This window comes from Nitrosopumilus sp. b3 (assembly GCF_014078525.1).
Classification (GTDB): Archaea; Thermoproteota; Nitrososphaeria; order Nitrososphaerales; family Nitrosopumilaceae; genus Nitrosopumilus.
The window spans coordinates 115,344-171,451 of sequence record NZ_MU078696.1 but is presented as its reverse complement, the minus strand read 5'-3'; the positions used below and the strand labels follow the sequence as shown (position 1 = coordinate 171,451).

The 56,108-nt window shown below is 33.5% G+C and carries 70 protein-coding genes and 4 tRNA genes (2 of these 74 cut by a window edge); 35 read left to right on the top strand and 39 right to left on the bottom strand.

Annotated elements, in window-relative coordinates; all coding sequences use genetic code 11:
• Positions 1–857, bottom strand: partial view of an ABC transporter substrate-binding protein gene (locus tag C6990_RS07075; RefSeq protein WP_182129863.1) — the 5' portion only. Its footprint begins 595 nt before the window's first position; only the first 857 of its 1,452 coding nucleotides appear in the window; it begins with the start codon at positions 855–857; the stop codon falls past the left edge of the window.
• A gap of 484 nt (positions 858–1,341) precedes the next feature.
• Here C6990_RS07075 and C6990_RS07070 point away from each other — a divergent pair, with 484 nt between their 5' ends.
• A complete protein-coding gene (locus tag C6990_RS07070; protein WP_182129861.1) occupies positions 1,342–2,001 on the top strand; it encodes a uracil-DNA glycosylase in 660 nt (219 codons plus the stop codon).
• A gap of 406 nt (positions 2,002–2,407) precedes the next feature.
• On the opposite strand, the gene C6990_RS07065 is transcribed toward C6990_RS07070, so the two are convergent.
• The gene (locus C6990_RS07065) at positions 2,408–2,803 is read right to left on the bottom strand and encodes a DUF6659 family protein (protein WP_182129859.1); all 396 of its coding nucleotides are present in this window, start codon (positions 2,801–2,803) and stop codon (positions 2,408–2,410) included.
• 382 nt (positions 2,804–3,185) lie between these two features.
• Between C6990_RS07065 and C6990_RS07060 the strand changes: the two genes are divergently transcribed.
• From C6990_RS07060 to C6990_RS07050, 3 genes are all read left to right on the top strand, one after another.
• A complete protein-coding gene (locus tag C6990_RS07060; protein ID WP_182129857.1) occupies positions 3,186–3,374 on the top strand; it encodes a hypothetical protein in 189 nt (62 codons plus the stop codon).
• Between the two features lie 41 nt (positions 3,375–3,415).
• The gene (locus C6990_RS07055) at positions 3,416–4,888 is read left to right on the top strand and encodes a PQQ-dependent sugar dehydrogenase (protein WP_182129855.1); all 1,473 of its coding nucleotides are present in this window, start codon (positions 3,416–3,418) and stop codon (positions 4,886–4,888) included.
• Positions 4,889–5,249: 361 nt separating this feature from the next.
• Complete coding sequence (locus C6990_RS07050) at positions 5,250–6,041, top strand: DUF72 domain-containing protein (protein WP_182129853.1); 792 nt, start codon at positions 5,250–5,252, stop codon at positions 6,039–6,041.
• A gap of 97 nt (positions 6,042–6,138) precedes the next feature.
• Here C6990_RS07050 and C6990_RS07045 read toward each other — a convergent pair whose 3' ends face one another.
• A complete protein-coding gene (locus C6990_RS07045; RefSeq protein ID WP_182129851.1) occupies positions 6,139–6,687 on the bottom strand; it encodes a DedA family protein in 549 nt (182 codons plus the stop codon).
• A gap of 322 nt (positions 6,688–7,009) precedes the next feature.
• Here C6990_RS07045 and C6990_RS11040 point away from each other — a divergent pair, with 322 nt between their 5' ends.
• Positions 7,010–7,138, top strand: coding sequence for a hypothetical protein (locus tag C6990_RS11040; protein ID WP_255465304.1), 129 nt, complete (start codon positions 7,010–7,012; stop codon positions 7,136–7,138).
• A gap of 278 nt (positions 7,139–7,416) precedes the next feature.
• On the opposite strand, the gene C6990_RS07040 is transcribed toward C6990_RS11040, so the two are convergent.
• Positions 7,417–8,367 (bottom strand): MDR/zinc-dependent alcohol dehydrogenase-like family protein, encoded by a 951-nt coding sequence (locus tag C6990_RS07040; RefSeq protein ID WP_182129849.1) that lies wholly within the window; start codon positions 8,365–8,367, stop codon positions 7,417–7,419.
• Positions 8,368–8,458: 91 nt separating this feature from the next.
• Between C6990_RS07040 and C6990_RS07035 the strand changes: the two genes are divergently transcribed.
• The 7 genes from C6990_RS07035 to trxA (C6990_RS07005) all read left to right on the top strand — a co-directional run bounded on the left by C6990_RS07035 (position 8,459) and on the right by trxA (C6990_RS07005) (position 15,324).
• Positions 8,459–8,824, top strand: coding sequence for a VOC family protein (locus tag C6990_RS07035; protein ID WP_182129847.1), 366 nt, complete (start codon positions 8,459–8,461; stop codon positions 8,822–8,824).
• A 47-nt stretch (positions 8,825–8,871) separates the two neighbouring features.
• Positions 8,872–9,411 (top strand): HD domain-containing protein, encoded by a 540-nt coding sequence (locus C6990_RS07030; RefSeq protein ID WP_182129846.1) that lies wholly within the window; start codon positions 8,872–8,874, stop codon positions 9,409–9,411.
• A gap of 78 nt (positions 9,412–9,489) precedes the next feature.
• On the top strand, positions 9,490–9,906 hold the full coding sequence (locus C6990_RS07025; protein ID WP_182129828.1) for an archease: 417 nt from the start codon (positions 9,490–9,492) through the stop codon (positions 9,904–9,906).
• A 79-nt stretch (positions 9,907–9,985) separates the two neighbouring features.
• Entirely contained in the window at positions 9,986–11,614 is a 1,629-nt protein-coding gene (locus C6990_RS07020; protein ID WP_255465303.1) for an Ig domain-containing protein, read from the top strand.
• Between the two features lie 102 nt (positions 11,615–11,716).
• On the top strand, positions 11,717–14,467 hold the full coding sequence (locus C6990_RS07015; RefSeq protein WP_182129826.1) for a fibronectin type III domain-containing protein: 2,751 nt from the start codon (positions 11,717–11,719) through the stop codon (positions 14,465–14,467).
• A gap of 48 nt (positions 14,468–14,515) precedes the next feature.
• Positions 14,516–14,662, top strand: a complete 147-nt coding sequence (locus C6990_RS07010) for a hypothetical protein (protein ID WP_182129824.1) — start codon at positions 14,516–14,518, stop codon at positions 14,660–14,662.
• Between the two features lie 260 nt (positions 14,663–14,922).
• The gene (gene trxA / locus C6990_RS07005) at positions 14,923–15,324 is read left to right on the top strand and encodes a thioredoxin (protein WP_182129822.1); all 402 of its coding nucleotides are present in this window, start codon (positions 14,923–14,925) and stop codon (positions 15,322–15,324) included.
• Here trxA (C6990_RS07005) and infB read toward each other — a convergent pair whose 3' ends face one another.
• The 6 genes from infB to glmM form a co-directional block, all read right to left on the bottom strand.
• Entirely contained in the window at positions 15,325–17,106 is a 1,782-nt protein-coding gene (gene infB, locus C6990_RS07000; RefSeq protein WP_182129820.1) for a translation initiation factor IF-2, read from the bottom strand.
• 6 nt (positions 17,107–17,112) lie between these two features.
• Entirely contained in the window at positions 17,113–17,514 is a 402-nt protein-coding gene (gene ndk, locus C6990_RS06995) for a nucleoside-diphosphate kinase (protein WP_182129818.1), read from the bottom strand.
• 2 nt (positions 17,515–17,516) lie between these two features.
• Positions 17,517–17,717 carry a 50S ribosomal protein L24e gene (locus C6990_RS06990; protein WP_048118108.1) on the bottom strand — a complete coding sequence of 67 codons (201 nt, stop codon included), beginning with the start codon at positions 17,715–17,717 and terminating at the stop codon, positions 17,517–17,519.
• A gap of 10 nt (positions 17,718–17,727) precedes the next feature.
• Positions 17,728–17,940 carry a 30S ribosomal protein S28e gene (locus C6990_RS06985; protein WP_182129816.1) on the bottom strand — a complete coding sequence of 71 codons (213 nt, stop codon included), beginning with the start codon at positions 17,938–17,940 and terminating at the stop codon, positions 17,728–17,730.
• Complete coding sequence (gene rpl7ae / locus C6990_RS06980) at positions 17,937–18,323, bottom strand: 50S ribosomal protein L7Ae (RefSeq protein WP_182129814.1); 387 nt, start codon at positions 18,321–18,323, stop codon at positions 17,937–17,939. The genes C6990_RS06985 and rpl7ae overlap by 4 nt, the downstream gene beginning before the upstream one ends.
• A 62-nt stretch (positions 18,324–18,385) precedes the next feature.
• On the bottom strand, positions 18,386–19,735 hold the full coding sequence (gene glmM, locus C6990_RS06975) for a phosphoglucosamine mutase (RefSeq protein ID WP_182129812.1): 1,350 nt from the start codon (positions 19,733–19,735) through the stop codon (positions 18,386–18,388).
• 47 nt (positions 19,736–19,782) lie between these two features.
• Here glmM and C6990_RS06970 point away from each other — a divergent pair.
• From C6990_RS06970 to C6990_RS06935, 8 genes are all read left to right on the top strand, one after another.
• Positions 19,783–19,870: transfer RNA gene (locus tag C6990_RS06970), tRNA-Leu, on the top strand.
• Positions 19,871–19,921: 51 nt separating this feature from the next.
• The gene (locus tag C6990_RS06965; protein ID WP_182130629.1) at positions 19,922–20,764 is read left to right on the top strand and encodes a formyltetrahydrofolate deformylase; all 843 of its coding nucleotides are present in this window, start codon (positions 19,922–19,924) and stop codon (positions 20,762–20,764) included.
• 5 nt (positions 20,765–20,769) lie between these two features.
• Positions 20,770–21,492, top strand: a complete 723-nt coding sequence (locus C6990_RS06960) for a creatininase family protein (protein WP_182129810.1) — start codon at positions 20,770–20,772, stop codon at positions 21,490–21,492.
• 58 nt (positions 21,493–21,550) lie between these two features.
• Positions 21,551–21,787, top strand: a complete 237-nt coding sequence (locus tag C6990_RS06955) for an LSm family protein (RefSeq protein WP_048118126.1) — start codon at positions 21,551–21,553, stop codon at positions 21,785–21,787.
• A gap of 10 nt (positions 21,788–21,797) precedes the next feature.
• Positions 21,798–21,965, top strand: coding sequence for a 50S ribosomal protein L37e (locus tag C6990_RS06950; RefSeq protein ID WP_014964369.1), 168 nt, complete (start codon positions 21,798–21,800; stop codon positions 21,963–21,965).
• Positions 21,966–22,931: a hypothetical protein gene (locus tag C6990_RS06945; protein WP_182129808.1), complete on the top strand. Its 966-nt coding sequence runs from the start codon at positions 21,966–21,968 to the stop codon at positions 22,929–22,931.
• Positions 22,932–23,606, top strand: a complete 675-nt coding sequence (gene rpiA, locus C6990_RS06940; protein WP_182129806.1) for a ribose 5-phosphate isomerase A — start codon at positions 22,932–22,934, stop codon at positions 23,604–23,606.
• A gap of 230 nt (positions 23,607–23,836) precedes the next feature.
• The gene (locus tag C6990_RS06935) at positions 23,837–24,310 is read left to right on the top strand and encodes an Hsp20/alpha crystallin family protein (protein WP_182129804.1); all 474 of its coding nucleotides are present in this window, start codon (positions 23,837–23,839) and stop codon (positions 24,308–24,310) included.
• A gap of 27 nt (positions 24,311–24,337) precedes the next feature.
• Here C6990_RS06935 and amrS read toward each other — a convergent pair whose 3' ends face one another.
• A complete protein-coding gene (gene amrS, locus C6990_RS06930) occupies positions 24,338–25,408 on the bottom strand; it encodes an AmmeMemoRadiSam system radical SAM enzyme (protein WP_182129802.1) in 1,071 nt (356 codons plus the stop codon).
• A gap of 34 nt (positions 25,409–25,442) precedes the next feature.
• Here amrS and C6990_RS06925 point away from each other — a divergent pair, with 34 nt between their 5' ends.
• Both C6990_RS06925 and C6990_RS06920 read left to right on the top strand, forming a co-directional pair.
• Positions 25,443–26,063 (top strand): TIGR00296 family protein, encoded by a 621-nt coding sequence (locus tag C6990_RS06925; RefSeq protein ID WP_182129800.1) that lies wholly within the window; start codon positions 25,443–25,445, stop codon positions 26,061–26,063.
• 21 nt (positions 26,064–26,084) lie between these two features.
• Positions 26,085–26,915: an MEMO1 family protein gene (locus C6990_RS06920; protein ID WP_182129798.1), complete on the top strand. Its 831-nt coding sequence runs from the start codon at positions 26,085–26,087 to the stop codon at positions 26,913–26,915.
• Positions 26,916–26,931: 16 nt separating this feature from the next.
• On the opposite strand, the gene C6990_RS06915 is transcribed toward C6990_RS06920, so the two are convergent.
• Genes C6990_RS06915 through C6990_RS06905 form a run of 3 tightly spaced genes read right to left on the bottom strand, consistent with a single transcriptional unit; the run spans position 26,932 to position 29,980 of the window.
• Positions 26,932–27,597: a protein-L-isoaspartate(D-aspartate) O-methyltransferase gene (locus C6990_RS06915; protein WP_182129796.1), complete on the bottom strand. Its 666-nt coding sequence runs from the start codon at positions 27,595–27,597 to the stop codon at positions 26,932–26,934.
• Between the two features lie 57 nt (positions 27,598–27,654).
• Entirely contained in the window at positions 27,655–28,533 is an 879-nt protein-coding gene (locus tag C6990_RS06910) for a hypothetical protein (RefSeq protein WP_255465299.1), read from the bottom strand.
• Between the two features lie 55 nt (positions 28,534–28,588).
• On the bottom strand, positions 28,589–29,980 hold the full coding sequence (locus tag C6990_RS06905) for a dihydroorotase (RefSeq protein WP_182129794.1): 1,392 nt from the start codon (positions 29,978–29,980) through the stop codon (positions 28,589–28,591).
• A gap of 75 nt (positions 29,981–30,055) precedes the next feature.
• Here C6990_RS06905 and C6990_RS06900 point away from each other — a divergent pair.
• Positions 30,056–30,130 (top strand) — tRNA-Ala (locus tag C6990_RS06900).
• Between the two features lie 174 nt (positions 30,131–30,304).
• On the opposite strand, the gene C6990_RS06895 is transcribed toward C6990_RS06900, so the two are convergent.
• Positions 30,305–30,826: a hypothetical protein gene (locus tag C6990_RS06895; protein WP_182129792.1), complete on the bottom strand. Its 522-nt coding sequence runs from the start codon at positions 30,824–30,826 to the stop codon at positions 30,305–30,307.
• A 179-nt stretch (positions 30,827–31,005) separates the two neighbouring features.
• On the opposite strand from C6990_RS06895, the gene C6990_RS06890 reads away from it, so the two are divergent.
• A complete protein-coding gene (locus C6990_RS06890) occupies positions 31,006–31,362 on the top strand; it encodes a zinc ribbon domain-containing protein (protein WP_182129790.1) in 357 nt (118 codons plus the stop codon).
• 27 nt (positions 31,363–31,389) lie between these two features.
• On the opposite strand, the gene C6990_RS06885 is transcribed toward C6990_RS06890, so the two are convergent.
• Together C6990_RS06885 and trxA (C6990_RS06880) are read right to left on the bottom strand one after the other, a co-directional pair.
• Positions 31,390–31,923 (bottom strand): zinc ribbon domain-containing protein, encoded by a 534-nt coding sequence (locus C6990_RS06885; RefSeq protein ID WP_182129788.1) that lies wholly within the window; start codon positions 31,921–31,923, stop codon positions 31,390–31,392.
• A gap of 65 nt (positions 31,924–31,988) precedes the next feature.
• Positions 31,989–32,315 (bottom strand): thioredoxin, encoded by a 327-nt coding sequence (gene trxA, locus C6990_RS06880; RefSeq protein WP_048118145.1) that lies wholly within the window; start codon positions 32,313–32,315, stop codon positions 31,989–31,991.
• A 114-nt stretch (positions 32,316–32,429) separates the two neighbouring features.
• Here trxA (C6990_RS06880) and C6990_RS06875 point away from each other — a divergent pair, with 114 nt between their 5' ends.
• Both C6990_RS06875 and C6990_RS06870 read left to right on the top strand, forming a co-directional pair.
• A complete protein-coding gene (locus C6990_RS06875) occupies positions 32,430–33,155 on the top strand; it encodes a PRC-barrel domain-containing protein (RefSeq protein WP_182129786.1) in 726 nt (241 codons plus the stop codon).
• Between the two features lie 39 nt (positions 33,156–33,194).
• Positions 33,195–33,953: a signal peptidase I gene (locus tag C6990_RS06870; RefSeq protein ID WP_182129784.1), complete on the top strand. Its 759-nt coding sequence runs from the start codon at positions 33,195–33,197 to the stop codon at positions 33,951–33,953.
• 207 nt (positions 33,954–34,160) lie between these two features.
• Here the strand turns inward: C6990_RS06870 and C6990_RS06865 are convergent, their stop codons facing one another.
• From C6990_RS06865 to C6990_RS06840, 6 genes are all read right to left on the bottom strand, one after another.
• Positions 34,161–35,687, bottom strand: coding sequence for a 4-hydroxyphenylacetate 3-hydroxylase family protein (locus C6990_RS06865; RefSeq protein WP_182129782.1), 1,527 nt, complete (start codon positions 35,685–35,687; stop codon positions 34,161–34,163).
• A 72-nt stretch (positions 35,688–35,759) separates the two neighbouring features.
• Complete coding sequence (locus C6990_RS06860; RefSeq protein WP_182129780.1) at positions 35,760–37,856, bottom strand: 4-hydroxybutyrate--CoA ligase; 2,097 nt, start codon at positions 37,854–37,856, stop codon at positions 35,760–35,762.
• A gap of 65 nt (positions 37,857–37,921) precedes the next feature.
• A complete protein-coding gene (locus C6990_RS06855) occupies positions 37,922–38,278 on the bottom strand; it encodes a reverse transcriptase-like protein (protein WP_182129778.1) in 357 nt (118 codons plus the stop codon).
• Complete coding sequence (locus C6990_RS06850; protein ID WP_182129776.1) at positions 38,268–38,711, bottom strand: hypothetical protein; 444 nt, start codon at positions 38,709–38,711, stop codon at positions 38,268–38,270. Before C6990_RS06850 ends, C6990_RS06855 begins: the two co-directional genes overlap by 11 nt.
• 30 nt (positions 38,712–38,741) lie before the next feature.
• Entirely contained in the window at positions 38,742–39,026 is a 285-nt protein-coding gene (locus C6990_RS06845) for a DUF8036 family membrane protein (RefSeq protein ID WP_048118166.1), read from the bottom strand.
• A gap of 25 nt (positions 39,027–39,051) precedes the next feature.
• Entirely contained in the window at positions 39,052–39,354 is a 303-nt protein-coding gene (locus C6990_RS06840) for an ArsR/SmtB family transcription factor (RefSeq protein WP_182129774.1), read from the bottom strand.
• A gap of 99 nt (positions 39,355–39,453) precedes the next feature.
• On the opposite strand from C6990_RS06840, the gene C6990_RS06835 reads away from it, so the two are divergent.
• The gene (locus C6990_RS06835) at positions 39,454–40,335 is read left to right on the top strand and encodes a radical SAM protein (protein WP_182129772.1); all 882 of its coding nucleotides are present in this window, start codon (positions 39,454–39,456) and stop codon (positions 40,333–40,335) included.
• On the opposite strand, the gene C6990_RS06830 is transcribed toward C6990_RS06835, so the two are convergent.
• Positions 40,332–40,754, bottom strand: coding sequence for a hypothetical protein (locus C6990_RS06830; protein WP_255465298.1), 423 nt, complete (start codon positions 40,752–40,754; stop codon positions 40,332–40,334). The genes C6990_RS06835 and C6990_RS06830 overlap by 4 nt on opposite strands.
• Before the next feature lie 68 nt (positions 40,755–40,822).
• Positions 40,823–41,074 (bottom strand): hypothetical protein, encoded by a 252-nt coding sequence (locus C6990_RS06825; protein ID WP_182129768.1) that lies wholly within the window; start codon positions 41,072–41,074, stop codon positions 40,823–40,825.
• 78 nt (positions 41,075–41,152) lie between these two features.
• Here C6990_RS06825 and C6990_RS06820 point away from each other — a divergent pair, with 78 nt between their 5' ends.
• The gene (locus tag C6990_RS06820; RefSeq protein ID WP_182129766.1) at positions 41,153–41,644 is read left to right on the top strand and encodes a hypothetical protein; all 492 of its coding nucleotides are present in this window, start codon (positions 41,153–41,155) and stop codon (positions 41,642–41,644) included.
• A 31-nt stretch (positions 41,645–41,675) separates the two neighbouring features.
• Here C6990_RS06820 and C6990_RS06815 read toward each other — a convergent pair whose 3' ends face one another.
• Positions 41,676–42,128: a GNAT family N-acetyltransferase gene (locus tag C6990_RS06815; RefSeq protein ID WP_182129763.1), complete on the bottom strand. Its 453-nt coding sequence runs from the start codon at positions 42,126–42,128 to the stop codon at positions 41,676–41,678.
• A gap of 331 nt (positions 42,129–42,459) precedes the next feature.
• Entirely contained in the window at positions 42,460–42,837 is a 378-nt protein-coding gene (locus C6990_RS06810; RefSeq protein WP_182129761.1) for a response regulator, read from the bottom strand.
• A 153-nt stretch (positions 42,838–42,990) separates the two neighbouring features.
• Here C6990_RS06810 and C6990_RS06805 point away from each other — a divergent pair, with 153 nt between their 5' ends.
• Positions 42,991–44,784, top strand: a complete 1,794-nt coding sequence (locus C6990_RS06805; RefSeq protein ID WP_255465297.1) for a sensor histidine kinase — start codon at positions 42,991–42,993, stop codon at positions 44,782–44,784.
• Here the strand turns inward: C6990_RS06805 and C6990_RS06800 are convergent.
• From C6990_RS06800 to C6990_RS06790, 3 genes are read right to left on the bottom strand one after another with little or no spacing between them, the layout of a single operon-like run.
• Positions 44,779–45,333 carry a class I SAM-dependent methyltransferase gene (locus tag C6990_RS06800; protein ID WP_182130625.1) on the bottom strand — a complete coding sequence of 185 codons (555 nt, stop codon included), beginning with the start codon at positions 45,331–45,333 and terminating at the stop codon, positions 44,779–44,781. The genes C6990_RS06805 and C6990_RS06800 overlap by 6 nt on opposite strands.
• A gap of 38 nt (positions 45,334–45,371) precedes the next feature.
• The gene (locus C6990_RS06795) at positions 45,372–45,533 is read right to left on the bottom strand and encodes a hypothetical protein (protein ID WP_182129757.1); all 162 of its coding nucleotides are present in this window, start codon (positions 45,531–45,533) and stop codon (positions 45,372–45,374) included.
• A 40-nt stretch (positions 45,534–45,573) separates the two neighbouring features.
• Positions 45,574–46,488 carry a branched-chain amino acid transaminase gene (locus C6990_RS06790; protein ID WP_182129755.1) on the bottom strand — a complete coding sequence of 305 codons (915 nt, stop codon included), beginning with the start codon at positions 46,486–46,488 and terminating at the stop codon, positions 45,574–45,576.
• Positions 46,489–46,585: 97 nt separating this feature from the next.
• Here C6990_RS06790 and C6990_RS06785 point away from each other — a divergent pair, with 97 nt between their 5' ends.
• Positions 46,586–46,792 carry a hypothetical protein gene (locus C6990_RS06785; protein ID WP_182129753.1) on the top strand — a complete coding sequence of 69 codons (207 nt, stop codon included), beginning with the start codon at positions 46,586–46,588 and terminating at the stop codon, positions 46,790–46,792.
• Between the two features lie 150 nt (positions 46,793–46,942).
• Here the strand turns inward: C6990_RS06785 and C6990_RS06780 are convergent, their stop codons facing one another.
• Positions 46,943–48,358 carry an amino acid kinase family protein gene (locus C6990_RS06780; protein WP_182129751.1) on the bottom strand — a complete coding sequence of 472 codons (1,416 nt, stop codon included), beginning with the start codon at positions 48,356–48,358 and terminating at the stop codon, positions 46,943–46,945.
• A 45-nt stretch (positions 48,359–48,403) separates the two neighbouring features.
• Positions 48,404–49,417 carry a glycosyltransferase gene (locus tag C6990_RS06775; protein WP_182129749.1) on the bottom strand — a complete coding sequence of 338 codons (1,014 nt, stop codon included), beginning with the start codon at positions 49,415–49,417 and terminating at the stop codon, positions 48,404–48,406.
• Between the two features lie 79 nt (positions 49,418–49,496).
• Between C6990_RS06775 and C6990_RS06770 the strand changes: the two genes are divergently transcribed.
• From C6990_RS06770 to C6990_RS06760, 3 genes are all read left to right on the top strand, one after another.
• Positions 49,497–49,571 (top strand) — tRNA-Val (locus tag C6990_RS06770).
• A gap of 101 nt (positions 49,572–49,672) precedes the next feature.
• Positions 49,673–50,050 carry a response regulator gene (locus tag C6990_RS06765; protein WP_220463378.1) on the top strand — a complete coding sequence of 126 codons (378 nt, stop codon included), beginning with the start codon at positions 49,673–49,675 and terminating at the stop codon, positions 50,048–50,050.
• Between the two features lie 99 nt (positions 50,051–50,149).
• Positions 50,150–50,560: a response regulator gene (locus tag C6990_RS06760; RefSeq protein WP_182129747.1), complete on the top strand. Its 411-nt coding sequence runs from the start codon at positions 50,150–50,152 to the stop codon at positions 50,558–50,560.
• Between the two features lie 58 nt (positions 50,561–50,618).
• Here C6990_RS06760 and C6990_RS06755 read toward each other — a convergent pair whose 3' ends face one another.
• Positions 50,619–50,984 carry a response regulator transcription factor gene (locus C6990_RS06755; protein WP_182129745.1) on the bottom strand — a complete coding sequence of 122 codons (366 nt, stop codon included), beginning with the start codon at positions 50,982–50,984 and terminating at the stop codon, positions 50,619–50,621.
• 105 nt (positions 50,985–51,089) lie between these two features.
• Here C6990_RS06755 and C6990_RS06750 point away from each other — a divergent pair, with 105 nt between their 5' ends.
• Positions 51,090–51,287 carry a hypothetical protein gene (locus C6990_RS06750; RefSeq protein WP_182129743.1) on the top strand — a complete coding sequence of 66 codons (198 nt, stop codon included), beginning with the start codon at positions 51,090–51,092 and terminating at the stop codon, positions 51,285–51,287.
• A gap of 63 nt (positions 51,288–51,350) precedes the next feature.
• On the opposite strand, the gene C6990_RS06745 is transcribed toward C6990_RS06750, so the two are convergent.
• Positions 51,351–51,424, bottom strand: a tRNA-Lys gene (locus tag C6990_RS06745).
• A gap of 59 nt (positions 51,425–51,483) precedes the next feature.
• On the bottom strand, positions 51,484–52,086 hold the full coding sequence (locus C6990_RS06740; protein WP_182129741.1) for an SRPBCC family protein: 603 nt from the start codon (positions 52,084–52,086) through the stop codon (positions 51,484–51,486).
• 96 nt (positions 52,087–52,182) lie between these two features.
• Between C6990_RS06740 and C6990_RS06735 the strand changes: the two genes are divergently transcribed.
• Positions 52,183–52,704, top strand: a complete 522-nt coding sequence (locus tag C6990_RS06735) for a hypothetical protein (RefSeq protein WP_182129739.1) — start codon at positions 52,183–52,185, stop codon at positions 52,702–52,704.
• On the opposite strand, the gene C6990_RS06730 is transcribed toward C6990_RS06735, so the two are convergent.
• The 4 genes in view from C6990_RS06730 to C6990_RS06715 are tightly spaced (at most 49 nt apart) and all read right to left on the bottom strand, a layout consistent with a single transcriptional unit that may run on beyond the window.
• On the bottom strand, positions 52,694–53,137 hold the full coding sequence (locus tag C6990_RS06730) for a COX15/CtaA family protein (protein WP_182129737.1): 444 nt from the start codon (positions 53,135–53,137) through the stop codon (positions 52,694–52,696). The genes C6990_RS06735 and C6990_RS06730 overlap by 11 nt on opposite strands.
• A gap of 2 nt (positions 53,138–53,139) precedes the next feature.
• Positions 53,140–54,108, bottom strand: a complete 969-nt coding sequence (locus tag C6990_RS06725) for a plastocyanin/azurin family copper-binding protein (RefSeq protein ID WP_182129735.1) — start codon at positions 54,106–54,108, stop codon at positions 53,140–53,142.
• A gap of 7 nt (positions 54,109–54,115) precedes the next feature.
• A complete protein-coding gene (locus C6990_RS06720) occupies positions 54,116–55,642 on the bottom strand; it encodes a cytochrome c oxidase subunit I (RefSeq protein WP_182129733.1) in 1,527 nt (508 codons plus the stop codon).
• 49 nt (positions 55,643–55,691) lie between these two features.
• Positions 55,692–56,108, bottom strand: the 3' portion of a protein-coding gene (locus C6990_RS06715; RefSeq protein ID WP_182129731.1) for a cytochrome c oxidase subunit II. 12 nt of this gene lie beyond the right edge of the window; the window shows 417 of its 429 coding nt (coding positions 13–429); its start codon lies off the right edge, out of view; it ends in the stop codon at positions 55,692–55,694.

Below are 56,108 nucleotides of genomic sequence, written 5' to 3'. Positions count from 1 at the left end.
ACAAATTCTCTATCAAATGTTGCAGTTGCAAGCTCAGCGTTAGTCATTGAGCAGTATTTCTTAAAATCCATATGTGAGAATTTATCCATCATATGATCTTTGACAACATCTTTCATGTGATCAGTTTTGTAATCAGCTCTCTCTTTGGGTGTCATATTACACCATTTTGAGATTCTATCAAGTTTTGCAACATCGGTAATTTCAGCTGCTCTGTCAGATTCTGCCATTGAACATAATCTATCATAATCCATATCAGTTATTTTATCATGAACTTTATCTTTCATGTAATCACGGATGATATCTTTATGCTCTACAACAAATTTGTCAATTTCATTTTCTCGGTCATCCTCAGATAAATCACAGTAATTTTCTAATCTATCAGAAAATTGTGCTAATCTCGGATGGTCTGCAAAGAATTGACGTTTTTCATCTGTAGTCATATCACAGAAGTGCTCTAGTCTGTCATCAAGATCTGCATGTCTGTCATACTTGTTGTCTCTATCGTCTTCTACTTCTATTCCATCATCATTGAACTCATCTTCAAGTTCCTCAAACTCGGAATTAAAGTCGTCTTCAACATCATCTCTAGCTAGAACAACATCGAAAATGAAATCATCAAGTGCATCATCACGCTCTTCTTCATCTACAATATCACAAATTGCAGAAAGTTTTTCGTCATATTCTGCCATATCTGGATAATCAGTGAACAAGTCACGTTGCTGTTCAATGTTCATTTCACAAAAGTCTTCTAGTCTATCTTCAAGATCATCTGTATCAGCAAAGGCTGTACTACCGGCAGTTACTCCAGTAAACATGATCAGTGAAAAAACAACGCTTAGAAGTTGTGTACTTTTCATTACGCAAATTCTCTATTTTTGTATATAAAGGATGTCGGTCAATATCATAGTAAGTATTATTACAAATGAGACAATTTTTGAATAATTCACGCCTAGAAAATATAAGTTTGGTTTAGTAGAAAAATAAAATGCTCTAAACTCAAATTAGTTTTGAAAAAAGATTAGTTTGTGAATATTTCTTTTCTTGGTTTGATGATAATTTTCTTGTGCTTAAGAAAAAGAAAATGGTTTTGTAGAGGGAATCAAGGTGACTTAAATCCTTGGGAATTAATCTAGATTGAGATCCAAAGATGGTGTAGTTTTTGAACACGCATTTTGTTAAGTAAAAAAATTTTAAGGTAAAATCATGAAATTAATTGGACAAACAAAACTACCACATGGAATTGTGTATCATTATTCAAACAGCAGCGGATACATAGAATCTTGTTTTATTGAAAAAAATACTCAGTAGAATTTTTAATACAACAAATTTAATTCAATACTATTGAAATCAATTGAATCACTAAACAAAAAGATTGTAAGATGCAAAAAATGTCCAAGACTAACAGTCTACATTAGAGATGTTGCAAGAAATAAGGTTAGACGATTCAAAGATGAAAAATACTATGGTAAGCCACTATCTGGATTTGGTGATGTAAATGGGAAACTACTCATTGTTGGTTTGGCACCGGCTGCACACGGTGGAAATAGAACAGGTAGAATGTTTACAGGTGATTCATCTGGAGACTGGGTGGCAAAAGTAATGCACAAACATGGATTTGCATCTATTCCTACTAGTCAAAATATTGATGATGGATTGATACTCAAAAATGCGTATATTACCGCAGCAGTGAGGTGTGCACCACCACAAAACAAACCAACCCGAGAAGAGATGGACACTTGTTTTGGTTTTTTGGAGCAGGAAAGAAAGATTCTAAAAAATATTACAATAGTTCTCTGTCTTGGAAAAATCGCATATGATGCAACTTGTAAATTATACAAGGTAAAACCCGAAAAATTTGGGCACAATAAACTATTCAAATACGACACCATAAAGATCATCACATCATATCATCCTTCAAAGCAAAATACACAAACAGGAAGATTAACTTGGGTGCAATGGTCTGCAGTATTTGCAAAGGCAAAAAAACTTGTAATTTCTTGAGTTAACATTCCTAGCAAAAAATTAAAATATTCAAAATTCCCTTACAGTAAAAATGGCATCAGGTAATGGGTGTTCAAGATGCAATCCGGAGCACGATGGTGATTTTTACAGATTTTGTAAGTGCACTTGTCATGATAAAATTGCAAGAGAAATAGCAGACTAGAAATAAATTAAATAAAAATCACAACTTTAGATTTTTTTTAATCAGTATTTTCATAGAGTTTTTGGATTTGCTCGATAGTTTTAGGATCTAATTTCTCAAATATCTTTTCTAATTCTTTTTCATTTAACTCTTCATCATGGTATAACATCTGTGTTCTGATATAATTTTGGAATTTACCTGATTATAATTATAGATTACAAACAATGTACTAAATACTCAAAAAAGTATAGTTTTTACAATTTTCTACAGCCCATGAAATTCAGACCACTGATGCTCTAGTTTGTAAATGACTTTCCAACCAAGCCTATCGATGTTTACATTTGGCTCTGCAATAACTAGTAAGATGTATCTTCCAAATGGAAAACTCATCATCACAACTTTTTCTCGCCTTGAAGAAGAATATTTGACTCTGCCTAAATTTGCATCAAATCCCTTTCTGTTTGCAACTCTGTGTGCTAGTTCTTGAAATGTCTGTCTTCGTCTTGCATCATTTTCAAAAGGGATTACGCCTTCCTTAAAATCTCCTGCAATTAATTCCCCTTTGCAATCAATTAAACCACAATATCGAATTTCAGGCTCAGCCAAAATATCTTTGATTTTATTTTTGATATCCTCAATTGAAAATTTCTCATTTATCATATTGGATTAGATGTGGTTTTGTGTATTTAACACAATTAGACAATTAGCAAAAATGATTCTAAAATTTATAATGGAAGATAGTACAAATCACGAATTATTGTACATCTGTATGATAAAATAATTGATAATAAACAAATGTTAAGATTTTACACGGAACTCTTTAAATTTTATTTTTGCACAACTAGAATAACGAGGTCTATCATATCTGCCGAAATTCAAAAAGAGAAATTTGAGGAGGTGGACAGATAGAAAAAAAGGAAAACACGAAAAAAGATGGAAGCGTCTAGAATTCGTAGTTTTCCAGTTTACCTCGTTTCCTATTTCGTAACAAATCATCTAATAGATTTTAAAGTAAATACTTAGTTGTAACATCCAAAATAATGTGAAAAAATGTCAATGCAACAAATGTGATTGTCCAAATAAAATCAAGGAGTTTGGTCACAGATATGAAGAGGAGAATGCTATTGTTGAAGCTGAATTTGAAAATGACGTAGATAAAGTCAAATTAATCATCAAAGAGATTTATGATTCTTGTGAGAAAGGGCAATATCAAGGCCAGCCAAATTCCTAAAAAATGTCTAATTATTTATCTACGTTCAATGTAAGAGTAGCATGAATGATTTATTCTATGGAGTAATTTTTACAATTTTTTTGTTTTCATTTCCTGTAGCACTAGCTCAAGAATATCATGATCTTGGAGTGAAAGTGGATATACTAGCTGACAACCTCACTATTCCATGGAGTATTGATTGGTTACCTGATGGAACCGTTATATTTACAGAAAGAAACGGACACATCAGAATTATTGAAAACGGAAAACTATTGGAGGAGCCGATATTGTCACTTGGAGTTGGAGGAGTTGAGGGAGGAATGCTAGGAATTGCAGTGGATCCAAAATTTGAAGAAAATAATTTCATCTATCTCTATTATACATACAATGAATTTTTATCAACAATAAACAAACTTGTTAGATTTCAATTTATAGATGGCGAATTAACAGAAGATAAAATATTACTTGATGGGATTCCTGGCGGCCCATTTCATGATGGAGGAAGAATTCAATTTGGTCCAGATGATAAATTATACATTACAACAGGAGAAGCAGGAGATCCCAAATTAGCTCAAGATCTGAATTCCTTAGGTGGAAAGATTCTAAGAATTAATTCTGACGGAACAATTCCTAATGACAACCCATGGAAGAATTCTCCGATTTATTCAATTGGCCATAGAAATCCTCAAGGGATTGATTGGGATGAATCTGGGAATTTGGTTGCAACAGAACATGGTCCATCAGGATGGAGAGGAGTAGCCCATGATGAGATTAATGTGATAATTCCAGGTACAAATTATGGCTGGCCAGACATTATTGGTGATGAAACATTGGAGGGATTACAAAATCCTATCCTTCACACGGGGGATGATACATGGGCACCATCAGGCGCAGAGTTCTATTCGGGAGATAAAATTCCTGACTGGAAAGGGAAATATTTTGTGGCTACACTCAGAGGAAGTCATCTTCACATGATAGAGTTTGATTTAGAAAATAACTTGGTTTTATCCCACCAAAAACTATTCCAAGATGAATTTGGAAGACTGCGTGATGTGCAAACTGGACCTGATGGGTTTTTGTACATCCTTACAAGCAATCAAGACGGTAGAGGATTTCCAAATCCTAATGATGATAAAATTTTGAGAATTACTCCCATAAATGTAATCAATAGTTTTGAGGAATGTGCCGAATCAGGGAATCCAATATTGGAATCATATCCAAGACAGTGCAGAACTGAAGATGGCAAACATTTTGTGGAAATAATTTCTAAAATTCCTGAATGGGTTAGAAATACTGCAAAGTGGTGGTCATTAAATCAAATATCAGATAACGACTATTCATCAGGGCTCCAATATCTTTTAGAAAATAATATCATTTCAATGCCCTTTGGAATAATATTTGAAGGAGACTCTGAAGAAGAATTACCATCATGGTTACGAAAAGATGCTGGATGGTGGAGCCAGGGATTAATATCAGATGAAGAGTTTTTCAAAAACATTCAATGGATGATAAATAACGGATTCATCAAAATCTAGTCTTTAGGGATTTTACTTGATGGAATTGAAGGAATACGAATAAATACAAATTCTCTTTTCTTTCTGAAATTAAACATATCTTCCATATTTTGGAATTTTAATATAAACATCAAGTAGAAATTATTCTTAAATGAATTTGAAGAAAAAAATTTCTTACAAATTTAATTAATACTAGTTGAGATTTGTGATCTACTTTTTATTTAATGAATGCATATTGTATATCAGAAAGCTGACACAACATCCTATTGTCCAAATGCTGGTGATTGTTTACCGGTCTATGCATACAGCAAGGCTGAGTAAAGATTAATCCGCAACAGTCAGCTTTCAAATTTTTAAAAATACCACATAATCAACCATTATTATGAATATCAAAATAGGATGTACTGGGTGGGGTTATCAAGGATGGTCAGGTACATTTTATCCAAGAAATCTAAAGAGTCAAGATTGGCTCAGATATTATTCACAGATTTTTGAGATTACTGAAATAAACTCTACATTTTACAAAATTCCCTCTCAAGAGATAATAAGAAGATGGAATGCTGACACTCCACGGCATTTTAGATTTACAGCCAAATTTCCATCACTTATTACGCATGAAAAGAGGTTAGAAAAAGTAAATTCCGAAGTTTTTTCATTTTTATCTTCTCTTATTCCAATTCACGAAAAGGTTTCAGCCCTGGTTTTGCAATTACCACCATCCCTATCATTTGATGAGGCAAAACCAAGACTAGAAGAGTTATTTGATATTTTGCCTGATGATTTTTTGTATCCAATTGAAGGAAGACATGAATCATGGTTTTCAGATGAAGCACTGTCATATCTAAAACAAAATAAACACTGCCTAGTATGGAATGATGTTGCAGGAATAAACAATCCATTTCCAGTAACAGCAAATTATCTTTACGTTAGATTAATTGGAGATCGTTCCATTCCAGATTCAGAATTTGGTAAAGTTACAAAAGATAGAAAAGAAAAGATCACAGACTGGGCAAAGAAACTAGAAAGTATTCAAGACATTCCACTTGCAATGGTAATGACAAATAATCATTTTGAAGGGTTTGGTCCTGCTACTGCAAATTCTTTGCGGATGCAACTAGGAATGAGTGAGTTGATTTGGGAAGAGAAGAGACAAAAAACATTAGGTAATTTTTAAACAGAAATTCTTCAATAACTAGGGGAGCATTGAAGAATCTCTGCTATGCATCCAGCCAAACAATAGGATGTTACAAGTTATAGTACCTTTTTGATATTTAAGGCAATGATGCCATAGTGCTAGTGCCAAGTCCAATTGCCTCACCAAAATAATATCCTGATAGAATTGTTCCAGTAGACCAAACACATGAACCTCCAAATGTGTAAATAACAAATTTTGGAATTTTCATTTTTAATAATCCAGCTGGAACTGAAATCATTTCTCTCATTACTGGAACCATTCTTCCTAAAAATACAGCCTTGTCACCGTATTTTTCAAACCAAATCTCTACTCGCTCTAATTTTTTTTCAGATACTCGAACATATCGAAGATAACGGATTAAAACAACTCTACCTAGCTTTAATGCAATTAAGTATATTGCAGATGTACCTATAGTGGCACCTACTCCCCCAAGTAGAATCATAGGAATAAGACCAATTAGAGAGATACCTTGTTGAGATGCCAAGAATCCAGCAGTAGGAAATACTGCAAGAGTGGGAATTGGAGGAACAATAGTCTCAAGTAAGGCTGCCAAGAAGATTCCTTCGTAAAGATGCTCTCCTAAAAACTCTGCAATCCAGATAAGAAATGAATCAAATGGTTCCAATTGCTTCTGGAAATGAAATCTTACTAAATTACTTTCCGAGTGAAAACTATGATAGACTTAGTCACTACATGACAATTATGAGAATTTCGTAATATCCAAAACATATTTTCCAATCTTGTGAGAAAATATCAAAATTAACATTTTAAAAAAATCTGTGATCGGTTTTTTCATAAATTGCTTTTAAAAAATTTAACAGTTTATTTTTTCAGGTATAAATTTCTAAAATAAACAAAAGTGATCGATCATAAAATAGATCCATTAAATGAAATATTTCAAAATAAGAGATTTATAATTTAAAAAAAATTCGAATTTTAGGGGAGTAATGGAAGAAAAAGAATTTCGCCTAATGGCAGACATGTTAAAAATAGCAATCAAACAAGAAAGGGAGCTTACATCTGACGAGGTGTATGGATTGATGGCCTGCTTCAAACAATTAGCCATATTGAAATAATATTTTATAATTTAATTCATTTTTTTATTTTTGAGATTTAGATTCTTCAAAATACTCTGGTTCATATTTTTCATTAAGATAATTTACATCATAAATAAAAACTATGAAAAGTATCTATTAGTGTGAAAGAGCAAAATGAAAAAATCACATGTTGGGTATGCAGTACAGAGATTATCGAATATTTTGAAATACGTTACAAAGGTAAAAGAGGCAAATGTACTTGTTGTAACATTGATTTTCCTTTAGAATAATCAATTCATAGTTAAAAATAATTCAAATCATGGTTTTAGAAATACCTTTAGTGTATCAGGCTTTTTTGCATGAATTATTGCTTCTTGAAACTTCTCAAGAGGGAATGTAGAATCAATCATGTCATCAACTGCAATCATTCCGGTAGCGAGTGCATCAATTGCAGGTTTAAACAAACCACAACGAGAACCAACGAGGGTTATTTCATTTACTACAGCTGGAGTCAAATCTAAATTTTCTCTAGAAGCAATAGTTGATTTTAAGATTACAATTCCACGTGGTCTTGTTAGTTTCAAAGTATCAGAGAATCCTGAGTTACTACCTGTAGCTTCTATCACTAAATCAAAAGTAAATTCATCTGAGGGTTCAATTCCAATCTTTGTTTTGATTCCTAGTTTCTCTAAACTTTGTAGTTTATTTTTGTGTCTACCAAAACAGGTGATATTCTTACAAGATAACTTTATCACTCGTGCAATTAATTGTGCCAACCTTCCATCACCAATCACTGCAACATTCCATATAGGATCAAGTTTTACTTGTTCCTTGATTTCAAATGCTGCTGCTAGCGGTTCTACAAAGACAGCTTGTTCATCACTAATTGAATCAGGTAAAACATGCAAGTTTTTTTCTGGAAGTGAAACAAACTCTGCAAATGCTCCATTTCTTTTTAAAATTCCAAGAACTGTTCTGTTAGGGCAATGACGGGACATTCCGTTTTTACAAGAATTGCAAACTCCACATCCAGCATTAATTTCACCTACAACTCGTTTTCCAACTAGTTTAGAATTTTCTGATTTTTCTACAGTCCCGACAAATTCATGACCCAAGATTCCATTATACTTCATGTACCCGTTTAGGATCTCCAAGTCAGTTCCACAAATTCCCGCCAAGTTTACTCTAACTAATGATTCAGAAGAAATTGGTTCTGGATAGTTTTGATCAAAAATAATTTTTTTGCCATCAAAAAAAGCAGCTTTCATCAAATCATTTCATAAAGTATCCAATTTTAAAATACTGAAATTTTTTAAAATTAAAAGCTCAATTTTAAATAATTTAGTGAGGACAAAAATCATGCCAAGAATTTCACATTTCGATATACCTGCAGATGATCCTGAAAGAGCACAAAAATTCTACAAAGAAGTATTTGATTGGAAATTTGAGAAGTGGGATGGACCAATGGACTATTGGATGGCCACCACAGGAACAGAAGAGCCTGGAATTAACGGTGGGTTGTCAAAAAGAATGACAGGACAGATAGGAATCTCAAATACAATCAATGTTCCATCGATAAATGAATATTCTAAAAAAATTCTAGAAAAAGGAGGGCAGTTAATTGTTCCAAAAATGGCAATTCCAAAAATTGGATGGTTTGCCCAGTGCACGGATACTGAAGGGAACATGTTTGGAATTATAGAAATGGATGAGAAAGCGCATTAATCCATACAATTATGAAAATACAAATTTTACCACATTAGAAATAAATCTTGGAATTAGTAAAAAGTGCAGAACTACTTGCCAAAAAGAAACATGCAGGACATTTGAGAAAGGATGGCAGTACCTTCTCAAAGCATCTAGAAGATGTAGTGAACAGACTCAAGAGTTTAGGTGTTATTGATGATGAACTTCTAAGTGCGGGATGGCTTCATGAGATTATTGAAGATACAGATGTAAGTTTTGATAATTTGTATGAGCAGTTTGGAAATAGAATTACTGTAATTGTATCATCTTTGACTGAAGATAAAACACTACCTAGAAAACAAAGAGAAAAAACATACAGAATACAACTCAAGCAAGCCTCATTTGAAGCAAAATTAATCAAACTTTGTGATATTTCAGCAAACTTGAGTGATTTAAAAAATTATGATGCATCAAAATCAAAAAAACTAAGAGAGATAAAACAAAAGAGAAATCATTTATCAATCATTAAAAAGGATTTGATGAATTCAGATTTTCCTAAAATTACAACATTATTAGAAACAATAAATCATATTTTAAAGAGATATGGTCAAAGAGATATCAATTAGAATCAGAAAATAATTAATTGTCTAGCCATACTTCATATAGGCTAGATTAATAATCAGAAAGTTTTCTAAAAAATACAATTGAGTTACAAGTTTTTAGATCATGCAACAGATGCAATCATAGAGGTTACTGCAAAAGATATCAAAGAGGCATTTGCTGTAGCAGCAGAAGCAGAAATTAATCTCACACTTGATCAAGACAAAGTTGAAGAAAAAGAAAAGAGAGACTTCAATGCAAGTGGTAAAGACTTACGTTATCTTCTTTTCAGCTGGCTTGAAGAGATCCCATTTCTTATGATTACAGAAGGATTTGCAATAAAACGAATAGAGTTTGATCTTAAGGAAAAAGACGGTTATGCCATAAGTGCAACAGCATATGGGGAGCCACTTGATGTGCAAAAGCACAATTTCAAAGTAGAGATAAAGGCTCCAACATTTTATGACATGGAAATTAGAACAAATGGTGAAGTATACATGAGATTTTTACTTGATTTATGAGCGTGGTGAAAATTTCTTTGCTTAAAGCAAGAAGAAATTATACGTGTTTTTTAAAAATAAACTCTAGCAAGCATACATTGTGCTCATAAAATTATCTGGGTTATCGGCATTATTGTTATTGCTAGTTGTAATGACACCGGCTTATGCCAATGTAACTTCAATGTCCCTAGAAAAGGGGTTTTACACAACTGATGAGAGTTTCAAATTAATTGGAACCCAAGACGGGAAAGAAACCGTTTTCATCATAATTCGTGATGCAGGAGGTAATTTCAAAGGGATGCTATCTGATCCTTCACCAGATCAAGGGGAATTCACCGCAATTCCAAGACCGGTTCCAAATTTCTTTACCAGTGAAGGAATCTATAATGCAACAGCTTTTGTCGATAGTCAAAAAGAAGAAGAAGGGTTTACAATAAAACTAGAATTTGATGGAAAAAAATTGTTTGAAGTTCCAGACTTTGTATTAGAACTAAAATCTATTGCGAATAGATCAGTTGAAGTAGAAAAAACTATTTCATTTACTGCGGGTCTAATTGATAGCTCAATTACAGATGTAGTTTTTAGTTTAGAGGGAGAACCAACTGGTGCTACAATTGATTCTAGTACGGGCAAGTTTGTTTGGACTCCAACAAAATCACAAGGAAACATACAAGATGTCTTTTACACATTTGACATTGTTGTAAATAAGGGAAGTCAGGAAGACAGAGAAAAAATAACAATTACTGTAAAAAAGGCATATGAGGAGCCTGCACCAAAACCAAAACAAACCATACCGGAACCAGAACCTGAACCATTACAAATTCCAGCTTCATTCGTTGATGAAACAAAAGATCCGCAGAGTTATGTTGACAGATACAACAATGAGGCAAGCTACAAGAAATGGTTTGATGATAATTTTTCAGAGTATGAGTCAATTTATCAGGCAGTAGGAATTGAGGAGCCATTACAAATTCCAGCTTCATTCGTTGATGAAACAAAAGATCCGCAGAGTTATGTTGACAGATACAACAATGAGGCAAGCTACAAGAAATGGTTTGATGATAATTTTTCAGAGTATGAGTCAATTTATCAGGCAGTAGGAATTGAAGAACCTAAAGAATTAGCAGCATTTGTTGATCCAAATTTGGATCCTCAATACTATATTGACAGATACAATAGGGAAGACACATACAAGAAATGGTTTGATAAAACATATCCAGACATAACAATATACGATGCTGTAGGTATTCAAGAACCAGTAATTGAAGAACCAGTAATGGATGAACCAGAGAGTGGCGAGTGTGGAGAAGGAACTGATTTGGTAGATGGAGTATGTGTAATTATTGATAATTCTGGAGGAGGAGGTTGTCTCATTGCAACTGCAACATATGGTACAGAGATGGCCCCACAAGTTCAATTACTAAGAGAAATTCGTGATAATCAATTAATGAACACTGAATCTGGTGCATCATTTATGTCAGGATTTAATCAAATCTACTATTCATTCTCACCAACAATTGCAGATATTGAAAGGGAAAATCCAGTATTTAGAGAAGCAGTAAAGATTGGAATTACTCCATTACTATCATCATTGTCAATTCTATCATTTGCAGAATCAGAATCAGAAGTTTTAGGTTATGGAATAGGTGTCATTATGATGAATATAGGATTGTATTTTGTGGCACCTGCAATTATAATTTTAAAATCTAGAAAATACATGAAAATTTAAAAAATTTTGCAAATATTGTTAACCTCAATTGATCAAATGAGTAGTGAAATTAATTATCCAGTTTAATAAATTTCCCTTCAAGGAATTAATTAAAACTTGAAGATGAAAATAATTTTTAGTATACTATTTCTGCTTTGTATAGCATCAATTCAAAATGTATATGCTGAGCCAGAATTTGCCTTCAAATTTGGAACAGTAGGCTCAGACAAAGATGAACTTGACACACCAACTGATGTTATTATGGATAAAAATGGGAAAAATCTCTATGTTGTAGATAGCAAGAATAACAGAATTAATGTTTTTGAGGATGATGGGGACGATGATTTTCTTTATGGTTCATTTTGTGATATTGTAGAAATTCAGAATTGTAATAGTAATGCAGATGGTGCAGATGAAGATGGGGATGGTCAATTCAACGATCCTGTCAGCATTGCCAAGGATGCATTTGGGAAATTCTTTGTTGTAGATTCAGATAATGCTAGAATTCAGGTATTTGATGATGATGGAGAATTTCAATTTAAATTTGGTTCATCAGATAGTGGTATTGATGAATATCTTGGGTCAGCTATAGGAATCACAATACAAGAATCAACAAATAATATTTTAATTTCTGATATTGAAAGGGATTCAATTTCCGTTTTTGATTCTTCAGGTGATTTTCTGTTTAAATTTGATTCATTTGATGGAAACGATGATTTTCAAAATCCAACAAACATGATAATGGATAACTCTGAAGATATGTTATATGTTACAGATTCAGGAAATGATAGGATTATAATTTTTGAACTAGTTGACGATACAACTTGTCCTAGTGGAACTGAGGAATCAGTTGATGGTGTTTGTTTTGTCAAACAGTTTGGCACTTCAGGGGATGATAATGGGGAATTTGATGATCCCTCGGGTCTAGCATTTGATTCAACCAATAATCTACTTTATGTTTCAGATACGGACAACGATAGAATACAGATATTTGAAATAATTGATGGTACAACTTGTCCTAGTGGAACTGAGGAGGTTATAGATGGTGTTTGTTTTGTAGAAGAATTTGGTACTTTGGGAACAGGTAATGGGAATTTTGATTCTCCTATGGGAATAGCACTTGATCCAACAAATGAATTATTGTTCGTAGCTGATTCAGATAACGATAGAATACAAGCATTTAATGTAAATCCAGAACCAGTTGCATTAATTCCAGATAAGCCAGACAATCTAAAGGCATTTCCAGTATCACCAACTTCAGTAATGATTTCTTGGGATGAACCGATAATGGATGAAGATGTACCTAAAATCACGGGATACAAGATAGAATACAAAATTAGTTCAGGAGACTTTATCATAATTACTGCAAACACTGCAAGTACATCTACATCATTTATTCATCAAGGACTGGATTCAGATGAAGTTTATTTTTATCGGGTATACTCTATTAATTCAGAAGGCACAAGTGTTTCTTCATCAACTGTCTCTGTAAAACCAGAACATACCACAACTCCTACAGCATTAACTGCAACAGCAATTTCTCCCAGTCAGATAAAGCTTTCATGGTTACCACCATCAGAAACGTTTGGTCAAACAATTAAAGGATATGAAATCAAACGAGAAATTATTCCAGGAGTCTATGATGATGTAGGTGAGACAAATGGCAGCACTAGAACATTGATTATTAGTAATTTAGCAACTGACAAAACATACTCTTTTGCAGTAAGTGCAAAGATTGGGTTTGGTTCTACACAAGAATCAAACACAGCATCAGCAACTCCAAGAAATGATTCTGTAGATACAACAGAAGAACCTATAGAATCTACGGCAGTTCAAATGACAGTTTCTTCACCACCAATAAAATTAACAGCAACAGTTGTTTCAGGAACTCAGATCAATCTATCATGGAGTCCACCAGTTATGGATGGAAATACTCCAATAACAGGTTATAAAATTGAAGTGAAAAAAGATAGTAATCCATACACTACATTAGTTGAAGATTCTGAAAGTACAACTAGAACATACTCACATACAAACCTAATTACAAATACAAAGTATACGTATAAGGTCTCAGCAATTAATAATGTAGGAACAAGTGAGCCATCAAATGAATTTTCTGCTACACCAAAATCAACAAATGTCCAAATCAGTCCTATAGGGAAACTTACAATTGACGAAGGAAAATTCCTATCTTTTATTGTTAAACTTGTAGATAATTCAGTAAAGGATGTCGTATTTAGTTTGGAAAAAAATCCACCAGCGGGTGCAAAAATTATTTCAAACACAGGCATGTTTTCATGGACTCCATCAACATCAGATGGTGGGAAAACATACACATTTGATGTTGTAGCAAAAAAGGATGGATTATCAGATAAAAAAGCAATTACAATTACTGTAAATGATATTGTAGGTAATTCAGAACCTGAAACAGAGCCAGAAACAGAGCCAGAAACAGAGCCAGAAGAGCTTGGATTAGCATCATTCGTTGATGAAACAAAAGATCCGCAGAGTTATGTTGACAGATACAACAATGAGGCAAGCTACAAGAAATGGTTTGATGATAATTTTTCAGAGTATGAGTCAATTTATCAGGCAGTAGGAATTGAGGAGCCATTACAAATTCCAGCTTCATTCGTTGATGAAACAAAAGATCCGCAGAGTTATGTTGACAGATACAACAATGAGGCAAGCTACAAGAAATGGTTTGATGATAATTTTTCAGAGTATGAGTCAATTTATCAGGCAGTAGGAATTGAAGAACCTAAAGTTGTAGAGAAAAAGTTTGGAATATGTGGTCCCGGAACAAAGCTTATCGAAGGGGTGTGCACAATTATTGAGAAACCAGTTGTAAAACCTTGGTGGCAATTTTGGTAAGTATCAAAAAGGGTTAAGTTTTAATCATAATGTTTTATCAGAACTAACATGGGAAAGCTAAGTCGAAATCTTAGAATTTGTGGTGACTGTGGTATTGCATATACTTCTGTCAGCTTTACAAAATACATAGACCAATGTCCTATGTGTAAATCAAGGAGATTTGAAGCAATTCCACTAAATATTGATAAGGATTAAGTTACAATCATTGAGCACTAAGATGACTTTGGTTTGATTGGATATCAATGATTGAGTTTTGAACATATTCCATTGAACAAGTTTGAGAACAAAAATCACTATACCGATTCTCAAATTCAATATTGCAATTCTTGCAAGTTCTTTTCATAATGGCAATATCTATTTTTAGCATATAATCAGAAAGTTATTTTATTCATAGTGCTAATTTGTGGTAAAAAAAGTAGGCTAGATTTTTTAATAGAGGGGTTTTCTTGTAATCAATGTCTGAAGATCCAGAAATTCAAAAAATAATGCAAAAAAAATTAGCAGAAATGCTTGATCAAAAAAACCAGCCAAAAATTGAGCCTGGAATAATAGATTTGAATGGAACAAATTTTGATCAGGTAGTATCAGCTGATAATCCAACATTAGTAGATTTTTGGGCAGAATGGTGTGGTCCATGCAAGTCTATGCATCCAATATTTGAGAGTCTTTCAAAAAAATACCCCAATGTGAAATTTGCTAGAGTGAATGTAGATCAAAATCAGAATATTTCAATGAAGTTTGGCGTACAATCAATTCCAACATTTATCATGTTTAAGTCAGGCCAGATTGTAGATAAAATGATGGGAGCAGTTGGAGCCCCCGGAATTCATATGATTTGTAAAAAACACACTCAATAATTAATAACCATAAATTGGTTCTTTTTCTCTCTGAATTCTAACTATATCATTTAGAATTTCTTGTTCTTCAGGACTTAGTTTATGCATATACTTGGTAAGTAATTTTTTAGCTTCAGGGGATGGAGGAAACGTATAGAAAACTTCTTCTTCAAAAATTTGTCTTCCAATTGTCACATCGTTAACAGAACATGCAACTTCATCACCTGCCTTTGCAGAAGATACTGTTTTTTTATCAAGTTGTAATTGGTGAATTGTTCCAACTTTACGTCCAGACATATTCATAAATGGGATTTTATGTTTTAGAGTTCCAACATCTACACGAACACCAAATACTGCAGGATTGTTATTTCTAAAGACCATTCCTTTAAGAAAACTAAATTTTGCTATGGGGGTTAATTCTGCAAACATTGCATCTTCTTCGTTTGCAGTATCTTCTTCAACCCATGCATTGTAATTGTCAATCAGGCTATAGATTACTCGATCCTCAAAAATTTTGATATGGCTATCTTCAGATTCCTCTTTTGCATCAGGTAAAATCTTTACATTAAATGCCAAAATTATTCCAAGATGTCTATCATTTTCTTTGATTGCTTTGGCTTCCATTATGTCTCGTCTATTCACAGGGCCTATGTCGGCTTTTGCCACGGGTACTTGTGATCGTCTTAGCATCTCAACAATTGCCTCAAGCGAACCTATAGTGTCACATTTGAGGATTATTCCATTTGTTTCGGTATCAATGAAGACCGATTTCATTTCAGCCTCAATTAGTTTAGTAAATTTTTCAATCTCAGCATCATTTCTAGCAACATACAGAGTACTTCCAGGAAGTACACCTTCAAGATCTGGAGATGCAATTTTTAGGCCAGCTGCTGCGTCAACTTGTGGTACTGGTTTGAATTTATCTCGAGGATCTCGCATTTCATCAAGAGGTTTTGGTAATAATATGGCCTTAGGTTTTGTAACAATTACAGAATCTCTTTTTGCTACAACAATGCTATTTTCTTTTTTTATTGATCCATCAATTAGAATGATGTTGGCAGTTTGTCCCAATCCTACTTCATCATTTACTTCCAAAACTATTCCACGTGGTTCTTTTTCTTCCTGATTGAGCCTTTTCTGAAGATATTGTTGAGTCAATCCTACTAAAACACTTAGAAGTTCAGGTATTCCAACACCAGATCTTGCAGAGATTGGAACAATGGCAATTTCGGATTTAAAGTCTTTAACACGATAAAATGCCTCTGATTGATATCCAAGAATTGACAGGGTACCTACAACATCATAGATTTTTTGATCAAGATCAGTCTGAATTGATGCGTCTTGTTCTTTGATTGCTTGGGAAATGAATTTTGTTTCTGATTTTCTCCATCCAGAAATTTGATCACATTTGTTCAGAGCTACTACAAAAGGCACTTTCCTGCTCTGCAAGATTTTCAGACTTTCATTGGTTTGCGGTTGAAATCCACGATTTACATCAACTACTAAAATTGCAATATCAGCAGCTGAACCCCCACGTGAACGAAGATTTGTAAAAACTTCATGTCCGGGTGTATCTATTACTAAAATTCCAGGTACCTTGTGTTCTGCCTGTTCAAGTTTTTTGTATAGTATTCCACATGTTTCTTTGATTGTCTCAGATGGAAGAAAGCTTGCACCAATATGTTGAGTAATACCTCCTGCTTCTCTACCTTGAACCCCAGTTCCACGAATTCTATCTAAAAGAGATGTTTTTCCAGAGTCTACGTGACCAAGAACTGCCACTATGGGCTGACGAATTTGCAAATCAGATCACTCAAATGCTACCCTCGATTCGTGATCAAAACTTTCTTGTGAATCTGATGCGTGAATAATGTTTTCACTAAATCCTAATCCATAATCTCCTCTTATGGAACCAGGTTCAGCTTCAAATGATTTTGTAGCTCCAATCATTATTCTAGTAGTTGCAATTGCATTATTACCTTCAATAATTGCTGCAACTACAGGTCCTGATGTGATAAAGGATGTCAATTCACCAAAGAATGGTTTGTCTTTATGCACACCGTAAAAGTTCTCTGCTTGTTGTTGAGAAAATGTAAACATCTTTAATTTTATTAGTTTGAATCCTTTTTTTTCAAATCTTGATATTACTTCACCAACTAGATTTCTAGCTACTGCATCTGGTTTTACAATGAATAGAGATTGTTCAGTCAATGCTACTTCTTTCTAATGCCGCCTTTGACGTATTTCTTTGTCCACTTTAATTTTCTTGGATCACGTTTTAATTCTAGCATATTCTTTTTGCATTTTGAAGAGCAAAACCATAAAACGGTTCCATCATTTTTGGCAAGCATTGTTCCAGAACCTTTGGCGACAGGTCTGTCACAGAAATTACATGGTTTAACTAAAAGACTCATATCATATCACCTATTTGATTTTCTTTGCTTCTCTCTCTGTTTCTCTTAGCATTAGAATTTCTCCTACTCTAACAGATCCTTTGACGTTTCTTGTAAGTATTCTACCTTTATCTTTACCAGTAAGAACTTTCACTCTAACCTGAATAACTTCACCAGCAATGCCAGTTCGTCCAACAATTTGAATAATTTCAGATTGAACTACTTCTTCAGCGTTTTGACTCATTCTTCAGTCTTACCGCCTTTAATTTTAGCAATTGATGATACAACTTGGTCTACGATGTGTTGTGCATCACCAGCATCCAAAATTGCTGCAGCGGCAGAAGTGATATCAATACCCAAAGACTTACCTAATTCTTGTTTGTTTGGTACAAATGCATATGCTGCACCTTGTTCCTCACATAGAATTGGAAGATGTGCTACTACCTCAGGTGGTTCTACATCTTCAGCGATAACAATTAGTTTGCTAGTACCACGTTCGATTGCCTTTGTGGCTTCGTTAGTTCCTTTCTTTACTTTACCGCTAGTTGATGCTACTCTAACTGCCTCTAAGATTGGATTTACGAGGTCCTCTGGCGTTTCAAATTTAACATAATATGATTTTCCCATACTTCGTCACCCTTAGGGTTCATTCTCCATTCTCTCAAAACGTTGGAATGGTTTTAAAAGTGTTATCGGGAAATGATTGTCTTGACTTTTTTGAGGTATTCAGACATCAAAGAGTCTAGTTTATCTTGATTTTCAGCTTCTGCATATACTCTAACTATTGGTTCTGTTCCACTAGGTCTAATCATTACCCAGTTTTTGGGATCATTTGAAATTTTGATTCCATCTGTGACATCTGAGTTTGGGAACGCTTCTTTAAGAGAAGAGATCAATTCTACTACTTTTTCAGGGGGGCATGATACCTTGTCCTTTGTAGTAAAGGAAGGAGGTAAAAGAGAAACCTCATCAGAAAGGGATTTTCCAGAAGTTGCTAAAAGATCAAGCATTAATCCTAATGTCATACAACCATCTCTTACTTGGTTATGCTTGCCATACATGAATCCACCATTTTCTTCAAATCCAATTAAAGCATTAGTTGGAACCATCTTTCGGGACACTTCAACACTTCCAACTTTGGTACGGATAACTTTGGAATTAAACTTCTCAGAAATTTTTTCTATATTAGATCCTGAATTCAAACAAGTTACAACCAAAGAGTTTGGGTTATTCGATAAGATATGTTGGGTTAGTAAAAGTGCAGACTTGTCACCAGTTAAAATATTACCTTTATCATCACAAAAGATACTTCTATCCCCATCACCATCAAAAGCAATTCCAACATCTGCATGATTTTCAAGTACTGTCTTTGAAAGTGCTGAGAGGTTTTGAGGTGTTGGCTCTGAACCTCGTCCTGGGAAATTGCCATCAATATTTTGATTTACCAAAAAAGTTTCACACTGTAACTTTTTACAAAAATCTGGTGCAGATACTGCCTGTGCACCATTTCCTAAATCTAAAACAACTCTAAACTTTTTTGATTCTATAATACTAGAATCAATATGAGCCAAAATTCCATTAAGGTAGGTCTCAATTGTCCTCTCCTCTGTTCCTGTAGTACCCCATTTGGGAGGATTTGTAATCCAGTTTTTTTTAAGGTAAATATCTTCAATTATTAATTCATCATCTCGGGAAATCTCTACACCATCTTTTGCAGCAGGCTTGATGCCATTGTATTGTGGTGGGTTGTGTGATGCAGTTATCATGATACCACCAGAATATCCTAAACTCTTTACACCAAATTCAAGACATGGTGTTGGAACAATTCCTGCAACATTACAGTCAATACCAATTGAGTTAAGAGCTGAGCTTACAACCTTGCATATGATAGGACTTGATTCTCGTCCATCATATCCAATTAAAACAGGTCCTCTCTCAAAGTAAGTTCCAATAGCCAAAGTCATATCATGTACAAATTCTAAAGTAAAATCTTCGGAGAAAACACCACGTATTCCATTAGTTCCAAAAAATTTTGCCATGAAAGTATTCAATAATAGATAAATTTGTGTTTAATGGCAAAATCGTTGCGGGAGTCGCCCAGCCTGGTCAAAGGCGTAGGGCTTAGGACCCTATCTCTTAGGAGTTCGTGGGTTCAAATCCCACCTCCCGCACCATTTTATTTCTGTGAATGATTAATAATGAGAAAGTCTTCATCAAACAAAGTCATGAAAAAGACAGTAGTTGGAATTACAGTTGTTGGTAAAGATAGAGAGGGAATTGTAGCTGTATTTACTAATTTTGCATTTTCAAAAGGCGGTAACATTGAGAAAGTAAATCAGAATGTAATCAAAGGTCTTTTTGGAATGTATTTAGAAGTATCATTCTCAAAATCACTGGATGTAAAGAAATTTGATTCAGAGATTCAAAATTTGGCTAAAAAAGAAAAGATGGATGTAAGTACTCATCATGAAACTAATTCACAAAAAAATATTGCAGTATTTGTAACAAAAGAGCCATTATGTCTTGAAACTATTCTTAAAAATGCAAAGTCTCTAAAAGGAAAAATATCAGTTATAGTTGGTACTGAAAAAACATTAGAGCCACTAGCAAAAAAAGCAAATATTCCATTTGTATCAGTAGAAGAAAAAAATCAAGACAAAGCAGAAGAGAAAATTATTCAAATCTGTAAAAAATATGACATTGATTTGATCACACTTGCAAGATACATGAGAATTCTTAGCCCTAACTTTGTTTGGAGATATCCAAATAGAATCATTAACATTCATCCTTCACTGTTGCCTGCATTTCCAGGCGCATTAGCATATGCACAGGCTTTTGAGAGAGGCACAAAAATTGTTGGTGTAACTTCACATTACGTTACGGAAAACTTGGACCAAGGACCAATAATATTTCAAGATTCATTCAAGGTTGATCCTAATGATACTCTTGAAAAAATAAAAGCAAAGGGGCAAAAACTAGAGGCAGATACACTGCTCAAAGCAACAAAGATGCATCTAGAAAACAAGCTGGAAGTTCGCTGGAGAAAGGTTCACATCAAATCTAAGTGAATCAGATGGTAGAAATTAAATCTCAATTTGATCCAAATCTTAGAAGATTAATTTTAAAGAAAAAACAAGTTGCAGTTATTCCAGTAGGTTCAATTGAGCAACATGGTCCACACTTGCCAATATCAACTGATACAGATATTGTAACGGAAGTTGCAAAAAGAATTTCCGAGATAAAGGGATTTTTCCTACTTCCAACTATCACATATGGCGTTTCATTTGAGCATGCACCATTTTTCAATCTAAGTATTAAACAATCAACTCTCCGTACAGTTATCTCTGATTTGTGTATGTCATTATTATCAAATGGCATTAAAACAGTTTTCATAATTAATGGGCATCATGGTAATCTTAAACCAATAAAAAATATGGATACCAGATTAAAGAAACTCTCAAAAAACAAGCTAAAGGTTTTTTCATTATCATATTGGCATTTTATGAAAAGGGAGTTTGATCATGCAGGGTTTGTCGAAACATCACTAATGCTTGCAATATCAAAAAATGTCAAAATGAATTCGGCTAAAAAAGGACTCATCACAGACAAAATGACAAAAAAAGAAATTCAAAAACTTGGAAAACTGGCAAATCAATCATTTCCAAAAGCTACCAAAAATGGAATTTGGGGAGATCCAACAAAAGCTACAAAGAAAGATGGACAAGCAATTTTAGCTGAAATCATCAATAATCTATCAAAAAGGTGTCAAACTTGCCTTACTGGGCATAGCTCATAGTTTCACCAATGGAAATTTAATATAACGCCTCAATATCCAAGTCAATAAGTGATTATAGATGTCCGTTGATATGGCAGTAAAAGTATTGGATGAGAGTATTAATCAAGTCGTATTGATAAAGCTCAAAGGAAACAAAACCATTAGAGGAATGCTTCTAGGTTTTGACCAACACATGAACCTGCTACTCGATTCTTCAGAGGAAATTCCTGCTGAAGGCGATTCTAAAAGCCTTGGAAGCATTGTAGTTAGAGGAGACAATGTCGTTATGATATCCCCTCCACCAGCACAACATTAGGTGATTTGAGATGACTAAAGGCACAACTTCTATGGGTGGTTTTACAAAGAAAAAAGTTCACATCAGATGTAGACGATGTGGTAAAAACTCACTCCATAAGCGTCATCATGAATGCGCAAGTTGTGGATTCCCAGAGGCTAAACGCAGAAAGTATTCCTGGATTAAATGGTATACATAGATGCAAGAAATTGTTTTAATTCTTAGTTCATTAGCAGGTGTTGCAACGGCTGCTGCAGTACGAAAAATGCCAAGAGACAAAAATCAATTACTTAGTTTAGGAGCTAGTTCTCACATTAAAAGTCAAATTAATTCCCTAAAAATTGAAAAAGATATTCTAACTAAAACAATTTCAAGATTATATCAAGCAGACACAGAATTTTCTAAAATTCAAAAAGATAAATTATTACTCAAATATCAACATCAGTTAGGAATTGTTTTAGCAAAGCTAGAAAAACTAGACCAAGCAAGCAAGCACCCTGACTTAGGTCCAGTTGGCGATGGTTTGATTACTTTGATGGATCAAAAACTATCAAAGCTAGATGATAGGTTGTATGAGTTATCATCAAAGATTGTAACTTCAAAAGTTGAGACAGAAAGTAAAGAAAAAGAAGTAAAGAAAGAACCAAAACAAGATATTTCAAAGTCTTTCAAAAATACATTCAACTTTGACATCCCAAAAAAGACAGAATCAAAACCAATAGAGATTCCTGCAACAAGATCAAGACAATCATTTGAATTAACTACACTAACAAACATTTCAAAAAATGAACCAAAATTCCCACTGTTTGAAAAAGAAGAAAAACAGGTTGTCAAACCAATGCCAGAGCCAAGAGTAATACAAACTGAACTAATCAAACCTAAAGAAGATATAGTTGAAGAAATAATTCAACCAAAACCAAAAGTAGAAGATAAAATAGAGATTATTCAAACAGTTACACCAAAGCCAGAAGTAAGGATTGAAACTAAACCAGACATTAACAAAGAAGTAGCAAAAATTACAGAACATAAAGCATTACCAGAACCAGAAAAACCAAAGACTACAACATTAGACGATGACTTTGATGATGATACCGATGATTTGGATAAAATCAAAGGAAACATCATGAGAGTTTTGTCAAAGCTCGATCAAGCAGAGGTAGAGTAATTGTCTTTCGATAATGCCATCGTGGCATTGTCAAATGATGCATTAAAGTCGGTTAAAGACAATTTTGTCATCGGTTTAGGCAGTGGTAGGGCAGCTACTACACTTGTAAAATCACTTGGAAAATTAATCAAACTAAAAAATTATAGTATCATAGGAATTCCAACATCATTGCAAATCAAATTGATTGCAGAAAAAGTAGGCATTCCATTAGCAGAGGCTGATCAAGTTAATCATATTGATATCGTATTCGATGGAGCAGATCAAATTGATTCTCAAAAATATGTTATCAAAGGAGGCGGAGGAGCATTATTACGAGAAAATATTTTGTTTAGTCTTGCAAAAAAAGTTGTAGTGATGGCAGACAAGACAAAGTTTGTAAAAAATTTCACAAGAACTATTCCAGTAGAAATCCATCCACTTGCAAGAAATTCAGTAGTAAGATCTATTGAGAAATTAGGAGGAAAGGCAGAATTACGCTCACTAGATAGAGGATATCCATTTTTTACAGAAAATGGCAACATAATCTTAGATTGTGATTTTGGAACAATAAAGAATCCCAAAGTTCTTACTCAGAAAATTAAGCAAACAACAGGAGTTTTAGAGTCGGGTATTTTTCTAAGAAAGCCAGATATTATTTACAGAGCCAAATCAGATGGTAAATTTGATATTATCTAAAATTCATTTCATTATCTATTTTTACCAAATGGACCCTGATGATCAGTCAAACAACATGCACACTGTTTAGTATAACATTCATCAATTTTTTCATGCCCACAAGAACCACAATGACAGAAATTATCTGATGTCATGGTTCTAGGCAGGAATCTTTGTAGTTAAACTAGTGCTATATTTTCATTTATGATAATTAGCAAAAAAGTTGATAATCACTTTAACTTTCTTTGTGCATGGCAAAGAAACCTGTAAAAAAACTAGCATCAACACCAGCAAAGTCAAGTTTTTCTGAGTTTGATAGAGTTTTTGACAATTTTAGAAGAGATTTAGAAAAATCATTTTCTTCTTTCCCAAAAATAGATTTTTCATCATTTCCGAAATTGTATGAAACTGGATGTGACGTAATTGATGAGGGAAAACAATTCCGTATGAAGATGAATATGCCGGGATTGAAGAAAAATGAGATCAATCTCAATGTAACAGATAATTCGATTGAGGTGACAGGAGAGCACAAAGAGGAAGAAAAGAAGAAAAATTATTTGAGAAAGGAAAGGCATAGTATGTCATATTTTCAGACCATACCATTGTCTGAGAAGGTAATTCCTGGAAAAGTAAAGGCAAAACTGACTGATGGTGTTTTAGATGTGACTCTACCAAAAAGCAAACCCACACAAGTACAAAAGAAAAAATCAGTTAGTGTACAATAATTTTATTTTTTTTTTGTTTCACATAATCTAAGATACGAACTGAAAACGATCTTGTTTGTATCCTTCTTGTAATTTACCCTCTATTGGTATTGGATTTCCACAAAATTCACAACAATTTTTCTTATCAAGATGCCACTCTCGTATACTAAATCCATAACGATTTACAACTATTTTGTTACATTCAGAACAGTATGTGTGCTCCCATTTGTGACCAGGAATATTTCCCAAATACACATACTTCAAACCCACATCTTTTGCAACGTGATAATGTTTTTCCAAAGTTTCAACAGGAGTGCTAGGATACTCCATCATTTTGTAATCAGGATGAAATCTCAAGAAGTGAATTGGCATTTCAGGTCCAAATTCATCATAAATGAATTTTGAAAGTTTTCTTGCATGATCTAGATTATCGCCTACTTTGGGAACAATCAAATCAGTTATTTCAACATGAATTTTTGTTTTATCTCTAATTTCTAAAAGAGTGTCAAAGATTGGTTGAGGATCAGGAACTCCAATAAATTTCCTAGTGAATTCTTTTTCTGCGCTTCCTTTGAAATCAACAGTGATTCCATCAAGAAATTCATTCATCATTGAAACTGATTCAGGAGTATCATATCCATTTGAGACAAAGACATTGAACAAGCCTTTCTTTCTGGCAGCTATTCCACAATCTCGGGCAAATTCAATAAAGATGGAGGGTTCATTGTATGTGTAAGCAATTCCATGTGCACCATATTTTACTGCAGTATTTGCAACTTCATCAGGAGTCATATCAATTCCTTCAACAGTTCTACGCTGACTGATATCAGAATTTTGGCAATATCTACAGAGCCAATTACATCCAGTTGTGGCAATAGAGTATACTTTGCTACCAGGGTTATAGTGAATTAGTGGTTTTTTTTCAATAGGGTCAACATGACCTGAAATTACTTTACCGTAAGCGTATAATTGCAGTTTTCCATTTTCATTTCCTCTAATTCCACATAAACCAATTTGCCTTTTACCAATTTCACAATAACGTGCACAAGCTGTACACTTTACTTTGTCATCAGGTAATGTCTCATAAAGTTCTGCCTCTTTTCCAAGTAAAGTTGTCAATGTTTTTTATTGTGTTTTTACGTATTTAACAAGTATGAATGAGTTAAAGAAACTTTCTGATTCTGATGGTAAAGAATTAGTAATGATGGCAAGAAAAGCTGTAACTGAATTTTTGAGAAATGATTCAAAGATTGAAGAGCCTTCATTTAATTCTAAATTTAATTTTAATTCAGGTGTTTTTGTTACTTTAAACAAACAAGATTCATTGAGAGGATGTATCGGATATCCTCTTCCAGAAATGAAATTATCAAAAGGACTAGTTGATGCTGCAATATCTGCTGCAACTCAAGATCCACGATTCAGTCCAGTAACTCCTGAAGAATTAGACAAGATTGTTTTTGAGGTGACAGTTCTCACTCCTCCAGAAGAAGTTAAAGTGAATAATTTTTCAGAATATCTTACAGAGATCAAAGTTGGAAAAGATGGATTAATCGTAGAAAATCCATTTACATCAGGTTTACTTTTACCACAAGTCCCTATAGAGTACAACTGGAGTGTAGAAGAATTTCTTGAATACACATGTCAAAAAGCAGGGCTAGAAAAAGATGCATGGAAAGACAAAGAAACTAAAATCTCAAGATTTCAAGGAATGATTTTCAAAGAAGAGTCACCTAATGGAGAAATAATCAGAGAATCGTCTAATCATTTTTTATAAAATAGTGTGTAAAGTGTGTTGATGATCAGAGAGCCGATTGTTGCAGGTCAGTTTTATCCTGATAGAAAAGAGGATTTGGAAAACCTGATTCAATCTTGTTTTAATCACAATCTTGGTCCCGGTTCAGATTCAATAGAATCAACAGAGAAGGTTTTAGGAATTGTTTGCCCACATGCTGGATATATTTACTCTGGGCCCACTGCATGTCATTCTTACAAGGCCATCTCATCTCAGAATCCTGAACTTGCAATAATTATCGGACCAAATCACTTCGGCGTAGGAAAAGATGCTGCTACCATGATTGATGCACAATGGAAGACACCTTTAGGGATGGTTCAAGTAGATTCAGATTCAGCAAAACAAATAGCAGAAATATCAGAGTTTATTGAAATTGACGAGTATTCTCACTCTCAAGATCATAGTTTAGAAGTACAGATTCCAATGCTGCAGGGAATACTTTCAAATGAATTTCAAATTCTTCCCATAATTTTGCGTGCACAAGACATGAAAGCCGCTATGGATGTTGGAAATGCAGTATATGAAATTGCAAAAAAGAAAAATGCAATAATTATTGCCTCATCTGATTTTACACATTATGAAGAAAATTCATTTGCGCATCAACAAGACAAATCGCTGATAGAACCCATCTTAGATTTGGATGTGGATAGATTTTATCAAGTGTTGTATGAAAAAAGAGTAACCGCCTGTGGGTATGGAGCAATGGCTTCAGCGATGATTGCATGTAAAAAGTTGGGTGCTAGAAAAGGGGAACTTCTAAGCTATGCAACAAGTGGGGATGTATCAGGAGATACAGAATCAGTAGTAGGTTACGGCTCAATAAAATTTGTTTAGTTAAAAAAGAAAATGTTTACTTTTTCCCAAATTTTCCACGCAGTGGAACAAAAACATAATGTGATTCATTTTTGATTTCAATAATTCCTTTGAATGTTTTTTGTAACAAAACTAATGATTGTGATGAATCACCAACGGGTGCAAGTATGAGTCCACCTTCTTTTAGTTGCTCAATTAGAGGTAAAGGGATTTCAGTACATGCTGCAGTAATAATGATTCTATCATAAGGCGATTCTTTTGCAAATCCAACACTGTCATCACCAAGAATTACATGAACATTATCTATGTTTAATTTTTTTAGGTTTTCTTGTGCAAATTTTACGAGTTCAGAATATCTTTCAACAGAATATACAGTTCCTTCTCCTACCAAGTAAGAAAGAATAGCAGTTTGCCATCCAGAACCAGTACCTATCTCAAGTATTTTTTGTCCTTCCCTAACATCCAACCATTCAGTCATTCTTGAAACTACACCTGGTTGAGAAATTGTTTGTTTGTTCTTGATAAGTAGTGGTTCATTGTTATATGCATAATCTAATTCAGATTCTGGAACAAATTCATGTCTAGGGATATTTCTAAAAGCATCCTCAACATTTTTATCATTTAAAAATCGTGAATTTTTTAAATAATTAATTAAATCATTTAATGCTGTTTGGTATTTTTTTTCTATTGTTTTATTTCTCAATTAAACAAGTTGGTGTTTTTTCCAATTAAAACACTCTGCAAATTATCCTAAATGATTTTAATTATCAGTGTTTGTTTCAGAATCAGAATGTCTTATAGAATTCATAAATTCAGGATGTTCTAACAATAATTCTATCATTTGTTGACGTAAATCTTCATCATCCATTATTGAATCAAGTATAGGATTCATCATTTGTTCAGACATCTTTGACATGTGTGAGGGATTTTGGATCATTAGTTGGTGCATATCATAACTCATACCAGAATTAACCCAAAACTCATGCATAATACCCATCATTCTATCTGAATTTGAAAATCCGATGGAAGGAGAAATAGAGTTAATCTGATAATTTGGACACCATAAACATGAAGAGCCATGCATTCCAGACTTCATCATTGGGTGATGAACTGAATCCATCCACTTTGAATGCATTTTTAGAGAGTTTTCCATGTTAGAGTGTTTTTTCATTGCTTGAATCATTTTTTCACGTAATTGAGGATCACTTGCCATAGGGCCCAAGATATTTTTCATTAATTCAGGATTCACCTTCATTTGAGATACCCAATCATTCATCGTGTTCATCATAATAATTGGATTTTTCTGCATCATCTCATGCCAATGATGCATTAGTTTTTCATTTGATACCATATTTTGCATTAGTTGATTCATCATCTCAGGACGATTACTCATAATTGATGAATCATAGTTGCCATATCCTCTATCAATCAGTTTTAGATATGTTGAAGGCATCACACAAGTAGGAGTACCATCATTTTTTTGCAATAACAAATGACCAGATTTACAGGTAATAGTATCTGGATCTGCAGTATTTTTCCATTGATGATGTGGAGACATATTTTGTGCAAAAGAATTTTCAAGTGATATCATAGAAATACTAAGAGCAATCAAAAGTAAAAAAGCAAAATAAAAATTCAATAGAATAAATTTAATTTTTATTCATAAAAAGTCATCGCATAAAATTAGGTAAAATTTAATTTATTTTTCTTTCGACTAGTTTGCCGTGTCCAAGTTTACCAATGACTTCAAAGTTTTCAGCAATAATTTCTCCACGCACAAGTGTTTTTACGGGCCATCCTTTTAGAATTCTTCCCTCATATACAATATAATCAGAAAAGCCTCCAAACAAATCAGATGTAACTTTTTTCTCTTTTTTCAAATCTATCATAGTGATATCTGCATCAGAATTCTTTTCAAGCGTTCCTTTTTTAGGATACATTCCAAAAATTTGAGCAGCGTTTTGACTAGTAAACTTTACAAATTGCTCTAGAGTTATTCTATTTTGATTTACCCCATCATTGAGCAGGATTGGGAGTACAGTTCCAATTCCTGGAAAACCTGCAAGAGCCCCCCAAACATCATCGCCACCAAGTTTAAGTTTTAATTGATTTGCAACATGATCTGTACCAATTGTGTTTATCAAATTGTTTGATAAAGCGCTCCAAACAGCCTTGGAGTCTTTTTCTGTTCTAATTGGAGGCATAACTTTAGCTAAATACCCTTGTTGTTTCTCATAAGATAGCGTTAGATAGTGTGGGCAGGTTTCAACAAAAATTTTAGTCCCAAGTTTTCTTTCTTCTTCAATCTGTGCAAGAGCCCTCTCAGAACCAATATGCACAAAATATATTACACAATTGTAATCTCGTCCAAATTTAGAAACTGTCTTGATTGCTTTTGCCTCAGACTCTGTAGAGCGACTTTCAGACCAGGCATGCAATCCATCTTGGTTTTTCTCTTTTGCAGTTTTAATTCCACAACCACATGACTCATAGTCTTCAGCATGAACTAGTACTGGACAACCAAGTGATGCTGCAGTCTTTACTGTCTGTTCAACTATTTCATCAGTTACATCAACTTGGGCTGCAACAAGATCAGATGAATCAGGCGGCATATCCATGTAAACATGACCAATTTCACCACCTAGATTCATGTAAATCTTAAAAGATGTGATTCCTTTATCAACACAAAAATTCATCTCATTGATTTGATTTTTAGTAAAAATTGAAGCATGTATTGCATAATCAACATAATGATACTTTGATGCTGCATCAAGTTGAGATTGTAGTGATTTTGTAAATGGATCTCCCAATCTAAGCATCCTCATCATTGTTGTAATTCCTCCAATTGCAGCTGCATGTGATTCGGTTTTTGCTGCTTCATTAATTGGAGAATACACCCCATAGTGAACATGAGTATCAATTGGGCCTGGGACAGAAATCAAACCATTTCCATTAATTTTATTATCACATGCAGGAGTATCATGTGTTAATCCAACTATTTTTCCCTCATCAATAATTATATTTTTGTCAACCATCCCTTGAGGAAGAATAACGTGTGAATCAATAATCACAGCATCATACGTCATATCAAAACATTATGCTTGCAGTCTATTATGCGTTGAGAAAATGAATAAAAGCGCAACTCTAAGAGATAGTTCATTGGGCCGGTGATTTAGGGGTATAATGCCTCGTTCGCAACGAGGATGTCGAGGGTTCGATTCTCTCCCGGTCCACCATTACTTTTGTAATAAATATAACATTAGTTTAATTTTTAATTTAATTACCATTCATCTAGGTCATCATCAGTATCTTCAGAAATATTTTTTCTTGATGGTCTAATTGGAATATAAATTCTCACAAATATTCAACACAATTATTACACTTAGTATGGTGTTTGATTAATCTGAAAACTATGCATGTACTGAAATAATTGGTCTAGAATGGATACGGCAAAAGAGGAAAATACCTAAAAATTCAACTTGCTCCACAAGTAAAATGAAATACAAGTGCTCTAACCACCCACCAGAAAACTCATTCATTATAGCATATGTAATTGAAAATGCATAGTCAAATGTGGAGTATATTCGGTTCTCAGAATCATATACAATCTGAATATTTTTTAGATTGTTTGGATTAATTTGGTTCAAATCATTTTTTGAAACTATAGCATCATAAAACATTGTCTTATCCTCAGAAAAAATAGATTCGCCTCTCTCCATGAAAAATATAGAACTACCAAAATAAAGCAAAGATAGAACAGAGATTCCTATTACAAATTTTCCTGTTTTTCCAAAAATAGTCTTTTTCATTTGCTTTTCTAAGATACTGCCAATTTTTCCCAGTCTTTCTTTTCTGGCTAAAATCAAAATTATAATACCTAATCCAGTAATTAGACCAAAATTGCCTAACCAGTGATCAGAGACATATTCCACGAAAACTAATCTCAGAGGCAAAAATACCCCTACAAGGAACCCGATCACAATAAGCTTTTCTTTAATGTCATTTTTTCCCATGCCCCTTAACCCAAACATAATAGCTCCCCATTTAGTTAAAACATTTCGAATGAATACTATCCAGAAACTATTATACATAAATAAAAAATATAATCTTCATGGAAGTTTTTGACGGCAAAAAGGCTGCACAAGATTACATGTCAAAACATACTTTAGCATTCTCTACACCTGAATTAACTCTAATGAGATTTGCATTTTGGCTAGGCGATTCAGTGCCAGATCCAAAAAATGAGGGAGAAGGAATTCCAAGAATGATGACTTATTTGACAGAGCAGGACTTTCAACCAGTCTTAATTGATGATGATAAATATGAACCATCAGGGGCTGTAAGAAGTTCAGCAGTTGTAGGAAATGCATACAATGAAGTGCAGACAGATGGAAAGTTTTGTTCAGAATGTGGATCTAGTTTATCTGCTACTGCAAAGTTTTGTCCTGAATGTGGTACAACACAATAAAATAATTAAAAAAATTTTCAAATAATTTTATGCTTTAGCGCCACATTTTGTACAAAATTTTGCATTGGCTCTTAATGCAGCACCACATGAAGAGCATCCATCACCACTAGTTTGTGGGGGTGTTTGTCTTGGAATCAATGCCGGATCAGGTGATGGTAAAGTTCCAACATCTCCAAATGCTTCTTGTGCAGATACAATTCCTGGTGGACCTCCGCCAACTGGATTTTGTGCAGTTCCTGCTCTTGGTGGTGCACCCATACCTCCTGCCATCATTCCAGGATTAGCCATTCCTGGCATCAAGCCTGGAGACTGTGTATTTCCAGATCCAGATCCCATTGATTTTTTCATTTCAAATATTACTTTGATTGCAAGGAATTCTAATGCAGAATAGGCTACGGTGTAATCACCTAATTTTTGGAAGAATTCTTTGTCACTGATCTGACCCTTTTTGTACATGTTATTTGTATCTAGAAAAGATTCATAGTAGCCTTGAGATTCATCAAACAAACTCTGTAATTTATCAAATAGCATATTGAGAGTATCTACTTCACCAAATGACATATTCTCAGTAATGTTTTGGAATATTAATTACTTTAGGATCAAAAAAGAGGAAAACGTGTTTGAGTTTACGCAAGTGCTCTATCAATCATATTTTTGTATGATTCTTTTGAAGCTGCACCTACTTGTTGGCTAACTATTTCTCCTTTGTTAAGGAGGATTAAGGTTGGAATACTAAAGACATTGTATTTAGATGCCAATTCATTGGCTTCATCAACATTAACCTTGACAAATTTTACTTTGCCATCATAGTCATTAGCCAATTCTTCAACTACTGGACCTACCATTCTACATGGACCACACCATTCGGCCCAAAAGTCTACAAATACAGGAACGTCAGAGTTTATTACATCGACTTCCCATGACTTTGCATCTGAAATTTGAGTAATTCCCATTGTAATCATATTGAGTTAAACGTACCTAAAAATGTTCACCAGAATTAACACCATTTTTTTGTTGTACAATAAAATTTCATATATACTTAAATGACGTTTTGACAAAATCCAGATATGAGTTCAGAGCTTAGATTAAAGAAATTACGAGGTTCTGGAGGCTATGTTATGGCCACAGTTACAGATGAACAACAGATGAAAGGGAATTTAGGAGGTCCAGATCTATTTTTAGCACCTATCGGAAGACTGGAAGCAGAAAGAATTACTAAACATTTTTGCAATACTTGTGAAAAAGAATTTGAGGGTTCTCCAAAAATAGAGTTTGAAAACCCAAATGAAGAAGTTGCAGAAAATTTAATCTTATATGAAAAAGGTCAATACATTTGCAATTCATGTAATGCATCAATTGCAGAGTATAGAGAATTTAGAAAACAAGATGAAGCTGGAGATGTAGGAGTTGCAAAACCATTAGAGCCTTCAGTTGAAAGTGCGCCAGAACAAAATGTGGAACCTACAGTACAAACCCCACAGGAAACAGTTACACAACCAGGCCCATCAACATCAGTCAGCTCCATTGAAGGAAGAGGAGTGTATGATGAAAATGCAAACAAGATTGGAACTGCAAAACAAGTCGGAATTGATTCAACACAATCAATGGTTTTAGTAATTACTAAAAATGATGGTTCTGAAGGTAGCATTCCGTGGAGCAATATCAAAAAGGTTGGTGAAGTTATTCTTTTGGGAAATCCAGAAGAAACAGTTCAACCAGGAAAATGCTCAAACTGTGGATTTGGAAATAAAGAAGGATCCAAGTTCTGTGAAGAGTGTGGAACCAAGATTTAGTTAGAAAATTTAATCAATGACACTAAGGCGATAATGTAATTGGCAAAAAAATCCATCTCCAAAGGTGTTATCAAAGATATTGTCATTGTAGGCGTTGGAGTTTTAGTTATTTGGATAGGATTACAAGTTGCTTTTGGAACCCAAAATCCATTTTATGTGGTTGCAAGCGGAAGTATGATTCCAGTTTTAGAAGTTTATGATGTACTAGTGGTACAAGGACATGAACCATTTGAGGACATTGAAGTGGGGGACATTATTGTGTTTAATCGACCATCTGATCATAATAGAGTGATTGTGCATAGAGTAGCCTCAATAATCGATGATGATCCTAAAACAATCAGAACAAAAGGTGATGCAAATCCAGCATCAATTCCAGGAACTGATTTTCCGATTACTGAAAAAGAATACATAGGTAAAGTCGCTTATACGATTCCACAGGTTGGATATGTCACACAGCTGCTAAAACCACCAATCAACTATGTCATAATTGCAGTTGTGATAGGCATAATGGTTGTAAAACAGATGGCAAAGAAGAAAAGTGAAAAAGAACTTCCACTTTCAGATCCGCTAAATTCAGAAAACTCTGAAACTACTGATGAGTTATCAGATATTGATAAAATAGAGAAAGACACTGAATATTCTGAGCATACAGAAAAATCTAAAGAAGTTGATGAGTTAGGAGACGTTGATGATTCTGAATATTTAGAAAAAATGGAAGAAATGAAAAAAGAAATGGAAGACATAGATGAATCAATTGAAAAATCAGTTGATGATAAAACTGATGAAAAAAAGAACTGAAAAGTTCTGCTAGAAATCAGGCAAACAGGTTCACATATGCTCTTTAGATTCAAGCAATAGATCGTCCTGCTTGCTTGGTGGTATCAATATGAGGAATTTACTAAAAAATGATACTCAGAAATTATAAGTTTCAAGAGTAGAATCACTTATGAATTAGTAAAAAATTTCAAGTGGAATATCTAATTGCTTATTGAATTTAAAATAATTTTAAAGAACAGATTCTTTAGTTTTGAAAACTCGCTTAAAGTATTCAGATGGCTCATGTGGTTCTTCAACATCATTTGTGATACCGGCCAAATGTTTCGCAAGATTCTTTTTGTAACCTACTTGCATTTGTCTTTGAATTTGAATTCTTTGTGCTTGCGGAGAACCTGCACCGTGCATTGATTCTGTAAGATAACCAACTGCATTTCTACCAAGAGTCATGTTTTCAATTAATCTCAATATTCTCATTCTATTTTCAACATCAACGCCTTTTCTTCCTGCCAGATATTTTTTCAAAAGCGGTCCTGCTTCTGGATGTCTAAAGTCTTTTTCAGATGGAAGAGTTACTACCAATCCACCTGCAATGTCTTGTGCAAGTCTACTAATTTCATAGGGGAAACGAGTAACATTATGCTTGCAAACTTGAGCAAGCATATCATCATTAAGATAAACACCAGATTTCATCTTTTGACCTTGGTGAGAAGATGCAATTCCTGCGGCAAAAATTGTTTCATTTAGATGAGTCATCTCAATAATTTTATCTTTGATATGTGAAACTTTTGGAACACCGTTGTAATCAGCAATAGTTGCTGCTGCACCAATTAATACATCTCCAAGTCCAGTTTTACAGACATAACTTCGTCTATGATAACAAGTAAAACGTTCAATAAGCATTGATGCAAATTCATATTCTCCATTCATGAAAACTTTGTCCCATGGAATAAACACTCTATCTAAAATGATTAATGCCTCTTGTCCACCATATTTTGCATTGCCATCATCAATGTCACCTTCTTCCATACTACGAGTATCACAGGATTGTCTACCATAGATGTAAGTGACACCTTTTGCATCAGCTGGAATTGCCCCAACAATTGCCCAGTCTTTATCATTTTCTGTCAGTCTAACTGTTGGCATTAAAATAATCCAATGTGAATTGATACATCCAGTTTGATGTGCTTTAGCACCAGAAACATAGATTCCTTTCTCATCTTTATCTACAATTCTTGTAAATAGATCTGGATCATCTTGATCTGCAGGTCCTTTACTTCTATCACCTTTAGGATCAGTCATTGCACCACCAATGACAAGATTTTCCTTTTGAACCATCTTTACAAATTCTAAAAATCTTTTATGATAATCTGTCCCATGTTTCTCATCAATCTCAAATGTAGTAGAGTGTAAAGAATTCAGTGCATCCATTCCAACACATCTCTGGAAACATGTTCCAGTGTTTTGTCCTAGTTTTCTTTGCATTTTATTTTGTAAAACTAAATCCTGAGCACTTTCTGCAATGTGTAAAAATCTATTAACCCTTAATCCAGTAAGAGATGAATTAGCAGAAGCTAGTTCTTCCTCTCTAACTGCAAGATCATAAGTTTCAGCAACTGCGTTAATTGATGGCCTAATCATTGGATGATCTACTGGTTCTTTTACAAGTTCTCCAAAGAGGTAAATTTTGAGATCCCGTCCTCTGAGACTTTCTATGTAATCATCGCCTGTTCTAATTGTCTTCAAGACATTAGCCATCTAACATTATAGGTTTTGATGCTGTATAAATATTCTAAAAGTGTATGAATGGATTTTAGGAATGAATTGCGATCAGAGTCCTATTCGTACATCAAGAATACGACAACCCTTACCCTTTTCCATGACAAGTACTGGATTCATATCTAATTCTTTGATTTCTTTAAAGTCAGAAACTAGTTGTGATAATCTCTGAATACATTCAGAAAGTTTTACAATATCAGATGGTTTCTCACCCCTTACACCCTGAAGAAGTTTTTGAGTCTTAATTGAGGCTATCATATCATCAGCTTCAAGGTTAGTAACTGGTGCAAGTTTGAATGTAACATCTTTTAGAACTTCTACATAGATTCCTCCCATTCCTAGCATGATGACTGGACCAAAACCAGGTTCAAGTTTTGAGCCTATGATTAGTTCCTTGCCACCTTTTACCATCTCCACAATTAAAACGCCTTTAATCTCGGCTTTCTTGTCGTATTTTTTAGCATTTTTGACAATTGTTTTGAATGCATCTTTAACATCATCATCATTTGTAAGGTTCACTTTAACACCGCCCGCATCAGATTTATGAATAATCTGAGGTGATGCAATCTTCATTACAACAGGATAGCCAATTTTTTTTGCAATTTTTATTGCTTCTGTTTCATTTTTTGCAAGAGCACTTTGAGGTAGTGGTAACCCATATGCTTTTAGAACTTCTTGTCCTTCTTCTTCTAAAAGATTTGGTCTCTTTTCTTTTTTGACTTTATCAAAAATCTTTTTTGCTTTTGCTTTGTTAACTTTGAATTTGGTAATTTTTCCATTTGGAGCTTTAATCCAATTTGAAAATCTAATCATTGCTGAAAGTGTTCTGATTGCACCTTCTGCATATGTGTAGTATGGAACATTTCCATCAGCTAAAATTTCCCTGTTAGTAATTCCTTCATCAAGTCCCATCAGACTTGCCAACATTGTTTTTTTGTATTTCTTTGACATTTCAACAATTACTTCTGCAAGTTTGTCATAGTTGAGGGTTCCAGATGGAGTACACATGGAAATTACAGAGCCAACTTTTGGATGTTTTAGTACTCTATCTAAAACATTATGGAATCTATTAAAATCAGCATCACCAACAATGTCAACTGGATTTCTGGAACTTCCCCATGGTGGAATAACTTGATCAATTTTTTTTCTGACACTAGTAATGTCTGCCATTTTTATTTTCATTTTTGAACATGCATCAGTTGAGATTATTGCTGGACCTCCAGCATTTGATACGATTACTAGATCACCACCTGTTGGTAATGGTTGCTTTGAAAATGCAGTTGCATAATCAAATAGTTCTTCCATGGTATCTACTCTGATTGCACCTGATTGTTTTAGTAATGCATCATAGATTTCATCTGAACCCATCAAAGCACCAGTATGAGACATTGCAGCCTTTGCACCCTCTGGACTTCGTCCTGATTTGAGCACGAGAACTGGTTTTTTGAGTTTTTTAGTAATATTTTTACAAACTTTAAGGAATTCCTGGCCATTACCCATGTCTTCAAGATACATTACAATTACTTTGGTTTGTTTGTGATTGGCAAGAATCTTTAAAACATCAACTTCACTCATTACAGCTTTATTTCCAAGACTTACAACTGCTGAGAAACCTATTCCTTGTGCACTAGCATCTTCAACTAGAGCAGCACATATTGCGCCACTTTGAGATACAAGTGCAATTTTTCCAGACTTTGGTGTAACTTTAAGAAATGTAGAATTCATCATTGTTTTTGGATCAAGGTTCATCACACCAAGACAGTTTGGTCCAATAACTTGAATATTGTATTTCTTAGCAATATCTTTTAGTTCTTGCTCACGTTTTGCACCTTCTTCATCAACTTCTTTGAAACCTGCAGTAATGATTATCACTCCTTTGATTTTCTTTTTACCACATTCTTCTAAGACAGGTGCAACTAGGGTATTTTTAATTACAACAACTGCAAGATCAATTTGTTTTGGGACATCCAAAACGCTCTTGTATGCTTTTTTATAAAATACTGTATCTCGTGATGGGCTAATTGGATAAACTGAACCTTTGAAACCATTCATAATGTTTGATGTAATTGTAGCACCGACACTTCCTCTTTTATCAGAGGCACCTATGACAGCAATTGATTTTGGTGATAAAATTACAGAATCTGCCATGATTAATTGGATCTAAGGATTTTGTATAATAAAGTTATTCATAGAAAATTCTGATCTCTGTATTTTTAGCTTCCCAACATCTTTCCTGCCAAATTCTCTTTTCGTGGAATCCAGATGATTGAGAGATTTGAAAATCTACCCATTACATTCCATGCTTCACGTGCGAGATCTCGAAGTTGTTCATTATTTATTGCAAATTCATGATTGAGTTGATTTACAGTATTTTTAGAATCACTATAAATTGTAATTTTATCATTGGAATTAACAAATTTGTTCAATGCGGAAATTATTGCCATATATTCAGCTTGATTGTTTGTAATATCTGGTTTTTTTTCATAAAATGATTCTCCTGTTTCTTTTACAAAAAATCCAAAACCACCATTTGGACCTCCAGACCCATCAACGTATACATTAATTTCCATCTTTGTACAACCTCGTTATCTTCACACTAAGATTAACTACTATCATGTAAATTATTGTTGATATTCCTTGCGATGCAATTGATGCCAGATAAGGATCATAGTTAATTGTCAAAAAATAAAATTGGAAACCCCATCTAACAATTGTATAAACAATTTCTGCAATTCCAAGCGATGTAACTAATTTTTTGAGATCTGCCTTTAGTTTTGCAGTATCAGTCCCCCCAGAACTTAACTGGTATTTTTTTCTATTATCAAAATAAAATAATCCACTAAAAACTGAAAAATAAATTACATAATCGGTAATAGTAGTATATGTTGTATTTAGAACATCTGCTTGGTCAGACAAAATTTGTGCAATCAATGCAGAAATGATGATGGAAGCTGCAAATGCAATTAGAATATTTTTGTTAAGCTTTAGGTACTCTTGTAACACATTTTTTGATTCTGTTTGTTACAATTAAACTCAATCTAAAGTAATCTTAAGGAAGATTAACAATCCTGCTAGCTCTGCAATTCCTACCCCTAACATGTATGGAAAAATTTCATGAGAGAAAATTTCTTCCATTGAGAAATATGCAAGAGAGCCAATTACATTATGTAAAAATAACATACCTGCAACAACAATCATTCCTAATGGAAGCTGCGCACGTGTCTTAGTGTACATGTTACCAAATATTGCAATTAAAATACCCAATATTCCCATATTTGCAATTGAAACAATAGATAAGATAAGAGAGGTAGTTTCCATTTAGTCAAAAACACCTATTGAGCTTTTATTTACTTTTGTCCAATTCTGCTTCAATTTCTTCAAATGTCTCCATATTTACTTCAAGAAAGTTAGAGATAAAGTATGCAACACCATATTTTTCCCCAATTTTTGTAACCATGTTATTTTTTTCAAGAACCCTAATGTGATGTTGAATGGCTTTGTAATCTAAATTCATCTCTTTAGCTAACTGATTAGTATTGAATGGTTTTTCTTTTAGTTTTGAAATTATTTTTAATCTATTTAATCCTCCACGCGAACCTGCAAAAACAAACCAAAGTAATCTTTTTGCATCGGGATCATTTGCCATAAGTTATGAAATTCTTTTGAATTACTACTAAAAGGTATTTTGGGATTGAAATAAAATGGAAAGTATAAAAACAGAAAAAGATAATTTTCTTTGAAAGATATGATGTTAAATTATGATGCACCGTTATACAGACCACCATCAGAAGCTAGATCATTAATTTTTCAGGTAACATTAGGCTGTTCTTTTAACGAATGTTCATTTTGTGATATGTATAGATCAAAAGAATATTCAGAAAGACCATGGGAAGATGTCAAAGCTGAAATTGATACGATGGCAAATTATCTTCCAGATACAAAGCGAGTTTTTCTGGCAGATGGTGATGCATTAAATCTTGATTCTGAGTATATGATAAAAATTGTAAAATACATTAAAGAAAAATTTGCAAATCTTGAAAGAATTTCATGTTATGCAATGCCAATGAATATTCTAAAAAAATCATCTGAAGAATTAAAGAAAATGAATGAAGCAGGTTTAGACATGTTTTATTTGGGTATAGAAAGTGGTTCAGATATTGTTTTAAAAAAAGTTACAAAAGGGGCAACTGGAAAAACAATCATCAAGTCTGTTAACAAAGCAAAAGAAGCAGGGTACATCATGTCATGCATGGTGATTTTGGGATTAGGAGGAAAAAAATATTCTAAAGAGCACATCAAAGGAACTGCTGAAGTGATAAGTGCATGTTCTCCAAATTATGTAGGTGCTCTTACCCTGTATTTAGAAAATGGGATTAAACAGGAATTTATTGACAAGTATGATGGAGAATTTGTCAAAATTAATGATGATGAATCATTAGACGAACTTCATGATTTACTAAGTCAGATTGATACAAAAGAAGAGATTGTCTTTAGAGCAAATCACGGTTCAAATGCATATACAATCAAGGGGACTTTTCCTCAAGACAAGCAAGAAATGATAGAAAAAGTAGAATGGATGAAGCAGCATCCAGAAATAATGCGTCCACAAGGTCTAAGAGGATTCTAAATTATATTTTCTTGATTTAGATATACAACTTTGAAAATCTTTACTGAATAATCGCCTTCAAATATTTTGGTAATGTGATTTTTATCAGAATTTAATATTCTAAATTTGTATTCATAAACACCATCTTCTCCAATATCAGTTTGAGCAAAGTGAACTGCATCATTATTTTTGAAGATTTGGATAATCACTGGATATACTTCAACATGATTTGTGACTTTTCCTTCAACAAATCCCCATGGCAATGTATTTCCTGGAGGAACATGGAAGAAAATGGTTGATTTTTCAAGTCCAATCATTGAATTAATTGGAATAATCTCTATAGATGGTTCATGATCATGATTATTGATTAAAACATTTCCGTGATGTGGATGAGCAAAAGCTGAATCAGCTGAAAAAGACAAAATAATCGTCAAAGTCACGATGCATGAAAATAAAAATAACTTTTTCATATTAAATCTAGAATCAGAGTGATTTAAGAATTTTTAGATTAAAGATTTTCAATAATGGACTTTAGGTTTTCTGGAAGTTCAGGGAGTTCAGTATGACTCTCATTATTTTGAATATTTTCTGGACCAATTCGTCTTACTTTTTGGGTTCCAATAAGAGTATCAATATTTCTTTGAATGTCTTTTTCAGATAAGATATTTTTTAATTTTTCAAGGACCATTTCCTCATTTTCAAATTTTTTAATTGCATATTGAACCAGAATAGTTTTTTCTTCAAATGTGAAATCAGCCATATCTGTTTTAATTCTTTTATGGCTAAGAATCTTTGGTTGATAAATAGTTAAAATATGATGAATTGTAAATGATTCTGTTTGGTAAGTAAATTACAGTTAATTTCTAATGTTCTTACAACAAGAAGATATGCTACAATTGCAATAATTAGTGGTCTTGGATTGGGAATAATCTATTATTTTTTGACAATGTCAATGCTAGCATCTCATTTGGAGACTACAATGGAATTGATGCCATCTTATATCATTACAACAATTACATTAACAGTAATAATTTCAGCTTTAGCTGGAATCAATTTTGCACTGATGGCTTTTAAAATTAAAAGAATGAAGATGATGAATTCCATCAAAGGTAATTCATCAGCTGTCTTAGGAGGTGCCTTTGCAGCATTTACTCCAGGATGCCCTGCATGTACTGCTCCACTTGCTGTAATTTTGGGAGCAGTTGGTGGATTGTCGTTATTTCCAATGCAAGGATTAGAATTAAAATTCATTTCAGTGGGAGTTTTGATTTTCTCCATTTTTTGGATTACAAGAGATCTTCAAAGTAAAAGTTGTTGTAAGATTGGATGAACTAATCCAATCTCTTATCTTATCGATAGTTCTAATTCAAAGCAAGTGTAAATGAAAGACCAGATTGATCAAATCCTAATTTTTTATAAAACTTGTGTGATTCAGTTCGTTTATTTCCAGATTCAAGCCTAATTCTATGACATTTTTTCTCTTTTCCAATAGATATGCAATAACTGATTAGTTTTTTTCCAACTCCCATATGTTGAAATTTATCTCGAACAATTAATTCGGGAATGTATAACTCCAAAGAATTTTGATTAAGTCTTGATAGAAAAATAATACTTACCATTGCAATTATTTCAGTATCATCATGTAGCGCAACAAGAATTTTTTTATCATTATCAGTAATGTAATTTTTTACTAGTTTTCTAAAATAATCAACATCAGAATCTTTTTGTGGTTTTGGACGACCAAGATCATAAAGCAATCCAAGAATAATGGGGATATCCTTACTTGAAGCCTCTCTTACATCAATATTTTCCATGTAAGACTTATTTCATTATAGTTTAAGAACTGCTTGATACTAAGAGAATTATGGAAGATGTAGGACAAATCATAATGATTGCATTAATAATAGGAGCTGTTGGGATTTTTGTCGGTTCTAGAATCTGGATACTTTTTAGAAAATAATTCTAGATGTTAGCATCAGGGAAAAATCCTGAACAAGGTTAAATATTATTTTGACGTAATAATGTTGACGAGAATCCGTTGTTCTGCGTAGTAGAATGATAGGTTTGGAAAACAATTCATGTTATGATAATCGTTCCTAGACTCATATGTTTTCCAATGATTTCTCGTTGTTTTAATTTAAAAAATTACTGTTTTATTTTGGGTTCAGTGTATTGTTGTGCAAGAGCAATTAATTCATCTACACCTAAGGGTTTTGAGATTATTTTGATTAATCCTTCTTTTGCAGCTTCTTGATTTTTTGGGTCAAATTGCGAATATCCAGTTACCATTACAACTTTGGCATTATTATCAATCTCTTTGATTTGTTTAAAAGCTTCATATCCATCAAGAACTGGCATATCACCATCCATAATTACTAAAGAAGGATTGACATTTTTGAATTTTTCAACTGCCTCTTCTCCATTAACTGCTGTTTGAAGTTCAAATCCATGCAATTCTAGAATTTCTTTATAGATAGAAATTAAGTCCTTATCATCTTCAACTAATAGAATAATACTATTCATGTATATCATATGCTCATACTTTACTATTAAAGACTACGTTTGTTACAATTAGTACAGACAATAACATCATTTGAAAATGAGGCTAAAATTGAATTTTGTAAAAAATACATCTTTATACATTCTGAAAAAATGTGTTTCGAAGAGGTCAAATCGTTGAGCAGTGATGTTTTATCAAAATCAAGCATTCATTATAAACAAATTCTAATTTTTTTAATTTTAGTTTTAGTAGCAATTAGTGCCATCTATCAGTTAAGACCATTTCTTAATGATGAACAATTTAGTTGGATTTCAATTCCAACATATTCAATTCTTCCAGGATTACTTACAGTTTATTCCAGTATCCTTGCAATAAAATTATTTAGACAAAAACACTTTCAAGCTAAAGCATTTTTTTTCTTTGCATTAGCTACTGCAGCGTGGTTTATAGCTGAACAAATTTGGCAAGCTTATGATCATATTTGGGAAGGTGAACCATTTCCGTCAGAAGCTGATATTTTTTATCTTGCATCATATCCATTTATGATTGCATTTTTATTTATTTCAATAAAACCAATAATCAAAACAGTTTCTAGAAATGCTTGGTTGTTTGCAATGGCATTATCATTTGCTTTGTTGATTCCATCCATTCTAGCATCATACAATGACATTGTAGGTGAAGATGCATTTGCAATATCAATTGCACTAACATATACAATATTGGCTTCAATCAAATTAGTTCCAGCAATAATCGGCATATTATTTCTAGCCAAAAAAGGTGCAAACTTTTCATGGATGCTTATCTTATTCGGATTGATAGTTTACAATATTTCAGATACATTCTTCCTTTTTGCTGAGCTTGATGATTCGTATTATGATGGACACCCAGTTGATTTGATGTTTGTATATAGTTTCATCCTGCTAATTTTTGCACTACATATTAGATTGAAAATTGCAAAATTACCAGGAATCGAAAAACAAGCGATGTTTTTTACTGAAAATATACAATTTGAAACTATCAAACAGTTTGGAATTCCATTGACTTTATCTATTGTATGTTTGGTTAGTGTCATTTCACTAGTAAATGCAATTTTCATTCAATCAAATGAAGGAATTTCTTCTCAAAATTTAATTTTCGGAGTTCTTGCAATACTTGGAGTTTTTGTAATGATTGTTATAATCATAAATAAGAACTTAACAAGATTAGTTGAAATTAGAACTGAAGAACTTGAAAAGCAAAAAAATAATCTAGAACATCTTGTAGAGGCAAAAACTCAGGAATTATTAAAATCTGAACGCCTATCTGCAATAGGTGAATTATCTGGTCGTCTAGCACATGACATGAGAAATCCATTGTCAGTAATGAAAATGTCTGTAGATTTGATAAATCAGAGTAATAGAGATACAAAAATTTCTGATGTCAAAGTAAAAGAACGATTAGATTTGATTAAGAAAAGCATCGATAGAATTTCTCATCAGGTAGATGATGTCTTGGGTTATGTAAGAAATTCTCCATTAAAATTAATGTCAGTATCTTTATCAGAACTGATTCAAAATTGTATAAAAAAAATTAATGTGCCAAAAAATGTAAAATTGAAATTTATTGAAAATAATTTGCAAATAAAGTGCGATCCAGTAAAGCTTGAAGCTGTTATTATCAATCTTATTGTAAATGCAATTCAAGAAATTCCAAATGGTGGCGATATCGAGATAAAATCATTTGAGAATAATGAGTTTGTAGTAGTTGAATTCATTGATTCTGGAGAAGGAATATCAGATGAAAATATTGACAAAGTATTTGAACCACTTTTTACTACAAAACAAAAAGGAACTGGGTTGGGATTGGCCAGTTGTAAGAACATAATAGAACAACATCTAGGTAAAATTTCTGTGAAAAACAATCCTACAACATTTACTATTTTGATTCCAAAAGAATTAAAAGAAATTTCTAAAATTGAAAAAAGTTTATAGTTTTTTTAGCAAGGTAAATCTAGATTTATTAGGATCAATGTCTTCATGCATATCCACATTGCTTACAATACGCACATTGTAGTTTAACCATCTTTTGTAGACATTTCGAAATTTATGATTTTCATCTATCTGTTTTTCTGTTTCTTCAAATTTTTCACAATTCATAATATATTTTCTAGTAACTCGATACATTTCGGCAATTCCTTTATCAAGTGTATCATCATCTAAATAATTCAATAATTGGTGTGTAAAAATAAAATCAACTGAAGAATCCTCAAAGGGTAAATCAGTGATATTTGATTTCTTAAAATTTGCAAAAGGTATCTTTTCTTTTGCAATCTCTAGTGCATTTTCATTAAGATCAACTCCATAAATTTGAAAGTCATTTGAAAATAATCTCAAGTCAATTCCAGTACCACAACCTATCTCCAAGATGCTTGTGCAATGCAAGGATGTAGCCAAATCTCTAGTAAATTTTGCAAATTCTTCATTGTATCTTGCTTCATTGTCATTTGCATATTTGTCCCAAAATTCCTTGTTGTATCTCATAGAATTATTCATACAAAGCCGTATTTGATATTAATTATTCAATGCTTACATTTACAAGGAATTAGTTTTGTATCAAAAGTGCAATCATGTGGTCCATCTGACTTTCCTTGTGTTGGGATTTCTTTCATGCAGTCTTCATGACGTCCTTTTCTACAAAACCAACAAATGTCATGAGTTTCTCCAGGTGCACACGAATCCATAATTTTTAATCAATTTTGTAGGTAAAAAATGTCGTGAAAATTAAATAAATGTCAACCATGGCAAGAATCTTTCATCTTTTCCCATTACCACATCAGAAAAGGATTTTTGAAGTGCTTTTGTGATATTGCCCATCTTACCATTTCCAATCTTCACTTTATCTACCTGAGTAACGGATTTTACTTCAGCAGCAGTACCAGTCATAAAAATTTCATCAGCTGAATAAAGATCATCTCTTTCAAGATCTCGTTCAATTACAAATCCACTATTCTCTTCAATAATTTGAATAATACTATCTCTAGTAATTCCCTCTAATCCACCTGCTGAAAGAGGAGGAGTTTGAATAATATCGTCCTTTACAACGAATATGTTTTCAGCACTTCCTTCTGCAACTTTACCATGTGAATTCAACATTATTGCTTCATCGTAACCATTTTCCAATGCTTCCATTCTAGCAAGTGCAGCATTTGCATAGTTTGATGCAGCTTTTGCTTGCATTGGTTGGGATCTTGAATCAATTTTCATCCAGCTTGACATTTTGCATTTTGCTCCTGAGAATTTACCAGCTTTTGATTCACCCATCTTCCATTCCCAACATGCGATAGAGACATCTACCTTATTCTCAGTAGGAGTTAATCCCATTGTTCCATATCCATAATATGCAAGTGGTCGAATGTATGATTCTTTAAGTCCACTTGCTTTGACAGTTTTAATTATTGCATCTGAAATTTCTTTTTTTGTAAATTGCATTTTCATTGAATATAATTTTGCAGATTTGAAGAATCTGTCAAGGTGTTCTGGTAATCGAAATATTGCAGATCCACTAGGAGTATCATAACATCGAATTCCCTCAAAGATGGATGTAGAATAGTGTAATGCGTGGGTTAGTACGTGAACTTTGGCATCTTTGAATGGTACTAATTTCCCATTCATCCAAATTTTACCAACTTCTTTCATAGGAGTCGAAAAAAACACAGCTAATTTAAAGAATTATCTTTTTTTGTATTTTTACTGAATGTGGAAACTAAATATCGGATAAAATACTAGTTAATTTATGAATTGGATTCTAGGTTTTGTAGCAATTGTTCTGCTAGTAGTGGGATTAGTTGGTCAGGCTTTTGAGATGAGAAAAATTCGTTTAACTACCTACAAAGATGAAGGTTTGGGTTCTGCGAATATTTTCATGAATAAAAAAAATCTAAAATGGTATGCAATATTGGGAATAGGAATTGTATTGTGGTACATATCTGAGCGTATGTAGATTATCTATATAGATCAGCTCTATATACTAGAAAAGATAACTTAAGGTATCGCGTGTTTAGGGTAACGCCCGGACTGAATCTAGATAATGGTCCAAGAACAAACCCTCGATGGCGCTTACAGGTGTAAAAACCCGTACGCCACACTTTTACTAAATAAAATTAATTTTTGAAATCTCGTGATGAATTGCTTTGATAGCTTTTCTAATGTTATCATTTGTATCTTCCACAACAATAATTATTCGTGAAGTTTCTTCTTGTGCATCCATATTCAATATGTTTAATCCTGCATCACCGATCTTTGCACTTGTCCTAGATGCAACTTGCTGTACTCTCCACATCTCATCTCCAATCAGTGTAATGACTCCTCTGTTGTATGTAATTGTTGCAAGAGAATCAAATCCAAGAAGATATTTTTCATTTCTCTTAACATAATCCCCATCTAAAAATAAAATTCTAGAGAATTCTATTCCATCTTTTGTAAATGGGGACAGTATCACAAACTCACTGTATCGTTTGTCTTTTTCTAATGATATTAGTAATTTTTGAATCGAGCTAGTTTCAATTCTAAAGATTGCACAATTTTCTTTTCCAGTAACAATTTTTATTGGATGGCCTTTCTGTTCATCCAATATTCTTTTTATGGTAGTAATTTTTTCAGGATTATTCATATTTGTAATAATTATTGGTAGATCAACACCATTTTCTACAATTTCTTTTATTGCAATTGGATCTAATATTTTCATCCCAAACATTCCTGCTAGTCTTGCTTCATTATATGACAATTGAGGAACTTCACACAGATTAGATTCTACAATTTTTGGATCTGCAGAAACTACTGCACTATCTTTCTCAAAATCGATACTTGTTTCATATTTTTTGTGAAACAATATTCCAAGATCTGCTGCAGTTCTATCAGAACCCCCACGCTCATATGTGGTTAAAACATTCTCAACTGTTTTTCCAATAAATCCACCTATAGTAACTACCTCATTTTGTTCTACAAGTTGTGAAATTTTATCAATATTTTCTCTTGATTTTGATGCTAGAAAATTGGTAGATTCAATGTTATTATCTGTGATTATTGGCCAATCATCAAAATCTACAGAATCAGATTTTATGCCATTACTTTTTAGAATATAATTCATCATATGAGACATTAGTATCTCGCCAGAAAATGCCAGTGCTCTTGAGCGTGTTTCATCTACAAATTCTTTGTTCCCAAATGCTTCATCTAGTGCTTTTTGTGCTTTTTCTAAATTCAAGTTTAGGATTTTCTTACAATTTTCTATATTTTCAGAAGTTATCATTTCAAGAATTTTTTGATAGGTGGATGCTACAATATCAAGAGTGGGAGATATTCCATTCTGGGCATTTTCTCCCTGTTCTAAAATTATATCAGTAAGTGAACGTTTTTTTCCATTGTGAATAGTTAATGGTGCTGAAAAAACTGCAATGACCTTTGATTCTTTTTTTAAATTATTTATGCGCTGAATAATTTTTGGGATAGATTCACCATTTGGACCTATAGCACTGCCTCCAAATTTTGCAACTACAAGTTTAGTCATAGTACTTTATCAAAACTCAATGGCCTTCTATTAAGCATTTGATTGCTAGATTAACTTTTCAATAATATTTGATGCAATTTTTGCACCATCAGTTTTTACTTGATTTCTCTCTTCTTCAAGTTTCTCTAAAATTAATACATCTAGTCTATTGATATCATCAAAAGAGAATCCTTGCTCTCGTGCATTATCTTCTTGTTCAAAATGACCTTTAATTGGAATGAATATTGCAGGTGTGCCATATGCATTTGCCTCATCTATTGTAGATTTTCCAGCTAGTGAAATTAGCAAATCTGCTGCAAAAATTAATTCGTGTAAATTATTGACAAAACCCAGATTTGTGACATTTTTAAATTTTCTAGTAACTGCTGGACCAGATACCAAAAATACATCAATGTCTTGATTAATTTTTGAAATAGAATCTAATGCTTTTTCAATAAGAAAAATTCCAGCATCAGTTCCACCAATAGATACAACAATTGTTTTTCCTTTAAATGAGAATTTTTCTCGTAATTCATTCCTTGAATGATTTGTTACTCTAACAATAGGTCCAACTCTTCGTATATTATCAGCATCATTCCCATTTTCAGGAAGAATCACAAGATCACATTTTTTAATAATTTCTTGCATTGATTTATTCATTTTTTTCTCAACTAATGATAGCAAACCTTTGGTAAAACGAGTCTCTAAGATGTCAGTAATCAGCACTGTAGGGATTTTCATTTTTTGTGCAACAGTTAATGAAGCAAAATCTTCATCACTTATTACCAAATTGGGATGGTCAACTTGTAAAATTTTTACTGAAATATTTTTACATTCTTTGTAGTAATTATAGTAACTCCAAAGCCATTTTGCCGGATTCTTTAAAGTTCCACTCTCAACAATAAATGATGGAGGATGATATACATCTTCAACTTTAAAATGTAAATGTTTTAGAATTTTAGCAGCACCACTACCTGTTACAAAATTTGGTGAAATGCTTTCAAAATTATTTACAATTGCAATATCTCGAGTTACATGTCCTAATCCAATAGGGCTAGAAAAAAAATCACAATCATTCATGACACTCCTATTTTTTTATCAAATTTCTAGATTCTCCCATGTCTCAAAGTTTAAATGGATTTTAACAAGGTAGGTTTCTGGGCTCATAGTCCAGGTCGGTTATGACGTCGCCCTTACACGGCGAAGATCCGGGGTTCAAATCCCCGTGGGCCCACTTATTCTAAATATTATCGTCATTTGATAACAATTTTTGATCATTTTTGAATTATCAGCTAAATCTAATATAGTATAATGGTGTGATGATCATATAGTACTATGAACAATATGAATTACAAAATATTGATAGTAGATGATTCATCATTTATGAGAACACTGCTTTCAAAAATTTTTTCAAATACATCTGGAGTAGGCGAGATTTATCAGGCAAATAATGGCAATGAAGCTCTAACAACTTACAAGGATAAAAGACCAGATTTGGTCACTATGGATATAGATATGCCAGAAATGGATGGGATTGAGGCTGCAAAGCAAATAAAATCAATTGATCCAAACGCAAAGATTGTGATGGTTTCATCATCGGATAAGAAAAATACTAGAGATGAGGCGGAAAAAATTGGAATCTCTCAATACATAAGAAAACCATTTGATCGGTTAGAAATCAAAAAGACAATTGAAAGTCTATCAAAAGAATAGAATTTGCCAAATAAGTTTCGAAGGCCAGTGTGTTAGAAATGATCATACAAGATTATCTAATACTTGAAGATAAAATCATTTTATTGTAAAATGAAAGTTATGGTAATTAATGATTCAAGGGCAATGCGACTATTTATTGAAGAGACGGTAAAATCATTTTCAGATTGTCAAATTATTGGATCATATGTTGATGGAAAAAATGCATTAGATAATATCCAGGCTAAAAAACCAGACGTAATAATTTTGGATCTTGAAATGCCAAAAATGGATGGAATGACATTTCTTGAAAGATTGAATGATGTTCAAATGTATCCTACAATTATACTGAGCAATTATGCAACAGAAGGTTCCAAGATTGTTAATGATGCAATATCCTTAGGTGCTGTTGATTCTTTATTGCCCCCAGCGTCAAATAGCGAGGCAGACATTAAAGCATTCAAAAGTATGCTTCGTCATAAAATAATCAAAACATCACTTAGATCTAAGAGACACACGTTGTATTGCAAATAAAGCACAAGAAAATTACTTTTATTTTATTGATAAATTATTCTCAAAATATCAAATTAAACTATACCATGCTAAGTGATTTTAAAACAAGATCTAATTTTGTTAATGAGCAGGGTTTTTCCATGATTTTAGATACATTAAGGGGTCTAATTTTTTCTCTATTTTTTTTATTGTAGTGACCAGTTAATATTATGACTTTGGCATTAGGGTTGATTTTTTTGATATTTTCAAGTCCATAAATCCCATCATAATTAGGCATTAAAAGATCCAATAGAATCACATCTGGTCTATACTCTTCATACAATTGTACTGCCTCTAATCCATTGTGGCCACATCCTAGAACGTTAAATCCTTTCATCTTAAGGAATTCACTGAGGGATTCAAGCAGATCATCGTTATCATCTACCAGTACAACTGAGCCATTCATAGTATTTGATAGGCAAAAAATTTCTTATAGGTATGAGTATGTATTTTTTAAGACACATTTTTGTCATACAACATAAGTAGCAGTTATACAATGAGATAAACAGAATTGGATGATGAGATAGATTTTGAAAAATGTGCAGATCCTTTAATGATTATTCAAAATTCATTGGAGTTAATCAAACTTCAATATGACGGAGTGATGGATGATGGAATCAAGGCTAATCTGAATCGCATAGAAAAGTCGGCACAAAAAATAGAGCATTTACTCCAAGAATTAAAATTAAAACATAAAATTTACAATTAGCATAGTTCAATATTTACCAAAAAGAGATTATTTTTCAATCAAATTAATTGTTATAGTTAAGAGCGGGTCTAAAGGGATTCGGACCCTTGACAACCGGATTAAGAGTCCGGTGCGCTACCTGGCTGCGCCATAGACCCACCAAAATTGATATGCCCAGAGTTGTTATTAATCTTAAGATTTTAAAATAAAGTAAAATTTAGTTTTGGGCTTTAGCTTCAATTTCATTGTACTTTTCAATAATTGCTGTAAGTGCAGTTGAAACTGGAACATCATTCATCTTTTTCTTTTCGGCAAGAAGTTTTTGGTATGCATCTAGTGTGATGTAAACTGGAATTGAACCATTTCCTTCAAGTAAACCTCTAACGTTGTAAAGAGCAGTCTCCATTCCTTTTTCAGCAGATTTGGCAAATTTTGCTTTATCCAAGATTGCTCCTAGCGGACCAAATGGCATTTCATAATCTACTGACATTGTTACTCTAGTGAGATTATTCCCTAATGCTTTGAATTCATTGGTGATTTGCCATTTCTTAAATGGACCTTCAATTTGTATTGCTGAAATTTTTTCATTTCTAATGAATTCAGTTGTCTCACAATCCCACTCTAGACGTTTTCCGCTAAAGTCACCGATAATTCTAAAGGTCGTACCAACACCCATTCCTTCTTTGATATCCATAGGAACTACGGTCATACCTACTGTGTCATTTTTGATTTGATCAGAAACATGCTCTGGTCTTGCAAAGTAGGTAAAAACATTCTCTACAGGTGTTTTAATATCGATTGATTTTGTAACGAGGGTCAACGATTGAGATTCTTGCCAATAAGGATTTAAAGGTTTTGAAGATTTTCGTATAGTAATTGATTTACAATATATTCATCTAGATGGCATAATATTTCAATGACTAAAAAGCGATCAGTTTTTCTGATCTTGATTTTGATATTTTCATCTACCTCAATATTTCATGAAGCATATGCTCATTCAATGTTTAATTCTGCAGAGAAATTTGAGGCAGGATATAGAGTACAGGTAGCAACAGCGCCAGAATTTCCACAAATTAATGAGCCTTCACAATTTTTAGTAAGAGTAACTGATGGGGACTTTAATGAGGTTGAGAGATTCACTATGGGGATTAGAGTGTATTTTCATGATCAACAAGTAGATGCCATACCACCAAAGTCAATTGAAGGTGCCCATTGGGATTTTGATTATGTATGGAGGCAACAAGGAAATCATATTGTGAAAATTGACTTGTATGATATGGGAGGAAAAGATGGAATTATTACTTATACGTTCAACATGGGAACTCAAAGCCCATTTGGAATAATTTTCTTTGGTGCCATAATTGTAGGTGCCCTAGTTTTTACGGGGATGATGGTCTACATCTACTTGCCAAAAATATTCAAAAAATCTAAACTGTAGATTTTATAGGTATTTTAGAAATTCTAAATGCAAATATTACAGTCAGCAAAACCATAGCAAACAGCCAAATTCCAATTCCCAAATGAATTGCAACTAGGACGGCATGAAGTTTTGTATCAATGACTAGTGCTCCAAGAGTGATTTGTGTAATAACTAAAGCAGTTGCAAGGGAGCTAGTAATTTTTATTTTAATGTCAGAATTCTTGTTAATCAGACTTGCAATCATAGTTGAAATAACTAGCACTCCAGTGGTAGCAGCAGTTGTTCTATGAATCCATTCAATAAGATATTCTTCTGATGGCATTACTCCGTTAGGGCATAATGGCCATTCAGGGCAAGTCAATCCCAGTCCTGCTGCTGAAATATATCCACCGATAAACATCAATGAATATAAAACTATCAATGTAGCTAATGCCAGATATTGGATTGCCAAAATTATTCTACGATAAAGCTACCTTGCATTCCTTGTAATGCATGTCCTGGAACAGTACAAATGTAATAATAAGTTCCTGGTACACCTGCAGTAAATGTAACACTACCACCTTCACCTGGTTTTAATGGATTTGATGCAGATGCAATTGCAGAGTCCATCACAATGCTGTTAAAGTCTTCAGGATTAGTAACAACTCCAAATGCGTGGAATGATTTACCCAAATTATTTGCGGTGACAGTTACCTCATCGCCAGATTTTATACGAATCTCAGGATTATGTCCCTCTTCTCCAGGTAATGCGTTAAACGCCAAAGTTCTGAAATCACTAGATTCTACAAAGTCCAAAGTAAAGTCATGAGATACACCTGTTGGAGCAGCTGCTGCTTGTGAGCCACCACCTTGGGAGGGTCCAACGATTATTTCTCCAACCATTCCTTGTTCTCTATGACCTGGAACGGTACAAATGTAATAATAAGTTCCTTCCTCACCTGCAACAAATTCAGAAGTTCCACCCTCACCTGGTTTTAAAGGGTTTGCAGCAGCTCCTACTTCACTTCCTGGAATTATTCCACCAAAGCCTTCAGTGTCCTTTGTAACACCAAATGCGTGGAAGGACTTTCCAGCATTATCAACGTTAAACACTATTTTGTCTCCAACATTCATGTTAATTGTAGGATTGTTATCAGGTTCGCCAGGTAATGCATTAAACGCCAAAGTCCTAAAGTCTGATGATTCAACAAATGCAAGATCTTGGGTAATTGTTTTTCCAGTTTGTGCTGCTGGTGCTGCAAGATCCTTTTCTCCTGCCATCATTGCTACAACTGGTGGAGGTTGGGAAATCCAATAATCCCACATTGAAAAGAATATGACTCCGCCAACAATACAAATGCCTAGCATGATAGCCATCATTTTTCCAGTTCTAGCTGGTGTTGTTCTGTAAATGGTTTGTTGATTATCGTGACTCATTTTCATTTATCTCCTAGTGTGATGGGTTCTTTGCCTCAAATGGATAGTAATACTTGCCACCGACACCAAATGGATCCTCAGTGTTTGCAAGTTTTCCTTTTCCTGAACTGTAAATCATATTTGCCAAGAATATTGCCATACTTACACCAATTATCATGGCACCAACTGTTGCAATCTGGTTCATAGCAATCCATTCTGGAATTGGAGGATAATCGAAAATTCTTCTTGGCATTCCATACAATCCAAGTACGTGTTGTGTAAAGAATACCAAAATTGTTCCTATAAAGGACATAACAAAATGTATCTTACCCATTGTTTCATTATACATTCTACCAGTCACATATGGGAACATGTAGTAGAAGAAAGCAATTGAACCAAATGCAATGGTTCCCATTACAAAGAGATGGAAGTGTCCAACTACCCAATATGTGTCGTGTGTTGAAAAGTCCAAAGGCATTGCACTATTAACTACACCACCTGCTCCTGCACCAAAGAACAATGCAATTCCACCAACAGACCACATCATTGGTGTTGAGAATTTGATTCTACCATTCCACATTGTTGCAATAAAGTTAAAGACGTGCATTGCAGAAGCTGGAACTGCTGCAAGAGTTCCTACCATAAAGACTGTTTTTTCAGTAAATGACATTCCGGTTGCAAACATGTGATGTGCCCAAGATGAAAAGCCTACAATGGATAATAAGACAAATGCAAAGATTCCAGAGTTGTAGCTGTAAATTGGTTTTCGTGAAAATCTTGGAATGATTTCATACATCATACCAATAGCTGGAATTACAAGTACGTATACTTCAGGATGAAAAGTAAACCAAAATAAATGAGCATATGCAATAGGATCTCCACCCATTGCAGGATTGAAGAATCCACTAACTCCAAGTCTGTCAGTGAGTAACATTAGAAGTGCAGCTGCAAATGTCGGAATTGCAACTAGGATAATTAGAGAGGATGATAGGTATGACCAGGCCAATAATGGAACTTGTCCAATGGACATATCAGGATGTTTACATTTGAGAATAGTAACTACAAAATTAATTGCACCAAGAACTGATGAGATACCTAGAATCTTTAGGCCAAATATCCACATATCGGCTGCAGGACCAGGGGCACTAATTATAGAATAAGGAGGTGTCGCATACCAAGTAAAGTCTGCAAAGCCCAACCAGATCAGAGCACCTGATGGTGGAATCATCCAAAATGCAATTGCATTTAGTTTTGGATATGCCATGTCTTTGTATCTAACCATAATTGGAACGTAATAGTTTCCAACTGCAGATGCAAATGGAAGTATAAACAAGAAAATCAAAGTTGTTCCGTGAACTGTAAAGATTCTGTTAAAGGTCATGGAATCAGTAATGATTTGTGCACCAGGCAAAAATAATTCTGCTCTAATTGCAAGTGCCAATGAACCACCTAAGAATAAGAATCCAAGTGAAGTAATTAGATAAAGTAAACCAACATCAGTATGATGTGTTGAGAACATTATTTGCCAAATTGGACGTGGTTTTTGTAATTCTAGAACCATTAGTTAATCTCCTCACATGCAACAATAGAAAGTTGTGATAAAAGCGTTATCAAGCTGGATCCTCCACATACAATGTTCCTCTCATGTTATAGTGAATTAATCCACAGTACTCTCTGCATTGAATGTCATGGACTCCTGGTGCGTCTGGTGCAAACCATACAGTATTTACTCTACCAGGAACGGCATCCATCAAAACAACATAATCGTGAATATTAAATGAATGAATGACATCAGTAGAAACTATCTCAAATTTGTAAGCTTTACCTGTTTCAACATGAAGTTCACCAATTTCTTTTGTACCGTCTTCGTGTTCAAAAGTCCAGAACCATTGTTGACCTGTAACTATGATAGTCTCTGCGTCTTCAGGAACATGTTCTACTAGTCTTTCAGCTTCCCAAGCTTCAGCTCCTACCCAAGTCATTAATGCAATAACGATACCGACGTAAATCCATTCAGGCCAGTTAGA

What these genes read in the sequence shown, in the direction of transcription:
- C6990_RS06780 (WP_182129751.1), bottom strand. Translation starts at nt 48,358, where the DNA reads ATGACTAAACTTGTAGTTGCAAAATTTGGAGGCAGTGCTATAGGTCCA.
- C6990_RS06725 (WP_182129735.1), bottom strand. Translation starts at nt 54,108, where the DNA reads ATGAAAATGAGTCACGATAATCAACAAACCATTTACAGAACAACACCA.
- C6990_RS07065 (WP_182129859.1), bottom strand. Translation starts at nt 2,803, where the DNA reads ATGATAAATGAGAAATTTTCAATTGAGGATATCAAAAATAAAATCAAA.
- C6990_RS06795 (WP_182129757.1), bottom strand. Translation starts at nt 45,533, where the DNA reads ATGGATTCGTGTGCACCTGGAGAAACTCATGACATTTGTTGGTTTTGT.
- C6990_RS06865 (WP_182129782.1), bottom strand. Translation starts at nt 35,687, where the DNA reads ATGGCTAATGTCTTGAAGACAATTAGAACAGGCGATGATTACATAGAA.
- C6990_RS06860 (WP_182129780.1), bottom strand. Translation starts at nt 37,856, where the DNA reads ATGGCAGATTCTGTAATTTTATCACCAAAATCAATTGCTGTCATAGGT.
- C6990_RS06835 (WP_182129772.1), top strand. Translation starts at nt 39,454, where the DNA reads ATGATGTTAAATTATGATGCACCGTTATACAGACCACCATCAGAAGCT.
- rpl7ae (WP_182129814.1), bottom strand. Translation starts at nt 18,323, where the DNA reads ATGGGAAAATCATATTATGTTAAATTTGAAACGCCAGAGGACCTCGTA.
- C6990_RS06965 (WP_182130629.1), top strand. Translation starts at nt 19,922, where the DNA reads ATGAAAAAGACAGTAGTTGGAATTACAGTTGTTGGTAAAGATAGAGAG.
- C6990_RS06905 (WP_182129794.1), bottom strand. Translation starts at nt 29,980, where the DNA reads ATGACGTATGATGCTGTGATTATTGATTCACACGTTATTCTTCCTCAA.
- C6990_RS06815 (WP_182129763.1), bottom strand. Translation starts at nt 42,128, where the DNA reads ATGGAAAATATTGATGTAAGAGAGGCTTCAAGTAAGGATATCCCCATT.
- C6990_RS06845 (WP_048118166.1), bottom strand. Translation starts at nt 39,026, where the DNA reads ATGGAAACTACCTCTCTTATCTTATCTATTGTTTCAATTGCAAATATG.
- C6990_RS06810 (WP_182129761.1), bottom strand. Translation starts at nt 42,837, where the DNA reads ATGAATAGTATTATTCTATTAGTTGAAGATGATAAGGACTTAATTTCT.
- C6990_RS06985 (WP_182129816.1), bottom strand. Translation starts at nt 17,940, where the DNA reads ATGAGTCAAAACGCTGAAGAAGTAGTTCAATCTGAAATTATTCAAATT.
- C6990_RS06935 (WP_182129804.1), top strand. Translation starts at nt 23,837, where the DNA reads ATGGCAAAGAAACCTGTAAAAAAACTAGCATCAACACCAGCAAAGTCA.
- C6990_RS06875 (WP_182129786.1), top strand. Translation starts at nt 32,430, where the DNA reads ATGAGTTCAGAGCTTAGATTAAAGAAATTACGAGGTTCTGGAGGCTAT.
- C6990_RS06735 (WP_182129739.1), top strand. Translation starts at nt 52,183, where the DNA reads ATGACTAAAAAGCGATCAGTTTTTCTGATCTTGATTTTGATATTTTCA.
- C6990_RS07050 (WP_182129853.1), top strand. Translation starts at nt 5,250, where the DNA reads ATGAATATCAAAATAGGATGTACTGGGTGGGGTTATCAAGGATGGTCA.
- C6990_RS06990 (WP_048118108.1), bottom strand. Translation starts at nt 17,717, where the DNA reads ATGAGTCTTTTAGTTAAACCATGTAATTTCTGTGACAGACCTGTCGCC.
- trxA (WP_048118145.1), bottom strand. Translation starts at nt 32,315, where the DNA reads ATGGGAATTACTCAAATTTCAGATGCAAAGTCATGGGAAGTCGATGTA.
- C6990_RS06755 (WP_182129745.1), bottom strand. Translation starts at nt 50,984, where the DNA reads ATGAATGGCTCAGTTGTACTGGTAGATGATAACGATGATCTGCTTGAA.
- C6990_RS06790 (WP_182129755.1), bottom strand. Translation starts at nt 46,488, where the DNA reads ATGAAAGAAGTTGGTAAAATTTGGATGAATGGGAAATTAGTACCATTC.
- C6990_RS06960 (WP_182129810.1), top strand. Translation starts at nt 20,770, where the DNA reads ATGGTAGAAATTAAATCTCAATTTGATCCAAATCTTAGAAGATTAATT.
- C6990_RS07035 (WP_182129847.1), top strand. Translation starts at nt 8,459, where the DNA reads ATGCCAAGAATTTCACATTTCGATATACCTGCAGATGATCCTGAAAGA.
- C6990_RS06885 (WP_182129788.1), bottom strand. Translation starts at nt 31,923, where the DNA reads ATGTCATTTGGTGAAGTAGATACTCTCAATATGCTATTTGATAAATTA.
- C6990_RS06825 (WP_182129768.1), bottom strand. Translation starts at nt 41,074, where the DNA reads ATGGCTGATTTCACATTTGAAGAAAAAACTATTCTGGTTCAATATGCA.
- C6990_RS06945 (WP_182129808.1), top strand. Translation starts at nt 21,966, where the DNA reads ATGCAAGAAATTGTTTTAATTCTTAGTTCATTAGCAGGTGTTGCAACG.
- C6990_RS07055 (WP_182129855.1), top strand. Translation starts at nt 3,416, where the DNA reads ATGAATGATTTATTCTATGGAGTAATTTTTACAATTTTTTTGTTTTCA.
- C6990_RS07040 (WP_182129849.1), bottom strand. Translation starts at nt 8,367, where the DNA reads ATGAAAGCTGCTTTTTTTGATGGCAAAAAAATTATTTTTGATCAAAAC.
- C6990_RS06775 (WP_182129749.1), bottom strand. Translation starts at nt 49,417, where the DNA reads ATGAATGATTGTGATTTTTTTTCTAGCCCTATTGGATTAGGACATGTA.
- C6990_RS06950 (WP_014964369.1), top strand. Translation starts at nt 21,798, where the DNA reads ATGACTAAAGGCACAACTTCTATGGGTGGTTTTACAAAGAAAAAAGTT.
- C6990_RS06855 (WP_182129778.1), bottom strand. Translation starts at nt 38,278, where the DNA reads ATGGAAATTAATGTATACGTTGATGGGTCTGGAGGTCCAAATGGTGGT.
- C6990_RS06955 (WP_048118126.1), top strand. Translation starts at nt 21,551, where the DNA reads ATGTCCGTTGATATGGCAGTAAAAGTATTGGATGAGAGTATTAATCAA.
- trxA (WP_182129822.1), top strand. Translation starts at nt 14,923, where the DNA reads ATGTCTGAAGATCCAGAAATTCAAAAAATAATGCAAAAAAAATTAGCA.
- glmM (WP_182129812.1), bottom strand. Translation starts at nt 19,735, where the DNA reads ATGGCAAAATTTTTTGGAACTAATGGAATACGTGGTGTTTTCTCCGAA.
- C6990_RS06840 (WP_182129774.1), bottom strand. Translation starts at nt 39,354, where the DNA reads ATGGCAAATGATCCCGATGCAAAAAGATTACTTTGGTTTGTTTTTGCA.
- C6990_RS11040 (WP_255465304.1), top strand. Translation starts at nt 7,010, where the DNA reads ATGGAAGAAAAAGAATTTCGCCTAATGGCAGACATGTTAAAAATAGCA.
- C6990_RS06920 (WP_182129798.1), top strand. Translation starts at nt 26,085, where the DNA reads ATGATCAGAGAGCCGATTGTTGCAGGTCAGTTTTATCCTGATAGAAAA.
- C6990_RS06890 (WP_182129790.1), top strand. Translation starts at nt 31,006, where the DNA reads ATGGAAGTTTTTGACGGCAAAAAGGCTGCACAAGATTACATGTCAAAA.
- C6990_RS07010 (WP_182129824.1), top strand. Translation starts at nt 14,516, where the DNA reads ATGGGAAAGCTAAGTCGAAATCTTAGAATTTGTGGTGACTGTGGTATT.
- C6990_RS06760 (WP_182129747.1), top strand. Translation starts at nt 50,150, where the DNA reads ATGGTAATTAATGATTCAAGGGCAATGCGACTATTTATTGAAGAGACG.
- C6990_RS06720 (WP_182129733.1), bottom strand. Translation starts at nt 55,642, where the DNA reads ATGGTTCTAGAATTACAAAAACCACGTCCAATTTGGCAAATAATGTTC.
- C6990_RS07015 (WP_182129826.1), top strand. Translation starts at nt 11,717, where the DNA reads ATGAAAATAATTTTTAGTATACTATTTCTGCTTTGTATAGCATCAATT.
- C6990_RS06925 (WP_182129800.1), top strand. Translation starts at nt 25,443, where the DNA reads ATGAATGAGTTAAAGAAACTTTCTGATTCTGATGGTAAAGAATTAGTA.
- C6990_RS06800 (WP_182130625.1), bottom strand. Translation starts at nt 45,333, where the DNA reads ATGAGATACAACAAGGAATTTTGGGACAAATATGCAAATGACAATGAA.
- C6990_RS06765 (WP_220463378.1), top strand. Translation starts at nt 49,673, where the DNA reads ATGAACAATATGAATTACAAAATATTGATAGTAGATGATTCATCATTT.
- C6990_RS06785 (WP_182129753.1), top strand. Translation starts at nt 46,586, where the DNA reads ATGAATTGGATTCTAGGTTTTGTAGCAATTGTTCTGCTAGTAGTGGGA.